Genomic DNA, 57,671 nt, shown 5'->3' on the forward strand with positions numbered 1-57,671 from the left:
TCGTTCCCGAATGACGCGGTCTCCGAGGTGAACCGGTCACCCGTGAGCTGCATTCCGTCACCCGAGTCACCCGCGAACCGGATAATCACCCGGTCGAGCCGGCGAACCTCCTTCGCACCGGCTCCCTCACCGATGGCTGGCTTGCGCTGTCCACCGACGAGAGTCTCCTCGGTGCCGTCGGCCTCATCGGCATGCTCGGCTGGGCTACTGACATGGCTGCTCACTGAACTGGACCTCCCTTGAGGCGGCTGCTCGGGTCGACCGTCCCACTGGTCGTCCCAGGGGCCACCCTACGTGGGTAAGGGTGCCCTTCCCTGGACCGCTCATATCGTGGACGTCCCTTTGAGACACTTTGTTGCCCCTATTTGTCACAATTTATCCACCCCCGTGGACTTTCTGGTACGAGGCTCCCCGCTCATTCTTTGGGTCTAGGACCATCGGTCGGATCAGTAATGATCAGAGTTGGTCAATTACGAGTTGAGGTAGGTCAACACGGCAAGCACTCGCCGGTGGTCCCCGTCGCTGGGTGAGAGGCCCAGCTTGAGGAAGATGTTGCTCACATGCTTCTCGACGGCACCGTCGCTCACAACGAGCTGCCGGGCGATCGCCGAGTTGGTCCGCCCCTCGGCCATCAGACCGAGGACCTCCCCCTCGCGGGGGGTGAGTCTGGCCAGAACGTCCTGCTTGCGGCTGCGGCCCAGCAACTGGGCGACCACCTCGGGGTCCAGCGCCGTACCGCCCCGGGCGACCCGTACGACGGCGTCCACGAACTCCCGCACATCCGCCACCCGGTCCTTCAGGAGGTAGCCGACGCCCCGGCTGCTGCCCGCCAGCAGCTCCGTGGCGTACTGCTCCTCCACGTACTGCGACAGCACCAGCACCCCGATGCGGGGGTGGTCCTTGCGCAGCCGCACCGCAGCCCGTACACCCTCGTCCGTGTGGGTCGGAGGCATCCGTACATCGGCCACCACCACATCGGGCAGCGCGTCCTGAGCCGCCAGCTCGGCGATTGTCTTGATCAGCGCTTCTCCGTCGCCGACGCCGGCCACCACATCGTGCCCGCGGTCGGTGAGCAACCGGGTCAGGCCCTCTCGAAGCAGCACTGAATCCTCGGCGATGACCACCCGCACTCGGTCCTCCACTGACTGACGCCCCCCTGTAGATCCCATTCCCGCCTGTACACACCAGCATCCCAGTATCGGGACCGGAGTGCGGAAGCGCGGGAGGCGACAGCGCCGGGAGCGAGGTGTTGTGGGGCTCGCACGGGTCGGCCCGTGGCCGGGTCGGCCGATCGCTCGGCCGACCCGGCCACGGGCCGCGCGGGCCGCGGGCCCGGGTCAGCCGCGCCAGGGCAGCTCCGCCGTGACCGTGGTCGGGCCGCCCGCCGGCGAGTCGACGGCGAGGATTCCGTCGACGGCGCCCAGCCGCTCCGCCAGCCCCGCCAGACCGCTGCCCGCGGTGAGGTCGGCGCCGCCCTGGCCGTCATCGGTGACCTGGACCATCAGCCGCCCGTCGGAGTGCCAGACGTCCACCGAGGCCCGGCGGGCCCGCGCGTGCTTGCTGATGTTCTGGAGCAGCTCGGAGACGGTGAAGTACGCGATGCCCTCGATGGCCGGGGCCGGGCGGTCCGTGAGATCCACCTCGACGGTCACCGGAACCGTGCAACGGGACGCCACCGCCGAGAGGGCGGCGCTCAGCCCCCGGTCGGTGAGGATGGCCGGGTGGATGCCCCGGGCGAGGTCCCGCAGCTCACGGAGGGCGAGTTTGACCTCGCCGTGGGCCTCGTCGACCATCGTGGCCGCCGCCTCCGGGTCCTCCAGGAGCTTCTCCTTCGCGAGCCCGAGATCCATGGCGAGGGCGACGAGCCGGGCCTGGGCGCCGTCGTGGAGGTCGCGCTCGATGCGGCGGAGGTCGGCGGCGGCGGTGTCGACCACCACGCCCCGGTCCGACTCCAGCTCCACCACGCGGTTCGCGAGCCGGGAGGGGCCGAGGAGCCCGCTGATCATCAGCCGGTCGACATGGGCGGAGCCCCGGATCAGCCCGGCGGCGACCAGCACGGTCCCGAGGCCCAGTACCGAGGTGCCGGCGATCTCGAAGGGCGTGTCCAGGAAGAACGCGTTGCCCTTGCCGTCACCGAAGAGCTGGATGCCCGGCTGGTCGGTGTAGGCGGGCAGGGTCCACTGCCAGAGGGGGTACGCCAGCAGTGTCCAGCCCACGGCCCAGGTGGTGACGGTCATCACGAACGCGACCACGGCCCAGGGGAGGTGCAGCAGCGCGTAGAGCAGATGACGCCAGGACGTACCGCTCTTGAGGACCGCGCCGACCCATGGCATCAGCCCGCCCGCCCGGGGGGAGACCGGCTCGGGGCTGTCCACGTCGAGCCGCAGCAGCACGCGCGCCCGGCTCCGCTCCAGGGCCCCGAAGCCCCGGCAGGTCGCGAGACCGGCGGCCAGTACCGGAATGCCCAGGAAGGTGACGAGCAGCCCCGCGCTCAGCGCGACGGTGACCATCGCGAAAGTGAAGAGGATCACACTGATCGGCAGGCTCAGCACCAGATAGCCGAACTCCCGCCAGGTGCGTGCCTCGAACGGCGCTCGCAGAACGGGAGGGATCAGGCGGACGCGGTCATCGTTCCGGTCCTGCCGCGCCGGGTGGTGATCCGTGGCCATCGGGGTCGTCCGTTCTGCGAGGCGGGCTGTCATGACACCCAGAGTGCGCCGCCGGCGGGGGGCGGCACCATGCGGCCGGTTCCCGTCTCGGGGCGGGGGTTTTCCCCACCATGGAGGGCGTCCGGCGCTGTCCCGGCCGCCCCTGGGCTCCCGTCAGCGGGGCCGGCGCGGGGTCGGTCCCGTCGCGGGGGCCTGTCGCGGGGGCCCGTCGCGGAGTCCCGTCGCGGGGTCTCGTCGCGGGGTCTCGTCGTGGGGTCCGAGCGCTCAGCCCGGGTTCGGCGCGGGGCCCCTGCTCGGAGTCCCGGCTCGCGGCTCAGCCCAGGGTTCGGCGCGCGGTCCCGGCTCGGGGCTCGCCCGGGGCGCGCTCGCGCCAGGGCACCTCCACCGTCACCCTGGTGCCCCCGCCCGCCGGGGAGTCCAGGACGAACAGCCCGTCCACCGCCCCCAGCCGCTCCGCGAGCCCGGACATCCCGGTGCCCGCGTCCAGCCGTGCCCCGCCCACCCCGTTGTCACCGACCTGGATCAGCAGCCGGTCCGCGGTGCGCCACACCTCCACCGACGCGCTCGTGGCCCGCGCGTGCTTGCTGATGTTCTGGAGCAGCTCGGAGACGGTGAAGTACGCGATGCCCTCGATGGCCGGGGCCGGCCGTTCCGTGAGCTCCACGGTGACCTTCACCGGGGCCGTGCAGCGCGCCCCGATGGAGGAGAGGGCGGCGCTCAGCCCCCGGTCGGTGAGGATGGCCGGGTGGATGCCCCGGGCGAGGTCCCGCAGCTCCTGAAGGGCGAGTTTGACCTCGCCGTGGGCCTCGTCGACCATCAGGGCCGCCGCCTCCGGGTCCTCCAGGAGCTTCTCCTTCGCCAGACCCAGCCCCATGGCCAGGGCGACCAGCCGGGCCTGGGCGCCGTCGTGGAGATCGCGCTCGATGCGGCGGAGATCGGCGGCGGCGGTGTCGACCACCACACCCCGGTCCGACTCCAGCTCGGCGACGCGCCGCTCCAGCTCGTCCGACGGCGAGAGCAGCCCGCGCACCATCGCCCGGTCGGCGTTGGCCAGGGCGCGCGCGATGAAGGGGAGCACCGGCCAGAGCACGAAGAAGCCCACCGCCACCGTGGCGAAGGTCAGCACCCCCCAGGGCAGCCGGATGAAGCAGTAGAGCAGCGACCGCCAGCCCACCGGGTCCTTCAGCCCCTGCCACAGCGGGGCGAGCATCCCGGACCGCTGCCTCCGCGCGCTCCGGAGCGGGCTCGGCTCATCGATCCGTACGCCCAGCAGCGCGCGGGCGCGGGCCCGTTCCGACCGGCCGAGCAGCCGCGCGCCGGCCAGCCCGGCCACGAGCAGCGGCAGTCCGATCACCGTCACCGACAGCCCCGCCCCGAGGGCGATTGTGAACGCCGCGTAAATAAAACCGATCAACGCGGCGGGCAGATTGGCCAGGAGGTGGGCGACCTCCTTCCAGGTGGGCCCGGACAGGGCGAAGCCGACGGGCGGCGGCCGGTCGCCGCCGGACGCTCCGGGCGCGGGGGTGTCGGAGACGGTCTTGGTCACGGTCATGGATGCCAGCCTGCACGGCCGTGACGCCCCGAGCCATGGGGTACCTCGGCGGGTGGAAGTGGGGATATCCCCACCCTATGCGTGACGCGACTGCTTACCGCCGCTTTAGCAGGGCCTAGACTCCCGTGGGTACAGAACACAGATCACCGGGCAGATCGCCGACCGCGTCCGCAGGATCGCGGCTCGCGGTAGGGCTTGATCTGCGAAATCGAGGTCAGGGAGCGAGGGGCGGACGTGCCGGAACCGACCGTGGCCGTGCTCGCGGCGGACGACTACTACGCCAGTTACTCCGTCGTCGGGCTGCTGGCGCTGATCGGCGTCCTGTTCGTGGCGGTGGCTTTCGGGGCGGGGCGGCTGCTGCGGCCCGTGGTCCCCACGCCGGAGAAACTGCTCACCTACGAGTGCGGAGTGGACCCGGTCGGCGAGGGCTGGGCGCACACCCAGGTCCGCTACTACGTCTATGCGTTTCTGTATGTGATCTTCGCGGTCGACTCGATCTTCCTCTTCCCGTGGGCCACGGTCTTCGCCGCGCCCGGATACGGCGGGACGACCCTGGTGGAGATGTTCATCTTCCTCGGCTTCCTGGCCGTGGGACTGCTCTACGCATGGAAGAAGGGCGTCCTCACATGGACGTGACCCCGACCCCGCCCCAGGGCCCCGCCGCCCCCGCTCCGGTGCTGCTGCCCGAGCCCAAGGTGGGCATCCTCTCCCGGCTGGCCCCCGAACCGATGAAGGTGGTCCTCAACTGGGGGCGCCGCTACAGCCTGTGGGTCTTCAACTTCGGGCTCGCCTGCTGCGCCATCGAGTTCATCGCCGCCTCCATGGCCCGCCACGACTTCATCCGGCTCGGTGTCATCCCCTTCGCGCCGGGCCCGCGCCAGGCCGACCTGATGATCGTCTCGGGCACGGTGACGGACAAGATGGCACCGGCGGTGAAACGTCTCTACGAGCAGATGCCGGAGCCGAAGTACGTCATCTCCTTCGGCGCCTGCTCCAACTGCGGCGGCCCCTACTGGGACTCCTACTCCGTCACCAAGGGCGTCGACCAGATCATCCCCGTCGACGTCTACGTACCCGGCTGCCCGCCGCGCCCCGAGGCACTCCTCCAGGGAATCCTGAAGCTCCAGGAGAAGATCGCCCGCGAGTCGCTCGGTGAGCGGTACGGGGCGGGCCGCGCGTCGGTGTCCGAGCTGCGCAGCGGCCTGGTGGCCGCACCCGAGCCCACGGCTCCCGGGGGCGAGAAGTGAGCGCGTACGACCGTCTTCCCGACACAGTCACCGAGATCTTCGGCCCGGACACGACCGCCGAACTGGCCTACGACCTCCTCACGGTCGATGTGCCGGCCGACCGGTGGATCTCCGCGCTGGAGACCGCGCGCGACGAGCTGGCCTGCACCTACTTCGACTGGCTGAGCGCGGTCGACGAACCCGGCACCGGCTTCCGGGTCTGCGCCCATGTCGCCTCCCTGGGGGGCGGCCGGGTCCGCCGGCTGCTGCTGCGCACGACCGTGCCGCACGAGGCTCCCGTACTCCCCACGGCCGTGGGGGTCTACGCGGGCGCGGGCTGGCACGAGCGGGAGACGCACGAGATGTTCGGCGTCGGCTTCACCGGCCATCCGCACCTGGTGCCGCTGCTGCTCCCGGAGAACTTCGAGGGGCACCCGCTGCGCAAGGACTTCGTCCTCGCGGCGCGGGTGGCGAAGGCGTGGCCCGGCGCGAAGGAGCCGGGTGAGTCCGAGCACGGCGGGCCCAAGCGGCGCCAGATGCTCCCGCCCGGCGTCCCCGACCCCAACGAGTGGGGCCCGCTCAAGGGCCAGCTCCCTCCGGCCCCGGCCCGTCCGGCCCGCACCCCGCGAGCGGCGGGAGCGGCAGCCGGCGAGCGCCCGGCCCGCCGCGCCCGCACGGCCTCCGACGGCTCGGCCTCCCAGCCGGCCACCCCGGGAGCGGCGGGAGCGGCCAGCCCGGAGCGCCCGCCGCGCCGCGCCCGCACGGCGTCGGAGGGCCCCGCGAGCCGCCCCCCGGCCCCGACCCCGGACGCCCCCTGGCACCACCCCCACCCGACCACCCCCGCTCCGGACGAGAAGAGCACCACCACCCCGCCCGGCCCGGCCTCTGCCCCGGGCAAGGCCGTCCCCACCTCCCCGCCCTCCACCCCGGACAGGGAGAGCAGCACCACTCCAGCCCGTCCGGCGATGGAGGACACCCCTGCGCCCTCGGCGCCCGAGCCGGACCGGGCCCCCGAAAGCCCGTCCCGCCCGGCGCCCGAGCCGGACCGGGCCCCCGAAAGCCCGTCCCGCCCGGCGCCCGAGCCGGACCAGGCCCCCGAAAACTCAGCCCGTCCGGCGATTGAGGACGGCCCCGAGCCCCCGGCACCCGAGCCGGACCGGAAGCCCGAGCCCCCCACCGCCAACCCCCACCCCACCCCCTCCCCGGGAGGCGACCCCGCGTGAACGACGCTCTCGACGTCGCCCTCCGGCTCCTCATCGTCTTCGCGGTCTTCCTCGTCCTCCCCCTCGTCGTCGGGCAGGCCGAGCACAAGATCATGGCCCATATGCAGGGCCGCCTCGGCCCCATGTACGCGGGTGGTTTCCACGGCTGGGCCCAGCTGGTCGCCGACGGTGTGAAGTTCGCGCAGAAGGAGGACGTGGTCCCGGCCAACGCCGACCGCCGCATCTTCCAGCTCGCCCCCGCCGTCGCCCTCCTCCCCTATCTCCTGGTGCTCCTCGCCATCCCGATCGGCCCGACCGAGGGCGCGGTCGGCCAGGTCATCGACGCGGGCATCTTCTTCGTCCTCGCCGTCATGGGCGTCGGTGTGCTCGGTTCGCTCATGGCGGGCTGGGCGTCCGCGAACAAGTTCTCCCTCCTCGGCGGCCTGCGGACCGCCGCCCAGCTGCTGGCGTACGAGCTGCCGATGCTGCTGGCCGCCGCCTCCGTCGCCATGGCGGCGGGCACGGTCTCCCTCCCCGGCATCCTGAACGCCTGGGAGTGGTGGTGGCTGCCCTGGCAGATCGTGGGCGCCCTCGTCTTCTTCGTCGCGGGCCTCGCCGAACTCCAGCGCCCTCCCTTCGACATGCCGGTCGCCGACTCCGAGATCATCTTCGGCGCCTACACCGAGTACACCGGTCTGCGGTTCGCCCTCTTCCTGCTCGCCGAGTACGCGGGCATCGTGATCATCTGCGGCCTGACCACCGTCCTCTTCCTGGGCGGCTGGCACGGCCCGATGGGCGCCGACGGCCTCGGCTGGGTCTGGACCCTCCTGAAGACGGCCGTGCTCGCCTTCATCGTCATCTGGCTGCGGGTGAGCTATCCGCGCATGCGTGAGGACCAGTTGCAGAAGCTCGCCTGGACCACCCTCGTCCCCCTCGCTCTCGCCCAGATCGCCCTCACCGGCGTCGTGAAGGTGGTGATCTAGAAACCATGCCTCCCATCCCCGGCTCCGGCCTCGCCAAGGGCCTGGCCGTCACCCTCCGCACGATGACGAAGAAGACCGTCACCGCGCAGTACCCGGACGTCCAGCCGGAGCTGCCGCCCCGTACGCGTGGTGTGATCGGACTGTTCGAGGAGAACTGCACGGTCTGCATGCTCTGTGCCCGTGAGTGCCCCGACTGGTGCATCTACATCGACTCCCACAAGGAGACGGTCCCGGCGGTGACTCCCGGGGGCCGCGAGCGCAGCCGCAATGTCCTCGACCGGTTCGCCATCGACTTCTCGCTCTGCATGTACTGCGGTATCTGCATCGAGGTCTGTCCTTTCGACGCGCTGTTCTGGTCCCCGGAGTTCGAGTACGCCGAGACCGACATCCGCGAACTCACCCATGAGCGGGACAAGCTCCGCGAGTGGATGTGGACGGTGCCCGCACCGCCCGCACTCGACCCGGGTGCCGAGGAGCCGAAGGAGATCGCGGCGGCCCGCAAGACCGCCGAGAAGCTCGCCGCCGCCCAGGCACCCCCGGCCGAGGAGCCCGCCGCCCAGGCGCCCCCGGCCGAGGAGCCCGCCGCCCAGGCGCCTCCCGCCCAGGAGCCCGGCTCGGGCCCGGCCACCCCGCCCCCCGGTACCGGAGGCACCGCATGATCCTCGCTGCCGGGACTCCGGGCTTCCTCTCGCCGACCGGTGTCGAGATCGCCTTCCTCCTCGTCGGCATCGCCACCCTCGGCGCCGCCGTCATGACCGTCACCACCAAGCAACTGGTGCACGCCGCCCTCTGGCTGGTGGTGGCGCTCGGCGGCCTCGCCGTCGAGTACCTGCTGCTCACGGCGGAGTTCATCGCCTGGGTGCAGGTCCTGATCTATCTCGGTTCCGTGGTCGTCCTCCTGCTCTTCGGGCTGATGCTCACCAAGGCGCCCATAGGCCGCTCCCCGGACGCCGACTCCGGCAACCGCTGGGTCGCCCTCGCCGTGGCGGGCTCGGCCGCCGCCGCCCTGGTCTGGGTGGTGGTGGACGCCTTCCGCACCACCTGGATCGATCTCGACGGGCCGGTCCAGGGCTCCACCGAGGTCACCGGCTCCATCCTCTTCCGGCACTGGGTGCTGCCCTTCGAGGCCCTCTCCGTGCTGCTGCTCGCCGCCCTCGTCGGCGCCATCGTGCTCTCCCGCAAGCACGCCGAAACCGCCAAGGGCTCCGAGACGGACCCCGAGGGGAAGAGCTGATGCACCTCGCCTATCCCGCCGTCCTCAGCGTCCTTCTCTTCTGTACGGGCGTCTACGGCGTCCTCGCCCGGCGCAACGCGATCCTGGTCCTGATGTCCGTCGAGCTGATGCTCAACGCCGTCAACCTCAACCTCGTCGCCTTCGACGTCTGGCTGCGCGACGCCCTCCACTCCGGTCAGGCGCTCACCCTCTTCACCATCGCCATCGCCGCCGCGGAGATCGGCATCGGTCTGTCGATCGTCCTGATGGTCTACCGCAACCGCGGCAGCTCGGACGTCGACCGGCTCCGCGACACCGCCGAGGGCCCCGACGACAGCTCCGACGACCCTGACGGGACCGCTCCGGCGCAGCGGACGCAGAAGGCAGAGGCCACCGCGTGACCACCACCACCCTCGCCGTCCTCGTCCCCCTCCTTCCGTTCCTGGGCGCGGCGGCCGGACTCCTCCTCGGCCGGAAGGCCCCCGGGTTCGTCCGGCCCCTGGCGATCCTCCCGGTCCTCGCCTCCGCGGTCCTCGCGGTCGTCGTCGCCGTCCGCCAGGGCGGCGGAGCGGCCATCGACGCGGCCACCCGGCTCACCCCGACGGGCTCGGTCCCCATCGACCTCGCCCTGCGCCTCGACGGCTTCGCCGTCCTCGTCGCCGTCCTCGTCGGGGTCGTCGCCACCTGTGTGCAGATCTACTCCACGGCCTATCTGCGCGACGACCCCCGCTACCCCTCCTACGCCGCCCTGGTCTCCCTCTTCACCGCCGCGATGCTGCTCGTCGTCTACTCCGGCGATCTGATGGTGCTCCTGGTCGGCTGGGAGATCATGGGCATCTGCTCGTACTTCCTCGTCGGCCACTACTGGGAGACGCCCGAGGCGCGCGCCGCCTCCCTGAAGGCGTTCCTGGTCACCAAGCTCGGCGATGTCCCCTTCCTGATCGGTCTCTTCGCACTCGCCACCGACGCCGGGACGTTCCGGATCACCGGAATCCTCGACGCGGTGGAGACGGGCGGGATCGACCACCCCACCCTGGTGGCGCTGCTCCTGCTGGCGGGCGTGGCGGGCAAGTCGGCGCAGTTCCCGCTGCACACCTGGCTGCCCGACGCGATGGCGGGCCCCACCCCGGTCTCCGCCCTGATCCACGCCGCGACCATGGTCGCGGCCGGCATCTACTTCGTGGCCCGGCTCCTCCCCGTCTTCGCCGCCTCCGCCGCGGCGCTGACCGTCCTCGCCGTGATGGCCGCGATCACCATGGTCGGCTCGGGGATCGCCGCCCTCGCCCAGGACGACATCAAGCGCGTCCTCGCCTACTCGACCATCGGCCAGCTCGGCTACATGGCCGCCGCCCTCGCCGTCGCGGACCGCGGTGCCGCCGTCTTCCACCTCCTGTCCCACGGCGCCTTCAAGGCGCTGCTCTTCCTCGCCGCCGGTGTGGTCATCCACGCCGCCGGCACCAACTCCCTCGCCGCCATGTCCCGCATGACCGGCCTGGCCCAGCGCATCCCCGACGCGTACTGGACGATGACCATCGCCCTGCTCGCGCTCGCCGCCATTCCCCCCTTCGCCGGCTTCTTCTCCAAGGAAGCCGTGCTGGTCGCCGCCGAGCACACCGCGCTCGGCGACCTCGGCCCCGCCCCCGCCGCCGCCGGCTGGACCGTGCTGACCGCCGGCCTGCTGGCCGCGCTGCTCACCGCCGCCTACGCGGCCCGGCTGTGGCTGCTCGCCTTCCGCGGCCGGGGTGAGGAAGCCCCCGACCACGGGCGCGAGCCGCGCGCCATGACCTCCGTGCTGTGGCTGCTCGCCGTGCCCTCCCTCGGTTTCGGCGCCACCTTCGGCTATGTCGAGGGCTGGTTCGACGGCAACCGCCTCGCTCCCACGGTCGTCACCGCGGTCCTCGGCACCGGCGCGGCCCTGATCGGCGCCCTCGTCACCTACGGCGCCTGGCGGACCCTGCGCCACCGCGACGGCACCCTCCCGGACCGGATTCCCGAGGGCGCCGTCGTCGCCCACCCGGACGCCGGCCCCGCCGCCGTCGAGGCCGAAGCGGTCACCACCCACACCGCCGCCTACGGCAGCATCACCACCGCCCCCGACCCCGCCGACCCCGGACGCCTGCTCCTGGGCCCGCTGCACCGCCACGCCGCGTCCGGTTTCCACCTCGACGCCGTCTACCACCAGCTCTTCGTCCGCCCCGTCCTGGCCGCCGCCGAACTGGTCCGCTTCCTCGACCGCGAGGTCGTCGACACCTATGTGCGCGGCGCGGGCACCGGCGGCAACTGGCTCGGCATCCTCGTCCGGCGCGCCCAGACGGGCAATGTGCAGACCTATCTCAGCGCGCTGCTCGCGGGCACCGTCGTCCTGGCGGTCGCCGCCGTCGTCCTGTCCAACGCCAACGCGGGATCGTGAACCGTGATCGATATCAGCGAGTCCGTGATGCAGTTCCTTCTCGCGTTCATCGTCGCCGGGCCGCTCCTGGGGGCCGTGGCCGCCCTGCTGCCCGCCCCGCCCGGACTGCGGGGCAGCAGCCCTGAGCAGGCGGTTCTGCGCCATGGCGTGACCATCACCGGCGCCGTCCTGGCCGCGGCGATCGTGCTGCTGATCGGCTTCGACCACGACAACCCGTCGAGGATGCAGGCCACGACGGACATCAGCTGGATTCCGGCACTCGATGTGCGCATCCACCTCGGTGTCGACGGCATTTCCCTCCCCCTTCTGGTCCTGACCGCGCTGCTGACCTTCCTCTGCGCGCTCTACAGCTACTTCAAGCTGCCCGCGGGCCCCTCCCCGAAGGCCTTCGTCGCCCTGCTGCTGGTGCTGGAGTCGGGGACGCTCGCGACCTTCGCCGTCCTCGACCTGCTGCTCTTCTTCCTGGCGTTCGAGATGGTGCTCATCCCGATGTACTTCCTCATCGCGCGCTGGGGCGGCGCGGCCCGCGCGCCCGCAGCCTGGAAGTTCATCCTCTACACCCTGCTCGGCTCGGTCGTCATGCTCCTGGGCCTGCTGCTGATCGGGCTTCAGTCAGGCACATTCGACATGGTGGCACTCGCCACTGACAACGGCCGCGGGCTGACCGCGTCCACGCAGGTCATCGCCGTTCTGGCGATCGGGATCGGCCTCGCGGTGAAGACCCCGATGTGGCCGCTGCACAGCTGGCTCCCGGATGCCCACACCGCCGCGCCGACCGTCGGCTCCGTCCTGCTGGCCGGTGTGCTGCTCAAGATGGGCACCTACGGCTTCGTCCGGATCGTCCTGCCCATCGCGCCCGACGGCATGCGGACCTTCGCCCCCTATCTCGCCGCCTTCGCCGTCGTCGGCATCATCTACGGCTCCCTCGCCTGCCTCGCCCTCGCCAGGCAGGGCGCGGGCGGCGACCTCAAGCGTCTGATCGCGTACTCCTCCGTCGGCCACATGGGCTTCGTGCTCCTCGGCATCGCCACCATGACGCCCACCGGCGTGAACGGCGCGCTCTTCGCCAACATCGCCCACGGCCTCATCACCGGCCTGCTGTTCTTCCTGGTCGGAGCCCTCAAGGACCGCTACGGCACCGCCGATCTCGACACCCTCGCGGGAGCCACCGGCGCCGCCCTCTACGGCCGCGCGCCCCGGCTCGGCGGGCTGCTCGCCTTCGCCGCCGTCGCCTCGCTCGGACTGCCGGGCCTCGCCGGGTTCTGGGGCGAGATGCTCGCGCTGTTCGGCGCCTTCGACCCGGCGCCCGGCCTCAGCCGCCCCGCCTTCCTCACCTTCATGGTGATCGGCGGCTTCGGCACCCTGCTCACCGCCGCGTACCTCCTGATCGTGGTCCGCCGCGTCTGCATGGGCGCGGCACGGACCAGGGAGCAGGAGGAGAAGCCGGTCGCCGACGTCCAGACGTACGAGATCGCCGCCTGGTCGCCGCTCGTCGCCCTCACCGTCCTCGCCGGACTGTGGCCCGCGGTCCTCCTCGGCCTCACCGACCCGGCCGTGCAGAAGCTGCTCGCAGGAGGCAAGTCGTGATCACGACCATCGACGGCGCCATCGCGGGCGCCGCACCCGGTTCCGCCGACACCGCCGGCCTCGGCAGCGCGTCGGGCGTCACCAGCCTGGTCCAGTCCGTCGACTGGCTCACGATCGCGCCGCCCGTCATCACCGCCGCGGTCGCCCTGCTCTGCCTGGTCGCCGACCTGTTCGTACCGGAGCGGCACAAGCGCCTCCTCGGCCTCGGCGCGGTCGCCGGACTGACCGCCGCGATCCTCAGCCTGGTACCGCTGCGCGGCGGCGAGCGCGAGACGTTCTGTCTCACCACCGACACCGCCACCTGCAGCTACACCGCCGACCACTTCACGCTGGCCATCCAGCTCCTGGTGCTCGGCGGCGCCCTGCTCACCGCGCTGCTCTCGCTGCACCACAGCCGCGACGAGCTGCCGCTGGGCGAGTACTGGTTCCTGCTGCTCTCCTCCGCCGCCGGTGCCGCCCTGCTGCCCGCCGCGCGGGACCTCGCCACCCTGGTCGTCGCCCTCGAAGTCGCCTCCCTGCCCGCCTTCGCGCTGGTCGGCATGCGGCGCGGCGACCGGCTCTCCAGCGAGTCGGCGCTCAAGTTCTTCCTCTCCTCGGTCACCGCGACCGCCGTGACGCTGCTCGGCGTCAGCTTCGTGTACGCCACCACGGGCACCCTCCACCTCACCCGGATCGCCGCCGAGCTGGGCGATGTCCCCGGACAGCTGGACACCCTCGCCAAGACGGGCGTGGCGCTGACCCTCATCGGCTTCGCCTTCAAGACGGCGGCCGTCCCCTTCCACTTCTGGGTCCCCGAGACCTATGTGGGCGCCCCGCTGCCCATCGCGGCCTTCCTCTCCGTGGTCGGCAAGGCCGTCGGCTTCTCCGGGCTGATCCTGGTCACCGTCATCGCCTTCCCCCGCTACGCCGATGTGTGGGGTCCCGCCCTCGCCGTGCTGGCCGCCGTGACCATGACAGCGGGCAATGTGGCGGCCCTGCGCCAGTCCGCCACCCGCGACTGGAGCGCCGTACGCCTCCTCGCCTGGTCGTCCGTGGCGCAGGCCGGCTACATCCTGGTGCCGATCGCCGCCGCCGCGTACTCCAGCGACGACCAGATCGGCGCGACCGTCTCCTACGCCCTGATGTACGCCGTGGTGAACCTCGGCGCCTTCGCGGTGGTCGCCCTCGTGGCCCGTACGAAGCCGCTGAACCGGATCGCCGACTACCGCGGCCTCTACGCCACCCGCCCGCTCGCCGCCCTCACCCTCGGTTTCTTCCTGCTCTGCCTGGCCGGGCTGCCGCCGGGCATCATCGGCCTCTTCGCCAAGGTGATCGTCTTCTCCTCGGCCGTCGACGCGGGCCTGGGCTGGCTGGCGGTGGTCATGGCCGTCAACGTGGTGATCGCGCTGTACTACTACCTGAAGTGGACGGCCGTCCTCTTCCGCGCCCCCGCCGAGGCCCCCGCCGCCGAGGCCGCGGGAACGGACCCGGCGGTCACCGGCCGCCCGCACCGGGCGCCCACCGCCGTCACCGTGGCCATCGCCCTGACCGCCGTCGCCGGAGTCGTCCTCTCCGGCTATCCGCAGCTGATCCTCCGCTTCGCGGCGACCAGCCTTTTCTGACCCTTCACCCGAACGGACCGGCCCCGGTCACGGAGCACAAGGGAACTGGCGTCCTTCGCCTGGCGTTGACCAGTACAGAAGGGTCCACTGGAGAGTGGAGATCCACGCAAAAGGGTTCCCCTGCCGCACCACCTGGAGGGCGTACCGTGCACCGCCGGCACAACGGGCTGAAGACCGCCGTACTCCTCGGCGGACTGTCCGCTCTCATCCTCGTCATCGGCAGTTTCTTCGGCCGTACGGGGCTCCTCGTCGCGCTCGTCATCGCGCTCGGCACCAACGCCTACGCGTACTGGAACAGCGACAAGCTGGCGCTGCGGGCCATGCGCGCCCGCCCGGTGAGCGAGTTCGAGGCCCCCGAGCTGTACCGCATCGTCCGCGAGCTCTCCACCTCGGTCCGCCAGCCCATGCCCCGGCTGTACATCTCACCGACCCAGGCCCCCAATGCCTTCGCCACCGGCCGCAACCCGCGCAACGCCGCGGTCTGCTGCACCGAGGGCATCCTCCGGCTGCTCGACGAGCGCGAGCTGCGCGGCGTCCTCGGCCATGAGCTGAGCCATGTGTACAACCGGGACATCCTGATCTCCTCGGTCGCCGGCGCGCTCGCCTCCGTGGTGATGTTCCTGGTGAATTTCGCCTGGCTGATCCCCATCGGCCGCTCCGACGACGACGGCCCCGGCTTCGCCGGCATGATCCTCATCCTGATCCTCGGCCCGGTGGCCGCCTCCATCATCCAGCTCGCCGTCAGCCGCTCCAGGGAGTACGAGGCGGACGCATCGGGCGCCCAGCTCACCGGTGACCCGCTCGCCCTCGCGAGCGCCCTGCGCAAGCTCGAAGCCGGTACGAGACAGCTGCCGCTGCCCGCCGAGCCCCGGCTGGAGACGGCGAGCCACATGATGATCGTCAACCCCTTCCGACCGGGCAAGGCCCTCTCGAAGATGTTCTCCACCCACCCGCCCATGGCCGAACGCATCGCTCGACTCGAACAGATGGCAGGTCCTCGCCCATGAAGACGATCCTGAATGTCATATGGCTGGTTCTGTGCGGTTTCTGGATGTTCCTGGGCTACATGCTCGCGGGCGTGCTGCTCTGCGTCACGATCATCGGGATTCCGTTCGGCCTGGCCGCCTTCCGCATCGGCGTCTACGCCCTCTGGCCCTTCGGCTACACCGTGGTCGACCGCCGGGACGCGGGCGCGCCCTCGTGCGTCGGCAATGTGCTCTGGCTGGTGCTCGCCGGCTGGTGGCTCGCGCTCGGGCACATCGTCACCGGTGTCGTCCTCTGTCTGACGATCATCGGTATCCCCCTGGGCGTGGCGAACTTCAAGCTCATCCCGGTCTCCCTGCTGCCCCTGGGCAAGGAGATCGTCCCCTCGGACCAGCCGTTCGCCACCCGCTGACCCCACCCCCTGACACCGGCCGCCGCCCCTGACCCGGCCGCTCCCGGGCCGGCTGTCAGTGGCGTCGGTCACCCTGGAGACATGTCCCCGCTCCGACGGGACATACGTCAGTCAGAGACATCGCGGAGGCAGCCGCGCGGGTCGGCGGCCCGCTCCGTGCAGGCCCTTCCGCAACCACGGCGGTGACATCCGGCGTCCTCGGTACCGCAGGGGTACAACACCGTCAGAAAGGCAGGTTCAGGGCGTGAGCATCATCAGCTGGATCATCCTCGGTCTGCTCGCCGGGGCCATCGCCAAGCTTCTGCTCCCGGGCCGGGACCCGGGCGGACTGATCGTCACCACCCTCATAGGCGTCGTCGGCGCCTCCCTGGGCGGCTGGATCTCGGCACGCTTCTTCGACCGGCCCTTCACCAAGGAGTTCTACGACGGGACCACCTGGGCCGCCGCGATCGGCGGATCACTGGTGCTGCTGATCGGCTTCCGGCTGCTCTTCGGGCACTCCCGCTCCCGCTGAGCCCCGGCGGCCCGCACCCCCGGGGCGACACGCGACCGCCCCGGCCGCACCCCCGTCCCCCGCGGGCCGGTCCTCCGCCCCTCCGTTCCAGCCCGTCAGCCGGTCAGTCCGGTCTCCCTCAGGGTGATGTTCAACCGCCCTCCACGCATCCCCGTCTCCGGACCCGCCGTCCCGGGAAACACCTTCGGCACCCCGTGGTACGCGAGGCGCGCGGGGCCGCCGAAGACGAAGAGATCGCCCGACACCAGCCTCACATCGGTGTAGGGGCGCCCCCGGGTGCGGGTGTTGCCGAGCCGGAAGAGACAGCTGTCGCCGATGCTCAGCGACACCACCGGGGCACTGGACCGCTCCTCCTTGTCCTGGTGCATCCCCATCCTCGCCGCACCGTCATAGAAATTGATCAGCGCGGTGTCGGGGGTGTACGAGCGGGCCGCCGGACCCGTGCCTCCGGCCTCCCCGCTCTCCCCGTACGCCGCCACCAGCGCCGCCCGGCCCAGTTCCGTCAGCCATCCCGGGAAATCGGCGACCCGGGCCCCGTTCACATCGTCGGCCGTCCGGCTGTAGCGGTACGGCTGCCAGTGCCAGCCCAGACACACCGTCCGCACCGACATGACGCCACCGTTCGGCAGCGCCGTGTGCCGCAGCGGCACCGGCCCCCGCGCCCAGGCGCGGCAGGCCGTCACCAGTTCCCGCTGCCGCTCGGCCGTCAGCCACCCCGGCACACGCACCGCCCCGGGGGCGATCTCGACCGGCCTGGCCGGCCCGGCGTCCGGGACGAACACCTCGGGGAAGAGCGCCTCCGGACCCCCCGGCGCGCCGGCCCCGGAGCGGGGCGCTCCGCCGCCCGTCACCCCGCCGTCCAGCCCTCGAGTCCCAGGAGGTGCTCCTTGCGCTCCAGCCCGGCCGCGTAGCCGCGCAGCGCGCCGTCCGAACCGATCACCCGGTGGCACGGCCGCACCACCAGCAGCGGATTCCGCCCGATCGCGGTCCCCACCGCGCGTACCCCCACCCGGGAGGTGCCCACCCGCTGGGCGATCTCCGCGTAGGTGGCCGTCGACCCGTAGGGGATCTCCTCCAGCGCCCGCCAGACCCCGCGCTGGAACTCCGTGCCGCTCTCCGCGAACTCGATATCGAACCGGGTCAGCCCGCCCGCGAAGTACGACTCCAGCTGTGCGGCGATCTCCGCGAAGGCGGCCGGGTCCCGCCGCCACTCCTCCCGGACGGTGGCGGCGCCCTTCTGGCCGGGCAGCGAGAGCGAGACGAGCGCGGTGCCGCCCGGTGCGGTCGGGGACGCCTCGCCGACCAGCAGCATCTCGCCCAGCGGGCTGTCCACGGTCGTGCGGACCGTGGTGCGGACCGGCGCGTGGACCGGCGTACGGGCCGTCGCCGTACCGGTCGTCGTCGTGGGGACCGTGGTGGTGGCCATGGCTCGTTCCTCTCCTCGTGCCGTCCTGCCTCTCGCCCACCAGTCTGCGACGTGCCGGCGGCGGAAGCTGGCGGGAATCGGACATCGCGCAGCCGCAGCCGCAGCCCCGGCCCACGGCACCGCACGCGGACGCCCGGGGGCGGGGCGCGGAAACCTCCCCGCACCCCGCCCCCGGGCGTCCGTCCCCGCGAGCCGCACCGGCGGGCAGCCGTCCCACGGCACCCGCCCGGCCCCGCGGGGGTCAGCGGTAGTTCACGTACTGCAGCGCGAAGTCGAAGTCCTGGGACTTCAGCAGCGCCTGCACGGCCTGGAGGTCGTCACGGCTCTTGGAGCTGACCCTCAGCTCCTCGCCCTGCACCTGCGCCTTGACGCCCTTCGGGCCCTCATCGCGAATGATCTTCGCCACCTTCTTCGCGTTCTCCTGGGAGATTCCCTCCACGATCGAGGCGAAGATCTTGTACTCCTTGCCGGAGAGCTGCGGCTCCCCGGCGTCCAGCGCCTTCAGTGAGATCCCGCGCTTGATCAGCTTGGACTGGAAGACGTCGAGGATCGCGTTGACGCGCTCCTCCGAGTTCGCCTGCAGCAGGATCTTCTCGCCGGACCAGGCGATCGAAGCCCCGACGTTCTTGAAGTCGTAGCGCTGGGAGATCTCCTTCGCGGCCTGGTTGAGCGCGTTGTCGACCTCCTGCCGCTCGACCTTCGAGACGATGTCGAAACTGGAGTCGGCCATGTCCTGTGGCTCCTTGTATCGGGGTGCGTGGAGGGCGGCCGGAGTCCCCGAACCGCTCGGCCAAGCCTAGCCACCCCGCAAGGCCCCGGCCGCTGATCAATCCGGTGGCGGAGCACCCCTGGGCATCGGGTATCGTTTACGTCGTTGCCAAGGAGCACCGCCACAGAGCGGCCCCCTCCGAGGCGGCAACATCCCATGGCGGTGTGCCCGAGTGGCCAATGGGAGCGGACTGTAAATCCGTCGGCTTAGCCTACCCAGGTTCGAATCCTGGCGCCGCCACGCGATAGAGATGGCCCCTGATCAGCGGAGACGCCGATCAGGGGTCATTTTCGTGGATCGTGTGGATCGCGCGGCCCGTGGATGCGCTCCGAACGGTCAGCCGGTCAGCCGGTCAGTCGGCCAGCCGGAAGGTCAGCTCGATCTCCCATTTGGCCGGATCGGGCTCCACCCGCGGATCGGTCAGATACGACTCAAGGCGGCACCCCCACCGCTCCACCCCGTCCACCTCGGTCATGTCCCACTCCAGCCCCCGGCGGGCGGCCCAGGACCGCAGCGCGGTGGCCACACCGAAGAGCTGGTCCGGATGGCCGGTGAAGCCGACCGTGGCATAGCGCCCGGCCGGCAGGGCGCCGACCCGGATGTCCCCCTCGGGCTCGGGCATGGAGGTGACCGGGATACCCGCCTCCACCTCCGACTCGCCCGCCATGTCGATGGTGTTGAAGCGGAAGAAGGGCGCGCCGGCGAAGGCGACACCGTGCGCCGTCAGCCAGCCGATCAGCTCGCCGAGGCGGTCGGCGATCACTCCGAAGGCATCCATGCGGACCGAGCCGCGGATGAAGGCGTACACCTGCTCCCCGCGCTCCACGATCACGGGCTGGACATCAGGTGTGTCAGGCGTGTCAGACATGTCATCGCTCATACCAGAGAAGACCCGGCGGCCGGTGCCGACTCATCGGCCACCCGGAGACGATCACTCCACGGCGCCGTTCATCTGCGCCGGATGCGCCCATGCGCCCCATGTGCTCCCCGCGCCGGATGCGCTGGGTGTGTCGGATGAGGCAGGTGTGCTGGTTGCGCCCGATGAGACCGATACCCGTGCCTTCGCCGGGCTCCCGGGCTGTGCCCGTGCCTCCGCCGAGCCCCCGGGCTCTGCCCGTGCCTCCCTCCCCCCGGCCGGGTCCTCCGCCGGCAGGCGACAGCCCGGCGCACGCCCCCCGGGAGGGAAGGCCCGGGTGCGGGCCCTCATCCGAGGGCCCGCACCCTTCGAGGCGTCCGGCCACCGGCCGCCCAGGGCCGGTCAGCCAGGGCCACCGAGGCCGCCGGGGCTTCCGAGCCGCCGAAGCCCCGCCGCCTCAGCGGCGACCCGTCAGGAAATCACCTTGATCGCCTGCCAGCCGCCCGTACCGACCACGGTCGGCGTCCCGGCGACCACGACCGGCGCCCCCGCCGGGTCGACGGTCTTGCGGCTGGGGATGAACTCCAGGCCCGCCGTGGCGTTCGCCGTGGTGGTCCACAGGTCGGAGACACCGTCCCCGTTGGAATCGCCGCTCGCCGTGACCAGCGGCCGGGCGGCCGGGGTCCAGCCGGTGGCGTACGCGGCGCGGTTGGCGGAGTTGCCGATGGACGAGGGGTCGGTGCCGCCGTCCGGGGTACCGTCGCCGTCCGCGTCGCCCATGCTCTTGCCCCGGTAGAGCCAGACCGCCCCATTGGTGGTGTCGCGGGCGATCAGATCGGTGAAGGTGTCGCCGTTGACATCACCGGGAGAGGCGAGGGTCATCTTGCCCCACCCGTAGTCGCCGATCGGGTAGCCCGCCCGGATTCTGCCGCCCGGAGCCCCGGGCAGGAACCAGAGCTGGTCGCCGATGACACCCACGAAGTCGGGGTGGTGCCCCTCGCCGTCCGGGGTGAGGTCCCCGACCGAGACGATCTGCTTGAGCGCCTTGACGTCGATGGACGGAAGACCCGTCTCCTCGTCCCCGAAGACATAGAACTCCTGGCGGGTGTCGTCGGTGAACGCGCCCTGGCCGTCGTTCGGGTAGTACCAGAGCCTGCCGTCCTTCGTCCGGGCGACGAGGTCCTCGTAGAAGTCCTCGGTCAGATCGCCCCGGTGGGTCAGCAGCGCGTCCCCCCAGGCCGTGGTCTCGGACAGGACGACCGAGGTGGCGACGGAGCCGTTGCCGGTGCCGCCGTACAGCCGGAGGTTGTTGTAGCCGTCGACCGCGAACATGTCGGGCAGACCGTCACCGTTGACATCACCCGGCTTGTCCACCACACCGGGGCTCTTCACCGTGAACTTGTACGGGTAGCGGGGGCCGGCGTTCCCGGCCGCGTCGAAGGCCTGCACATAGAGGGTGTGCGGGCCGGGGGTCAGCGGGGTCACCGTCGCCTTCGCCGGACCGCCCTTGACGGCGGGCTTGGCGGAGACGTTCGGCGGGGTGCGGTCCAGAGCCCACTTGTACTCGACGATGTCCGAGGTGCCGGGCGTGTTGAACACGAACTCGCCCGGGGTGCGGGGCAGCGCGCCCTCAGGGCTGTCCCCGGTGAGCTGCTCCGGGTAGACGGCGCCGGTGGAGACGACCGTGGGCATCACCGACGGAGCCGTCGGGTCGAACCCGAAGCGGCAGCCGGACGAGCCCTGGCTCGGCGTCCAGTCGGAGGCGAACGCCGGATCGGCCACGTCCTCGGTCTGCGCCTTCCAGGAGAACTGACCGCCGCTCGCGCCCTTGTGGTCGTCCAGCAGCTTCTTGGGCACGGTCACCCGGACCGGTACGCCCTTCGGGTCCTTCGCCGAGACGGTCGCCTTGACCCTCCTCTCGAAGAGGAGACCGGGCGCGACATCGCGCTTGCCCGTCGCCCAGAGATGGAACTCGACGTTGACATCACCGCCGTCGGGGTCCCAGACCTGCGAGACAAGAGTCACATCGGTGTTGCCGACGGTGACGTAGGAAGCGCCGTTGCCGCACTCGGTGCCGACCTTGGTGCTGGGGACGGTGTCCATCGCCCAGGGGGCCTTCGGCGGGCGGTTGAACTCGACGATCAGCTTGGCGTCCGGCTTGAACTTCTTCCAGCTGTACTCGTCCTTGCCGTCCTCGGCGCTCTGCGGCGCGCGCAGACCGAAGGTGAGGTTGGGGTAGTTGTTGGCGGCGGCCTTCTGGGCCGCGTGGTTGGCCTTCAGGTCGATGGCCTTGTCGGGGCAGCCGAAGGTCTCGTTGCCATGGGCGTAGTTGCGGACGTCCTGCCGGGTGTCCCAGGCGGGCTGCTTGCTCCAGGTGGTGGCGGAGCTGATGCCTCCGGTGAGCCAGAGCTCGACCGGCTTGGCGGTGCAGGACCAGGAGTGGGTCTGGGTGATCTGGAACTGCGCGTCGACCACCTTCACACCGGCGAGGAACGCGGAGTCGACCCGGAAGAACGACCGGGCGGTCCCTCCCGAGCTGCTCTCGTAGCCGACGCGGGCCTCGCTGGTGGTGCCGCCGCCCCAGCCCGTCCCGTTCCAGTAGCTGCTGGTCGGATGGGGCTTGTACGCGATGGTCCAGGCCTGGCGGGCGCCGGTGACCCGGGGGTCGATGTAGACCGGGTACGTCGTCTTCGGCGAGTCGAGGAGCGCCTGGTCGGGGGTCAGGATCAGCTTACTCTGCGTGACCTGAACGCCGACCTCGGCGCTGTTGGTCCCGGGGTTCAGATCCGACGGGGGCGCGGCTTTCGCGGTCGTCGGCCTGGCGACGGGGGCCTTGCGGCCCTGGGCGCCGGGCGGGGTGGTCCCGGACGCCGTGTCGGTGCCGGACGAGTCCCACATCCGGGCGGTCGAGGTCGAGAAAACCGACTGTCCGGCGGGGTTGAGGGCGCTGATGGCACCGCTCTCGGGGTCCTTCCTCAGCGTCAGCCCCTCGGCCTTCAGACCGAAGTCGATGGCGGCCAGTTCGGGGTTGTCGGCCGCCTGCGCCGACTTGACGATCAGGGCCTGGCTGAAGCCGTTGACGCTCGCCGCCACGGCGAGGTCGACATCCGGCAGGACGTTACGGTACGTAGCGGTCGAGCCGTCGAGGACCGGCGCGGGCAGCGGCGTGGGCCAGCTCAGCGACAGGGTGCGGCCCTGGTCGGCGAGGACCACCAGCGGGGCGTCACCACCGGCCGAGAAGGTGACCTTGCCGAGGGCGGCCCGGGGCGCGACGCGCCCCGCGACCGGGGCGAGCGTGGTGTCCACGGGGGTCCAGGAGCCCTCGCGCTTCACCCGGACCGGGGAGGTGTGCTGGGTCTGGCGGAGGTTTCCGTTGGGCAGTGCGTGGGTCTCGCTGATCTCGGTCCGCGCCGAGAGGACCTCGACCGGTTCGCCGGTCCGCCGGGCCTTCTCCAGCGCATGCTCCTCCGAGCCCGCCGGCGCACCGGAGGCACTGGTTCCGGAGGGCTTCCCCTCCGTGGCGGCGGAGGTCGTCGTCCCGAGGGGAGTGAGCCCCAGAGCGCCTCCGACCAGCACTGCGGCCAGGGCGCCTCGTGCGGTGCGGCCCGCTCCCCGTCTCTTCGTGGGTATGTCTGGCATGGACCAAATCCCCTTGATCTCTTCACTTCAAGAGCAACTTTCGGCGGAAGAGTACACGGCGCTCGGATGGGAAATTTCGCCGCTTTAGGGGGAGTAGGTGGGATTTCTTGCGGTCCAACCCTGGTTGCTGGACGGGTTGTTGGCGTCCTAGGTTCCCTCCGGTCATGTGTTTATCCAGCTCAGGATGGGAAGGAAGCGTGCGAGAACAACTACTGCGCCAGTTGCGCTATCTGGGGCACTGGCATAGATCCGTGTCATTTGTCGTCTTCATGGCGCTTATGATCAACTTCGTCCCGGACGACCCGGCCGCCGCGGCGGGAACCGGCCCCGACCTGGACGAAATCAAGCAGGAACGATCCGTCTCCGGACGGGACTTCGACCGGAAGCGGCCGGGGGTCAAGAACGAGGCGGAGAGGGACTGGCGCCCGTCCGCCGGCGCGATTCCCGCCGGCGAGTACGTGGTTCCGGTGGCCGACACCCGGGGCCGGGTCCCCGGCAAGGCCGGTCGGTCGGGACTCAACCCCGGTGATCACGGGGTGATTTCCGGCCGAGAGGAAAATCCTTTCTCCGGTGTTCCGGTCCGACTGCGGAAGCCCGGGTCCACCGCCCGCGCGCTGAGCGGAAAGGCCCTGGCGGAGCCGGGCGCCACCGCCCGAGTGCAGGTGAAGGACGCGAAGACGGCCCGTGCGGCGGGCGTTGAGGGCGTACTGTTCACCGCTGCCCCCGCGGCGTCCAGTACCTCTGACGCTGCGTCAGGCACTGTCGAGATCGAACTGGACTACGCGTCCATCAAGGACAGGTTCGGCGGCGACTGGGGCTCCCGGCTCCGTCTGGTCGAGCTGCCGGCCTGTGCGCTGACCACCCCGCGGAAGTCGGAGTGCCGCACCCCGACCGAGCTGAAGGGCGCCAACGACCCCGAGGGCCGGACGGTCAGCGCCACCGTGGACCTGGGAACCGCGAAGAAGGGCCGTGGTCCGGCCGCCGCGCCGCGGGTGCTGGCGGCGACGGCGTCGGCCTCCGGCCCCGGCGGAAACCACGGGGCGACCTCGCTGTCGCAGTCCGGTTCCTGGATGGCCGGCAGCTCGTCCGGCGGCTTCTCCTGGACGTATCCGATCGAGGCGCAGGAGGTTCCGGGCGGTCCGCAGCCCGAGATCGCGCTGTCGTACTCCTCGCAGGCCGTCGACGGGCGCACCGCGTCCACCAACGGCCAGTCGTCGTGGATCGCCGAGGGCTGGGACTACGAGCCCGGCTTCATCGAGCGCCGCTTCCGCTCCTGTGATGACGACAAGGGCGAGGAGGACGGCAGGAAGCCCAACAACAAGGGCGACAGCGGCGACCTCTGCTACGGCTCCGACCATGTGGTGATGTCGCTCGGCGGCAACAGCACCGAGCTGGTCAAGGGCGCGGGTGACACCTGGCGTCCGGCGGACGACGACGGTACGCGCGTGGAGCGCCGCACCGGCGCGAAGGGCGCCGACAACGGCGCGCACGACCGCGAGTTCTGGGTCGTCACGGGCACCGACGGTGTGCAGTACCACTTCGGGATGAACAAGCTCCCGGGCGCGCCCGCCGACAAGCGGACCAACTCGGTCCAGACCGTCCCGGTCGTCGGCAACCACCCCGATGAGCCGTGTCACGCGACGCTGTTCACGGACTCGGAGTGCACCCAGGCGTACCGCTGGAACCTGGACTATGTCGTCGACCCGCTGGGCGACGCCATGACCCTGTGGTGGAACAAGGACACGAACCACTACGGCCTGAACATGAAGGCCGACCAGCAGGTCGCGTACGACCGCGCCGCCCATCTGGCCCGGATCGACTACGGCCAGCGCTCGGACGCCCTGTTCACCGGGCTGCCGGCGGGCCGGGTGAACTTCACCGTCGCGGAGCGCTGTGTTCCGAGCACGGGCTTCGACTGCGCGGTCGCCAAGCGCACGAAGGAGAACGCCAAGCACTGGCCGGACACCCCGCTGGACCAGGAGTGCCTGGCGGGGGCGAAGTGCACGGACAAGTTCTCGCCGACGTTCTGGTCCACCAAGCGCCTGGTGAAGATCGGCACGCAGGTGCTGGCCGGGTCGGCGCTGAAGAACGTCGACTCGTGGACGCTGGAGAGCTCCTTCCCGGCGACCGGTGACGGCACGTCCCCGGCGCTGTGGCTGGACTCCATCACGCGGACGGGTCATGGCGCCGGCGGTACGGCGTCGATGCCGAAGGTCACCTTCGCCGGTGTGCAGCTCGACAACCGGGTCGACGGCGTCGAGGGTCTGCCGCCGTTCTCCCGCTACCGGATCAACGCGATCGACACGGAGACCGGCGGCCGGATCGGGGTGACGTACTCGCCGCGCGAGTGCTCGGCCCTGGCGCCGAGGAAGATGCCCGCTTCGCCCGAGTCGAACACGATGCGCTGCTTCCCGCAGTACTGGATGCCCAAGGGCGCCCTGAAGATGCAGGAGGACTGGTTCCACAAGTACCTCGTCACCGAGGTCAAGGAGATGGACCTGGTCTCCGACAGTCCGACGAAGGTCACGGGCTATGAGTTCCTCGGCTCCCCGGCGTGGGCGTTCGACGACTCGGAGTTCGCGGAGAAGAAGTACCGCACCTGGTCGCAGTACCGGGGCTACGAGCGGGTCCGCACCCGCCTCGGTTCCGGCACCGATGTCAAGCAGCTGACCGAGCACCGCTACTTCCGCGGCATGCACGGCGACAAGCTGCCCACCGGCACCCGCACCTCGGTCATCGAGGACTCCCGCGGCGGAACCTTCCAGGACCTCGGCCACTACCAGGGGCAGCTCCGGGAGCAGATCACCTACGAGTCGGACGGCGGGGCGGTCGACTCGTCGACCCTGACCACGCCGTGGTCGGTGAAGACCGCGACCCGCGTCCGCCCCGGCACCACGCCGCTGGAGGCGTGGATGACCCGTCCGGAGACGGTGTCGACGCGCGAGCGGGTCAAGGGCGATCTCTGGCGCACTTCGACGGAGACGACGAAGTACGACACGTACGGTCTGCCGACCGAGGTGGACGAGACCACCGCCGGCGGCAAGCGGATGTGCTCGACCACCGAGTACGCCCGCAACACCACGGCCCATCTGCTCGAATCGGAGTCGAGGGAGGTCACCAGGCTCGGTGCCTGTGGCACCACCGGCGGCAAGGTCGTCGAGGACACCCGCACCTACTTCGACAACCTCGCTCTCGGCGCCGCGCCGACGAAGGGGCTGCCGACGAAGGTGGAGGAGCTGAACGCCGCCGGCGACGGCTACCTCACCATCGACCGCACCGAGTACGACATCCACGGCCGTGAGACGATCACCTGGGACGCCGAGAACAAGCGGACCAAGGTCGACTACTTCCCGGCCACGGTCGCCCGTCCCACCAAGCAGATCTCCACGGACCCGCTGGAGCACACGGAGACCACCGAGTTCGACGACGCCCGCGGTATGCCGCTGGCGGAGATCGACGCCAACAACAAGCGCGCCACGATGGAGTACGACCCGCTGGGCCGGCTCCTGAAGGTGTGGGAGATCGACCGCGACCCGGCGACGCAGACGCCGAACGCGACGTACGACTACACCATCCGCCGTGACAACGAGACGATCGTCACCACGCGCACGCTGAAGGACAACGGCGAGTACGCCGTCTCGTACGAGATCCTCGACGGCCTGCTGCGCGAGCGGCAGACCCAGGACGAGGCCATCGGCGCGGGCCGGATCGTCAACGACACCTTCTACGACACCGCCGGACGGGCGTGGAAGACCAACGACGGCTACTACAACGATCTGGAGCCCAAGGCCGAGCTGCTCCAGGTCGGCGACAACGAGGTGCCGTCGCAGACCCGGATCACCTTCGACGGGATGGGCCAGCCCGTCGCCGACGTCACCTACCACCGGGGTGTGGAGAAGCTCCGGACGACCACGGAACGGGACGGCGACGTCTCCACCACCATCCCGCCCAAGGGCGACACGGTCACGGCCTCGTACGAGAACGCCGAGGGGCAGCTGGAGAAGCTCCGCGAGTACACCAACGAGGCCCGCACCCAGTGGCGGGACACCCTCTACGAGTACGACGACCTGGAGAACCTGGTCAAGGTCTCCGCTCCCGGCGGTGCGGTGACCACCTTCGAGTACGACGGCCGGGGCCGCCAGACGGCCACCGTCGACCCCGACGGCGGCAGGACCACCTACACGTACGACGACACCGACAACGTCGCGACGTCCACCGACTCGCGTGGCAACACGCTGGTCACGACCTATGACGCCGGCGGTCGTCCGACCTCCCTCCGCGAGGGTGGCGAGACCGGCCCGAAGCGCATCGAGTGGACGTACGACACGCTGGGCAAGGGCCTTCCCACGGCGTCGATCCGCTACCACGAGGGCCGTAAGTACCGCGACGAGGTGACGGCCTACGACAACGCCTACCGGGTGAAGTCGACCCAGACCGTCATCCCGGCGGAGGAGAAGGGCCTCAGCGGCACCTACAAGTACCAGTTCTCCTACACTCCCACCGGCAAGACGGCCTGGATGCAGGTTCCCGGCCTCGGCGGGCTGACCACCGAGCAGATCGTCTTCCGCTACAACTCCGACGATCTGCCGATCTCCATCAGCGGCACGTCGACCTATCTCAACAACGTCAGCTACTCGGCGTTCGGCGAGATCCTGCGCACCGAGGCGGGGCCCGCGACGAAGCGGGTGTACGGCACCTACCTCTACGACGAGTTCACCCGTCGGATGACGCAGTCCACGTACGACCGTTCACTGGCCCCGGGCCGGATCAGCGACACCCGCTACACCTATGACGAAGCGGGCAATGTCACCAAGATCTCGGACACCTCCGGCGGCGCGGTGGCGGGTGGCGGTCAGACGGACACCCAGTGCTTCGTGCACAACAAGCTGCGTCAGATGACGTCGGCCTGGACGGCGGCGAAGGACGACTGTTCGGCGGCTCCCTCCAAGGACACCGTCGGCGGTCCGGACGCCTACTGGCAGAGCTACGAGTTCGATCAGGCGGGCAACCGCACCAAGCTGACCGAGCACGACATCACGGGCGACACCACGCAGAACGTCACCCGCGACTACACCTACGGCAAGCCGGGCGTGGGCGGGCCCAACGCCCTCGCCACGATCAAGTCGATCGGTCCCGGGGGTGAGCGGCTCAACGAGTTCACCTACGACAAGGCGGGCAACACGAAGACCCGTCAGCACAACGGCACCACCCAGACGCTCGACTGGGACATGGAGGGCCAGCTCCGCTCGGTCTCCGAGCCCGTCGAGGGAGGCGGCACCAAGACCACGTCCTACCTCACCGACGCCTCCGGTGACCGGCTGATCCGCACCGCTCCCGACGGCAGCAGGACGCTGTACCTGGGGGAGGCGGAACTGACGGTGGGCCCGGACTTCGCGGTCCGGAAGGCGGAGCGCTTCTACGGCCAGCCCGACGGTTCGACCACGGTACGGTCCACGGGCGGCGGCCGTCAGCTTCTGCTGGCGGACCACCACGGAACGTCCAACACGGTGGTCGACATGGTCGCCGCGGACATGGGTGTCACCCGGCGCAAGTCGATGCCGTTCGGTGAGGAGCGCGGCGCCGCGCCGTCCACCTGGCCGGGGGCACGCGGCTTCGTCGGAGGAACAGTCGACAAGGACACCGGTCTGACCAGGCTCGGGGTCCGGGACTACGACCCGGCGACCGGAAGGTTCATCTCCGTCGACCCGGTGGTCGACTTCGAACAGCCGGCCACGATGAACCCGTACGCCTACAGCAACAACGCTCCGGCGACGTTCTCCGACCCGTCCGGGCTCTTCTTCCCGGTGCTGATCGGGTTCGCGGCCCGGATGGCGATCCAGGCGGCGATCCGCGCGGCGGCCCGCCGCGCGGCGCAGATCGCGGCCCGCAAGGCCGCCCAGGCGGCTGCCCGCCGGGCTGCGGCGCTCGCCCGCAAGCGCGCCATCGAGGCGGCGAAGCGTGCGGCGGCCAAGGCCAAGCGCGAGGCCGCGAAGAAGGCGGCGGCGGCCAAGCGGGCCGCAGCCAAGCGGGCCGCCCAGCGCGCGGCGGCCAAGAGGGCGGCCGCGAAGAGGGCGGCGGCTCAGGCACGCGCCAAGGCGCAGCGCGCGGCGGCGAGAAAGGCGGCGGCCAAGCGCGCGGCGGCCCGGAAGGCAGCGGCGCGGGCGAAGCCCAAGCCGAAGCCCCGTGCTCAGCCCAAGCCCAGGCCGAAGCCGTCCCAGGTCAAGAGGCCCGCGGCCAAGCGGGTGATCAAGGAAGCGAGGAGCGAGGCTCAGAGCACAGCCCGAGAGGAGGCGACGAACGCCGCCTGCGAGAGCAACAGCTTCGTCCCCGGCACGCTGGTGGTGATGGCGGACGGGTCGAAGAAGCCGATCGACAAGGTCAGGATCGGCGACAAGGTCATGGCGACCGATCCGGTGACCGGCGAGACCAGGGCCAGGACGGTCTCCGCCACGATCACCGGCGGCGGCTACAAGGAACTCGTCAGGATCACCGTCCGCGACGGGGACCGGGGCCCGGCCACCACGGCTCTGGCGGTCTCGGACCGCGGCGACGGGAAGGGCTCGGGCCCGGCCGCCGCCGCACCGTCGGGCGAGTACGACGGCTCCGGCTCGCCGGGCTCGGTGACGGCCACCGAAGGACACCCCTTCTGGATCGAGGCGCTCGGCAAGTGGGTCAAGGCCGGGGAGCTGCAACCGGGGCAGATGCTCAGAAGCAGCGCCGGCACATGGGTCCAGATCGAGGCCGTGGAATCCTGGACCGCGCAGCAGCGGGTCCACAACCTCACGGTCGACGACATCCACACGTACTACGTGGAGACGGGTTCCGCCGCTGTTCTCGCCCACAACTGCACCCTGAATCTCGGGTCGGGCGACAACCCCATGCCGGGGGCTGTCAATGTGGACATGGAGAACAGGCCCGGCGTCGATGTCCGGGCGGACGCGAGTGCGCTTCCCTTCCGTGACGGGACGTTCAGCACGGTGCACGCCATCAACCCGTTCGGCTTCCAGCCGGTTTCCGCGGAGACCGCCCGTGTCATGCAGCGCGGCGGGATTCTGATGGTGACCGGAGCGAAGTCCAACAAGTGGCGGAAACTCCGTACCGATCTGATAGCCGAAGCCGGATTCGAGCTGGTGTCCGTCGGCGACTTGGCTCCGGAGCACGACTTCGGGAAGATGAAGCGAGCGGACGGCGAACCAATTCCTGATGGCGCGGTATTCGAAACCAGGGTGTATCGAAGGAGGTGATCGCATGGACATCGGGAAACTCATGGAGTTCCTCGCGGACCACAGGGCACCCAACCTGCCGCCCGGGTACCTCTCCGAGCAGCTCCTGTCGATGTCCTGGATCATCACGCCCGAGGACAGCGGAATGATCTTCACAGTCGGAAGGAAATGGTTGGAATCCGGCGATGAGTTCCGCGTGGCCGTCGCACTCGGCCTGAAGGAAGCCTTCCTGGCGGAATCCTGGGACGAGCATGTCGAACTCGCGGATTCGGTGAGGAGCAGGCTTCCGTCGCTCGCCCCCGAGGTCGACCACTGGCTCCGGTATTACAGCCGGTCGTTCGACACCCCCGAGGCGAGAGCCATCAGGGACGAGAAGAAGGAGTAGCACACGGTGTTTCGGCCCCGGGGTGGCGGAGTGGCGGTTCGGAACCGTCACTTCCGCCCCGGGGCGGAAACCGCCGGCGGCCGGGTCCACCACACCGCGGTGGGCCCGCGCCGGTCCTTCCGCCGCGATTCCGCGCCCGGACCGGCGTCGCCCGGGAGCCCACCGGGAATTCTCCCTCCGGCGGGCTCCCGAAGTCTGTCGGGGACCGCGCGGTGGACCTGGTGGCCCGCCGTCCGCGATGGGCGACAATCGAATGCCCGGACCCCTGACGGAAGGCGGGAGCCCACCATGTTCGGCGGTCTCAACGAAATCTTCGCCCCCAGTCGCCGCCACACCGAGGAGGAGCGGCAGCGCCTGGAGATCACCCTCGACGAGGCCGGCGACGCCGACCCCGGGCGGGGGCCGATAGACCTCTCCGGCGGGGTCGTCGTCATACGGATGCCCGGCGCGCGGGCCGAGCCGGCGGAGCCCGGGGCGGACGGGCCCGGGGCCGACGAGAGCGTCGCGCCCGGCAGGGGCCCGGGGCCGGGGAACTGACCCGACCCCCCGGGGCTCAGTTCCCCGCCACGTCCCGCACCGCCACCAGCACCGGCACCGACCCCGAGATCAGCTCCAGCGTCAGCCCCGCCGTCGCCGGGGTCTCCAGGAGTTCGGCCAGGACCGCCGCCACGTCGTCGCGCGGGACCGGGCCCCGGCCCGTGGACGCCTTCAGCTCGACGAGTCCGTTGCCGGCGTCGTTGGTCAGGATGCCGGGGCGCAGGATCGTCCAGTCCAGGCCCGGGCGGGAGCGCACATCGTCGTCCGCGGCCCCCTTGGCGCGCTGATACGCGTCGAAGACCTCATCGCCCTCGCGCCCGGCGTCCGCGCCCATCGAGGAGACGACGAGATACCGCCGCACCCCCGCCCGCTCCGCCGCGTCCGCGAAGAGCACCGCGGCGCCCCGGTCCACCGTGTCCTTGCGCTCGGGGCCGCTCCCCGGTCCCGCGCCCGCCGCGAAGACCGCGGCGTCGGCGCCCCGCAGGGCCTCGGCGACCTCGTCCACGGAGGCCGACTCCAGGTCCAGGACCACCGCTTCGGCGCCCACCTCCCCCAGATCGGCACTCTGCTCCGGGTCGCGGATGATCCCCGCCACCTCGTGCCCGCCCGCCGAGAGCAGCCGCTCCAGGCGGAGGGCGATCTGACCGTGTCCTCCAGCGATGACAATGCGCATGCCCCCGACCGTACGTCCTCGCGCGGGCCGACGCCCGGCAGCGGCCGGACACGCCCTCAGGAACGCCCCTGGCGGGGCAGTTCGAGCGCCACCGCCACCGCCGAGTCGCAGTACTCCCGCACCGCGCTGGTGCGCGCCACCACCCGCCCCCGGTGGATCACGATCCTGCTGTACGCCAGGGACAGCACGGCCGGGAGCCGGTCCCCCCGCACCGCCAGCAGCTCGGCCGGGAAGCCGGCCTCCACCCGCACCTCCGGCAGCCCCATCGCCGCGCGCGCCGCCGCCGCGACGGTGTCGTACGCCTCCACGGCGCGCAGCCCGCTCCGGGAGGCCAGCAGATAGGCCGACTCCAGGGGGTCGCCCCGCCCCACCGGGTTCGACACATCCCGCAGCGCGCCGCCGCCCGCCGTGACGCGCACCCCGGCGGCCCGCAGCAGCCGGACGGGCGCGCAGCCCCGGTGCTCCACCGCCCCGCAGCCGCCCTGCGGCAGACAGACCACCGTCACCCCGGCCGCCGCCAGCTGGTCCGCGACCCGCGCGGCCCGCTCGTGGGGCAGCCGGGCGAGCCCGGCGCACGGCCCGATCGCCACCCCGGGCCGCAGCCCGCCCGTCATCGCCGCGAGCCGGGCCAGCCGCGCCGGGTCGTCACCGTGCGTGTGCAGATCGACGGGGCAGCCGTGCTCCGCCGCCACCTCCAGCACCGTCTGGACGTACCCGGTCGGATCGGGGTCGGAGTCGGGGCAGCCGCCCACCACCGAGGCCCCCATCTTCACCGCGTCCCGCAGCATCGCGAGGCCGTCGGCCCCGGCCACCCCGGTCAGCAGCCGGGGCACCGCGACCGCCGTCAGCTCGGTGAGCCCGCGCAGCGAGCGCCGGGCCCGGAGCACCGCCTCCAGCGGTCCGAGGCCCTGGACATCCCCGATCCGCACGTGGGAGCGGAGCGCGGTCGCCCCGTGCCCGAGCTGGAGCAGGGCCGCCTCGGTGGCCCGCCGCTGGACGTCCCGGCCGTCGTACGAGACGGGGCCGGGGCCGTCCGCGGTGAGGGCCGTGTCGCCGTGGCCGTGGGGCTCGGCGGGCGCGGGCAGCAGCAGATAGCCGCTCAGGTCCACCCGGGCGGTGTGGGCGGGGAGACTGCCGGCCGTTCCGACCGCCTCGATGCGCCCGCCGCCGAGCCGTACGTCGACGGTGCGGCCGTCCGTCAGCCGGGCGCCGCTCAGCAGCAGCGCGGTGGTGTCGGCGGTCGCGCCGTCGGGGGGCCGCGGCTGGCTGTCGGGCATCGCGCTCCTGGCGGGGGAGGTCGGCTCGGGCCGCGTACCGGACGGGGGAAGGGTCACGCAGCGTGAGTCGAGCCTAGGGGCGCCGCGCTCCCTCTTCGAGGAAGAGCGAAATAGTCGTACCGGTGGGGTTGCCCGGTCCTCCGCACGGCCGCGCGGGCCGGGCGGCGGGCGGCGCCGGAGGGGCGCGAGGGGCCGCCGGGGAGCTTCGGCGGAGGCCGGCCGGGAGGGAGGGTGCGATGCCGGACAGGGGGCCACGAAACGGATTTGGGCGAACGGCGACCGACCGTGTAATGTCTTCATCGCTCGCCCCAATAGCTCAGTCGGTAGAGCGTCTCCATGGTAAGGAGAAGGTCTACGGTTCGATTCCGTATTGGGGCTCTGATGTCGGTGATCCTCGCCTCCGGGCGAGGAGATCCGGTATCGCAGCGGTGTAGCTCAGTCGGTAGAGCAAGCGGCTCATAATCGCTGTGTCACCGGTTCAAGTCCGGTCACCGCTACACATAGTAGCCGATTGCGGGGTCGGTCCTCGGATCGGCTACTCTTGTTGCGTTTGCGTCAATCCGTCCATCCGTCCGTCCAAGGAGCACTCACGTGGCTGCCACCGACGTCCGCCCGAAGATCACGCTGGCCTGCGTGGAGTGCAAGGAGCGGAACTACATCACCAAGAAGAACCGGCGTAACAACCCGGACCGTCTTGAGATGAAGAAGCACTGCCCGCGCTGCAACTCTCACACGGCGCACCGCGAAACGCGCTGATCAGGCTCGCATGCGAGGCCGTCCCCGTCAGGGGGCGGCCTCGTGTCGTTTGTCCCCGCTCTCAGGGCGGCAGGCCCATCTGTCAGGAGGAGAAGCCAGGCCATGGCACTCGATCAGTCCTTCGTGGGGCGGACCTATCCGCCCACCCCGCCCTATGAGGTCGGCCGGGAGAAGATCCGTGAGTTCGCCGAGGCGGTGGGGGACGCCAACCCCGCGTACACCGACCCCGACGCCGCGAAAGCGCTCGGTCACCCCGAGGTGATCGCCCCGCCGACGTTCGCCTTCGCGATCACCTACCGCGCCGCGGCGCGGGTCGTCCAGGACCCGCAGCTGGGTCTGGACTACAGCCGGGTGGTGCACGGCGATCAGAAGTTCGCCTACAGCCGGCCGGTGCGGGCCGGTGACCGGCTGAGTGTCGTCTCCGTCATCGAGAGCATCAAGTCCCTGGCGGGCAATGATGTCGTGACCGTCCGCGGCGAGGTGCACGACGAGACCGGCGGGCATGTGGTGACCGCGTGGACCAAGCTGGTGGCGCGGGCCGCCGAGGGGGCGTGATGACGGCGAGGATTCTGTACGGGGACGTGACGGTCGGCACCGAGCTGCCGGCGCGGAGCTTCCCGGTGACCCGGGACACGCTGGTGCGGTACGCCGGTGCCTCGGGCGACTTCAACCCGATCCACTGGAACGAGAAGTTCGCGGTCGAGGTCGGGCTCCCCGATGTGATCGCGCACGGCATGCTCACCATGGCCGAGGCGATCCGGGTGGTGACGGACTGGGTCGGCGACCCGGGCGCGGTCGTCGAGTACGGGGTGCGTTTCACCCGCCCGGTCGTGGTGCCGAACGATGGTGAGGGGGCGGTGGTCGAGGTGAGCGGGAAGGTGGCGGAGTTGCTGGGGGACGGGTGTGTGCGGGTGGATCTGACCGCTGCCTGCGGTGGGGTGAAGGTGCTCGGCATGTCCCGTGCCGTGGTCCGCCTGGCCTGACCCCGAGCCCCCTCCCGTGGGGACGCGCCCCTCGTGCCCCGCCGGCGTTGGAGCCCCACCACCCCGGCTTCTCCGACGGTTGAGCCGCGCCCGCTCAGCCCCTCCGGCGGTTGAGCCGCGCCACCCCAGCCCCGCCGGCCGTTGAGCCGCGCCACCTCGGCCCCTCCGGCGCCGAGCCGCGCCACCTCGGTCCTCCGGCGGCTGAGCCGCACACCTCAGCCCCTCCGGCGTTTGAGGAGCGGGGGTTCGGGGGCTGGCCCCCGACGGTGGCCCGCAGCGTGACGGGTCCTGTGGTGCGGGGTCCGTCCTCAATCGCCGGACGGGCTGGGTTTGTGCGGGGTCCTGTGGTGCGGGGTCCGTCCTCAATCGCCGGACGGGCTGGGTTTGTGCGGGGTCCTGTGGCACAGGGTCCGTCCTCAAGCGCCGGACGGGCTGGGTTTGTGCGGGTTGCCTCAGGGCCCCGGGCCCGCCGGGTGTCGTGGCCATGGGGCGCGGGCGCACCATGCGGGGCCCGGCCGGGGCGCGGGCGCACCGTGCGGGGCCCGGCGTGCGGGGATCGTAGGCTTGGGGGGTGCAGGAAAATCACGACGCGCCCCTCGCCCCCCTGACCACCTTCCGCCTCGGCGGCCCCGCCCCCCGCCTCCTCACCGCCACCACGGACGACGAGATCATCACCGCCGTCCGCGACGCCGACACCACCGGCACCCCCCTCCTCATCATCGGCGGCGGCAGCAACCTCGTCATCGGCGACAAGGGCTTCGACGGAACCGCCCTGCGCATCGCCACCCGGGGCTTCAGCCTCGACGGCACCCGGCTGGAGCTGGCCGCGGGCGAGGTCTGGAGCGACGCCGTCGCGCGGACCGTCGACGCCGGGCTCGCCGGGGTCGAGTGCCTCGCCGGCATCCCCGGCTCCGCCGGCGCGACCCCCATCCAGAACGTCGGGGCGTACGGCCAGGAGGTCTCCACCACCATCACCGAGGTGGTCGCCTACGACCGCCGCACCGGCGGGACCGTCACCCTCACCAATGAGGAGTGCGCCTTCTCCTACCGCCACAGCCGCTTCAAGCAGCACCCCGACCGCTATGTGGTGCTGCGCGTCCGCTTCGGTCTCGACGACGCCGCCGGGCTCTCCGCCCCGGTGAAGTACGCGGAGACCGCGCGGCTCCTCGGCGTCGAGCCCGGCGACCGGGCGGAGCTGTCCGCCGTGCGCCGGGCCGTCCTCGAACTCCGCGCGGGCAAGGGCATGGTCCTGGACCCCGACGACCACGACACCTGGTCGGCCGGCTCCTTCTTCACCAACCCGATCCTGGACGCGGAGCAGTACGCCGCCTTCCTCGACCGCGTCCGCACCCGCCTCGGCAGCGCCGTCACCCCGCCCGCCTACCCGGCCGGCGACGGCCGCACCAAGACCTCGGCGGCGTGGCTGATCGACCGGGCGGGCTTCACCAAGGGGTACGGCGGCGGCCCGGCCCGTATCTCCACCAAGCACACCCTCGCGCTCACCAACCGGGGCGAGGCCACCACCGAGGACCTCCTCGCCCTCGCCCGCGAGGTCGTGGCCGGAGTGCGGGACGCCTTCGGGGTCACCCTGGTCAACGAACCGGTCACCGTCGGCGTCAGCCTCTGACCGTCCGCACCCCTCGCGCGCCTCGCACCCTCAGTACGCCACTCCCACGCCCTGCCGCACCGACGCGGCGTCGCCCACCAGCGCGAGCATGGCGTGGGCCACATCGGCCCGTGCGATGGTGCGGGCGCTGCGTGGGTTCCCGCCGGTCTCCATCCGGTAGACCCCGGTCAGCGGCCCGTCCAGCAGCCGGGGCGGGCGCACCGACGTCCAGTCCGCCGATGAGCGCTCCAGCTCCGCCTCCATGGTCCGCAGGTCCGCGTAGATCCTGCGGTAGACGGCGCCCACCAGGACACCGATGGCGCGGTCGGCCAGCGGCTCGTCCGCCGGGGCGCGGCCGAGCGGCGCGGCGGAGACCACCAGGAGCCGGCGGGTGCCCTCCGCCTCCATGGCGCTCAGCACCGACCGGGTGAGCCGGGTGGTGATCCCGGCTTCCGCGTCCGCGGCCCTGCGCGCCCCGAGCCCGGAGAGCACCGCGTCCCGCCCGGCGACCGCCTCCCGCAGCGCCGCCCCGCTCCGGGACGGATCGGCCCGGGCCACGACGAGCCTCCCCGCGCCCGGCCCCGAGGCGGCCGGCACTCTGAGGCGCGCCGCGTCCCGCACCACCGCCGTCACCTCGTGCCCCGCCGCCAGGGCCTGCCGGACGATCTCCCCGCCGACCCCTCCGGTCGCACCGAACACCGTGATCCTCATCGGTCACACACCTCCCATGGGTGAGTAAGTATTCACTCACCTCTAGAGTGGGTATCCGGCCGCCCACCCGTCAAGGCCGATCGAGACCCGGCCCGGAGGAACCATGCAGAAGCCCACCCGCGCCCGTCTCCTCGACGCGGCCCACGAGCTGATGCTCAGCCTCGGCCTCGCCCGCACCACGACCAAGGAGATCGCCCGGGCGGCCGGCTGCTCGGAGGCGGCGCTCTACAAGAGCTTCGCGAGCAAGGAGGAGCTGTTCATCGCCGTCCTGGACGAACGGCTGCCGAAGCTCGGCCCGCTGCTGAGCGATCTCGCCGCCGGCGGCGGCCGGGGCGGCCTGGAGGGGAACCTCACCGAGGTCGTCCGGCAGGCCGCCCGGTTCTACGCCCAGACCTTCCCGATCCTCGCCTCGCTCTACGCCGACCCCCGGCTCAAGGAGCGCCACGAAGCCGCCCTGCGCGGCCTCGGCACCGGCCCGCACCGGCCCATCCAGGGCCTGGACGCCTATCTCCGCGCCGAACAGCGCGCGGGCCGGGTCGCCGAGGGCGCGGACACCTACGCGGCGGCCTCACTGCTCCTGGGCGCCTGCACCCACCGGGCCTTCGCCTACGACAGCGCGGAGGGCGGCGTGCCCGCGCCGCCGCTGGACGCCTTCGCCACCGGACTCGTCCGCACCGTGCTCAGCGGGATCACCCCCCGCTAGGTCGTCTCTCCCGGATCGGGCCGGGCTCGCGAGCCCTGGCGGAAACTCCCTAGCCGGCCAGCCAGTCGTCGATCCCGGCCAGCAGCTTCCCCCGGACGTCCTCCGGCGCGGCCGACCCCCGCACCGACTGCCGGGCCAGCTCGGCCAGCTCCGTGTCGGTGAAGCCGTGGTGCCGCCGCGCGAACTCGTACTGCGCGGCCAGCCGCGACCCGAAGAGCAGCGGGTCGTCCGCGCCCAGCGCCATCGGCACCCCGGCCTCGTACAGCGTCCGCAGGGGCACGTCCCCGGGCTTCTCGTACACCCCGAGCGCCACATTCGACGCGGGGCACACCTCGCAGGTCACCTGCCGCTCGGCGAGCTTCCGCAGCAGCCGGGGGTCCTCGGCGGCCCGCACGCCGTGACCGATCCGGGAGGCGCGGAGATCGTCCAGACAGTCCCGTACGGACGAGGGGCCGGACAGCTCGCCGCCGTGCGGGGCCGCGAGCAGACCGCCGTCCCGCGCGATGGCGAAGGCGCGGTCGAAGTCCCGCGCCATGCCCCGGCGCTCGTCGTTGGAGAGCCCGAAGCCGACGATGCCGCGGTCCGCGTACCGCACGGCGAGCCGGGCCAGGGTCCGGGCGTCCAGCGGGTGCTTCATCCGGTTCGCCGCGACCAGCACCCGCATCCCGAGCCCGGTCTCCCGCGAGGCGCTGTCCACCGCGTCCAGGATGACCTCCAGCGCGGGGATCAGTCCGCCGAGCATCGGGGCGTACGAGGTGGGGTCGACCTGGATCTCCAGCCAGCCGGAGCCGTCCCGGATGTCCTCCTCGGCGGCCTCCCGGACCAGCCGGCGGATGTCGTCGGGGGTGCGCAGACAGGACCGCGCGATGTCGTACAGCCGCTGGAAGCGGAACCAGCCCCGCTCGTCGGTGGCGCGGAGCTTCGGCGGCTCACCGCCCGCGAGGGCGCCGGTGAGGGCGTCGGGGAGGTGGACGCCGTACTTGTCGGCCAGTTCCAGCAGGGTCGAGGGGCGCATCGAGCCGGTGAAGTGCAGATGCAGATGGGCCTTCGGCAGCCGGCTGACGTTTCGTACGTGCTCCATCCCAGGATCTTGCCGTATGCCCCCGCCGGGAGGTAAGCCGGTTCCCCGATCGGGTTCTTGCCCGAACACAGAAGCGGCGAGCGGCCCCGGACGGTCCGGGGCCGCTCGCCGTCTCCGCGGGAGCCGTCAGTCGGTCGCCTCAGTCGGTCGCCTCGGCCAGCAGCTTCTGGACGCGGGCCACACCCTCCGCCAGGTCCTCGTCGCCCAGCGCGTACGACAGCCGCAGATAGCCCGGCGTGCCGAACGCCTCACCCGGCACCACCGCGACCTCCACCTCGTCGAGGATCAGCGCGGCCAGCTCCACGGAGGTCGCCGGGCGCCTGCCCCGGATCTCCTTGCCCAGGAGCGCCTTCACGGACGGGTACACATAGAACGCGCCCTCCGGCTCCGGGCAGACCACGCCGTCGATCTCGCCGAGCATCCGCACGATCGTCTTCCGGCGGCGGTCGAACGCCTCGCGCATCGCGGCCACCGCCTCCAGGTCCCCGGAGACCGCGGCCAGCGCCGCCGCCTGGGCGACGTTCGACACATTGGAGGTGGCGTGGGACTGGAGGTTGGTGGCCGCCTTCACCACGTCCTTCGGGCCGACGATCCACCCGACCCGCCAGCCGGTCATCGCATAGGTCTTCGCCACGCCGTTGACCACGATGCACTTCTCGCGCAGCTCGGGCACGACCGAGGGGAGCGAGGTGAAGACGGCGTCCCCGTAGACCAGGTGCTCGTAGATCTCGTCGGTGAGCACCCACAGGCCGTGCTCCACGGCCCAGCGGCCGATCGCCTCGGTGTCCTCGCGGCTGTAGACCGCGCCGGTCGGGTTGGAGGGGGAGACGAAGAGCACCACCTTCGTGCGCTCGGTGCGCGCGGCCTCCAGCTGCTCGACCGAGACCCGGTAGCCGGTGGTCTCGTCGGCGGTCACCTCGACCGGGACACCGCCCGCGAGCCGGATCGACTCGGGGTAGGTGGTCCAGTAGGGGGCGGGGACGATGACCTCGTCACCCGGGTCCAGGATCGCCGCGAACGCCTCGTAGATCGCCTGCTTTCCGCCATTGGTGACCAGGATCTGCGCGGGGTCGACCGCGTAGCCGGAGTCCCGCAGGGTCTTCTCGGCGATGGCCTTCTTCAGCTCGGGCAGGCCGCCGGCCGGGGTGTAGCGGTGGTACTTCGGGTTGCGGCAGGCCTCGACCGCGGCGTCGACGATGTAGTCCGGCGTCGGGAAGTCGGGCTCACCCGCGCCGAAGCCGATCACCGGGCGCCCGGCGGCCTTGAGGGCCTTGGCCTTGGCGTCGACGGCGAGGGTCGCGGACTCGGAGATCGCGCCGATGCGGGCGGAGACCCGGCGCTCGGTGGGAGGGGTTGCAGCGCTCATACGGTCCATCGTCCCAGACGCCCCGGCCGTGCGGCACAGGTGTTTCGACCCCCGGACACAGGGCCGGACGGGTGGCGGTCCGCCGCGCCGCCGTCCCGTCCCGCGGGGCTCCCTCCGAGGTCCGGGCGGGGCCCCGGCCGAGGCCCGGGCGGTGGCGGACAAGACCCGCTCGGGAGCTGTCTGTTCGACGCCGGGCCTGCGAGCACGTACACTCACCTGTCGTTGGCCCACAGCGACCACATCTCCGGATGGGGTAGGTTGGGGAAGCCACAAAGGGTCGTAGCTCAATTGGTAGAGCACTGGTCTCCAAAACCAGCGGTTGGGGGTTCAAGTCCCTCCGGCCCTGCTACACACACCTTCGCCAGGCGTGTGCGCATGTACGTACATTCAATGAACCGCCGTGCGGCTCCACCGGGCGCGGCACGGCCACGACCCGGAATCAGGTGAAAGAACGTGACGGACGCCGTGGGCTCCATCGACACGCCTGATGCCGAGGACGAGGCGCCCCAGAAGTCTCGCAGGGGCGGCAAGCGCGGGAAGAAGGGCCCCTTCGGGCGTCTCGCGCTCTTCTACCGGCAGATTGTCGCCGAGCTGCGCAAGGTCGTCTGGCCCACGCGCAACCAGCTGACGACTTACACCACCGTGGTGATTGTTTTCGTCGTCATCATGATCGGTCTGGTGACCGTGATGGACTATGGATTCCAGGAAGCCGTCAAGTACGTCTTTGGCTGATCCCGCGAGGGGTGCCGGCCGGGGACGTATCGGCATGGCGGCAGCCTTTCGCATGTTCCACCCATCTGTATCCAGAAAGAAGCAGCCACCGTGTCTGACCCGAACCTGAACGAGGCCGTTGAGCCCGGCGACGAGAACTTCGAGTCCGCCGAGTCCGCCGAGGACGAGCTCGACATCGTTGAGGCGGCCGACGAAGACCAGGCGGAAGCTGCTGACGCCGAGGCCGGGGCGCCGGCCGAGGAATCCGCTCTGCACATCGACGACGACACCGAGGCCCTGATCGAGGTCGACACCGAGGGTGTCGCCGAGGTCGTCGGCGAGGTCTCCGACGAGGACGCTGAGTCCGTCGAGGCCGGCGAGTCCGACGAGGACGATGCCGAGTCCGGCGAGGACGAGGCGGAAGAAGCCGGGGAAGCCGAAGAGGCCGAGGCCCCGGTCGACCCGATCGCCGCGCTCCGCGACGAGCTGCGCCTGCTGCCCGGCGAGTGGTACGTGATCCACACCTACGCCGGGTACGAGAAGCGCGTGAAGGCCAACCTGGAGCAGCGCGCCGTCTCGCTGAACGTCGAGGAGTTCATCTACCAGGCCGAAGTGCCCGAGGAAGAGATCGTTCAGATCAAGAACGGCGAGCGCAAGAACGTCCGCCAGAACAAGCTTCCCGGCTACGTCCTGGTCCGTATGGACCTCACCAACGAGTCCTGGGGCGTCGTCCGCAACACGCCCGGCGTCACCGGCTTCGTGGGCAACGCCTACGACCCGTACCCGCTGACCCTGGACGAGATCGTCAAGATGCTCGCCCCGGAGGCAGAGGAGAAGGCCGCCCGCGAGGCCGCCGAGGCCAAGGGCGAGCCGGCTCCGGCCCGCAAGGTCGAGGTCCAGGTGCTGGACTTCGAGGTCGGCGACTCGGTCACCGTCACGGACGGCCCCTTCGCCACCCTCCAGGCCACCATCAACGAGATCAACGCGGACTCGAAGAAGGTCAAGGGCCTGGTCGAGATCTTCGGCCGGGAGACCCCGGTCGAGCTGAGCTTCGACCAGATCCAGAAGAACTAGTCCGGGCGGCCCTCCGGGGCCCGCCGGGACCGACTCTCCGACCAGGTCAGAACCGCCCTCGTGGCTGTTCTGACCTGTCGGTTTTTAACCGGACAGCTATACCCGTTATCGTTGTACGGTATGCCTCCATCCGGATGATCGGGTGGAGCGCTCTGAACTCTCACTAGGACCCGGAGAGAGCAATGCCTCCCAAGAAGAAGAAGGTCACGGGGCTTATCAAGCTCCAGATCCAGGCCGGCGCGGCCAACCCGGCTCCGCCGGTCGGCCCCGCGCTGGGTCAGCACGGCGTCAACATCATGGAGTTCTGCAAGGCCTACAACGCCGCGACCGAGTCGCAGCGTGGCATGGTCGTGCCGGTGGAGATCACGGTCTACGAGGACCGCTCCTTCACCTTCATCACCAAGACTCCGCCGGCCGCCAAGCTGATCCTCAAGGCCGCGGGTGTGGACAAGGGCTCCGGCGAGCCGCACAAGACGAAGGTCGCCAAGCTCACCCGCGACCAGGTCCGCGACATCGCCACCACCAAGATGCCCGACCTGAACGCCAACGACCTGGACGCCGCCGAGAAGATCATCGCCGGCACCGCCCGCTCCATGGGCATCACGGTCGAGGGCTGACAGTCCCCGTCTGACCTCTGTGGCAGGACCACGCGCTGGTCCGCACCACAACTCCACACCTGAACCACGCAGGAGAAGAAGTGAAGCGCAGCAAGAATCTCCGCGCTGCGGACGCCAAGATCGACCGGGAGCGCAACTACGCCCCGCTCGAGGCCGTCCGTCTCGCCAAGGACACCGCGTCCACCAAGTTCGACGGCACCGTCGAGGTCGCCTTCCGCCTGGGTGTAGACCCGCGCAAGGCCGACCAGATGGTCCGTGGCACCGTGAACCTTCCGCACGGCACCGGTAAGACCGCCCGGGTCCTGGTCTTCGCGACCGGTGACCGTGCCGAGGCCGCGCGTGCCGCGGGCGCCGACATCGTCGGCTCCGACGAGCTGATCGACGAGGTGTCGAAGGGCCGTCTGGACTTCGACGCCGTCGTCGCCACCCCGGACCTCATGGGCAAGGTCGGCCGCCTGGGCCGCGTGCTCGGTCCGCGTGGTCTGATGCCGAACCCGAAGACCGGCACCGTCACCCCCGATGTCACCAAGGCTGTGACCGACATCAAGGGCGGCAAGATCGAGTTCCGCGTCGACAAGCACTCGAACCTGCACTTCATCATCGGCAAGGTCTCCTTCGACGAGACGAAGCTGGTCGAGAACTACGCCGCGGCGCTGGAGGAGATCCTCCGTCTGAAGCCGTCCGCCGCCAAGGGCCGCTACATCAAGAAGGCGACCCTGACCACGACGGTGGGCCCCGGCATCCCCCTGGACGCCAACCGCACCCGCAACCTCCTCGTCGAGGAGGACCCGGCCTCCGTCTGATCCTGACGGCGGCCGCGGGCCTTCCCGCGCACTGAGCGCGGGAGCGCAGCAGCTCAGAGGACGGCCCCCACACCTGATCACCAGGTGCGGGGGCCGTTTTCCGTTGTCCCGCTGTCCTCGGTGTGGGTTAGGTTTCAACCAATTCACGGAATGCACCAAGGGGTGGGGAATGAGCAGTACCGCGTGGAAGCGCGCCGGTGTCTCGATGACGGCGGTGGCCGTGGCCGTGGCGATGGCGGGCTGTGGGGGACAGGCCACGACCGAGCGCACGGTGACGCAGGTTCTGACGGCGGCGCACAAGAAGACCAAGGAAGCGAAGACGGCCAGGATCGACTACCGGATCAAGATGTCCGGCCTCGGCGCCGAGGGCGACGGCACCATGAGGATGACCGGCACCATGGGCTGGAATCCCATGGTGATGGACGTGGCGATGGACGGGACCGGGGCCTTCATGGGCGAGGACCCGGGCAGCGGCTCCGGCGAGATGCGGATGAAGTGGGTCGACGAGGTCGTCTACACCAAGCTCGACGCCGAGACCGCCAAGGAGATGGGCAACGGCAAGAGCTGGATGAAGATGGATCTCGGCAAGGCCGCCGAGATGGCCGCCGCGTCGGGGAAGGAGTCGTCCCGGCGTGAGCTGACCGGCGGCATGGAGACGATGGACCAGGACCCGGCCCAGCAGCTGGCGCTCCTGCTCGACTCGCCGAATGTGAAGCGGGTCGGCGAGGAGAAGATCGACGGCGAGAAGGCCCAGCACTACCGGGGCACCCTGACCATCGACGAGATGATGAAGTCCAACAAGTCGCTCAAGGTGCTCACCGAGGCCGAGCGCAAGAAGCTGGTCGCGAACATGAAGAGCGTCGGCATCAAGGGCTACGACACCGACATCTGGGTGAACGAGGACGACTACCCGGTGAAGATGGATGTCGCCATGAAGATGGACAAGGGCCGGATGGAGATGTCCGGCACCTTCACCGACTACGGCGTCAAGGCCGATGTGAAGGCACCGCCGGCCGGCGACACCTTCGACATGATGAAGATGCTCTCCGACCTCGGCAAGGCCGCCGCGAAGGACCGGGCGCAGGCCGACAAGGACCTCGCTCAGGCGGACAAGGACCTCGCGCAGGCCGAGAAGGACCTCAAGGAGACCGAGCGGCTCCTCAAGGAGCTGGGGACCCAGGGCTGACGCCCGCGGCCGTCACGGCGGGCCCGGACCGGGCCCGCCGCTGAGCCGGGGCGCCGGGGCGCTGCCGTCCCGTCCGTACGGATTTGCCTCACCGCGCCCCGCTCGCGTAGTCTTCCCCGGAAGCCAAAGACCGCTGGTCGTTGCCGTGTGCTCGTCAGAGAGCGCGGCAACCGAAGGATTCGCTTAGCTGCGGACGACCTGCGCAGGTGTCAGTGGAAAGCTCCCGGACTCGTTCCGGTCGAGCTACGCCCCGTGCGCCTGCGCCGGGGCGTTTTGTTTTGCACAGTCCTCCTTCGGGTCCGCGCGGTCATCATCACCCGGAAGGAGGCCGACGCTCATGGCAAGGCCCGACAAGGCTGCCGCGGTAGCCGAGCTGACGGACCAGTTCCGCAGCTCGAACGCCGCCGTGCTGACCGAGTACCGGGGTCTCACCGTGGCTCAGCTCAAGGAGCTGCGCCGTTCCCTCGGTGAGAACGCCCAGTACGCCGTGGTGAAGAACACGCTGACCAAGATTGCGGCCAACGAGGCCGGGATCGACTCGCTCGACGACCTGTTCAACGGTCCGACGGCGGTTGCCTTCGTCACCGGTGACCCGGTGGAGTCGGCGAAGGGTCTCCGTGACTTCGCCAAGGACAACCCCAACCTGATCATCAAGGGCGGTGTCCTTGATGGCAAGGCGATGTCCGCCGATGAGATCAAGAAGCTCGCGGACCTCGAGTCCCGCGAGGTTCTGCTCGCCAAGCTGGCGGGCGCCATGAAGGGCAAGCAGTCCCAGACTGCCGCGCTCTTCCAGGCGCTTCCCTCGAAGTTCGTCCGCACCGCGGAGGCGCTTCGTGCCAAGCAGGCCGAGCAGGGCGGTGCCGAGTAATTCGGCTCGCGCATTGATCAGTGCCGTCTCGTGGCGCTGATCGCAGCGGGCCGTACGCCCGCCGTCACATACACCCGGCACACGCCGATTTAGTGGAAGGATCGCCCATCATGGCGAAGCTCACCCAGGACGACCTGCTCGCCCAGTTCGAGGAGATGACCCTCCTCGAGCTCGCCGGCTTCGTGAAGGCGTTCGAGGAGAAGTTCGACGTCACCGCTGCCGCCCCGGTCGCCGTTGCCGCCGCCGGTGGCGCTGCCGCCGCCGCCGAGGCCGTCGAGGAGCAGGACGAGTTCGACGTCATCCTCACCGCCGCCGGTGACAAGAAGATCCAGGTCATCAAGGTCGTGCGCGAGCTGACCTCCCTGGGTCTCAAGGAGGCCAAGGACCTCGTGGACGGCGCCCCGAAGCCCGTCCTCGAGAAGGTCGCCAAGGACGCCGCCGAGAAGGCCGCCGAGTCCCTCAAGGGCGCCGGCGCCTCCGTCGAGGTCAAGTGACCTCCTGAGTCACCTGTGACTCTCCGGGCCCCGCAGAGGGCTCGCTGAGGGCCCGCGGTACGGCTGAGAGACGCCACCGCGGGTCCCGGTGAAGCGGCTCAGGGCCCCGTGAAAGGCGATCACCCATCCGGGTGGTCGCCTTTTCGCGTTGAGCGAGGGCTGCGTTGCGCTTCCCCGGGCGGGGAGTATGGTGATCATCGCCGTGCCCACCAGGCCCAGGTCAGAGCCCGGTCAGTGACGATCCCGGCGGCCGGTCCGGGATGGGGGGCCTTGACGAACCGCACGCAGCGCGCAATTCTCAGGACGCGTCGTCACAACGATCCGTATCCGAGGCATGGATCGGCGGCCGAACGGGCAGTATCGAGGTGCGCCACACGGCGCGGGGCAAGCGCGGAGTTGAGAACAACGAGGGTCATCAGAACCCGCACTGGACATCAGTGTGCCGAGTGGCTACACTGACCCTTTGCGCTGCCTGTTAGCTGCCCCCTGCCCGTCACCAGGGGCATCCCCTCGCATCAGCACAGTGGATTGAATCATCCCTGACCTGGGACTTCTCTCTCTGTGCCTGGCTTGGGACCGGTACGCGCGTAGTGAGTCCGAGCCCTCGGAAGGACCCCCTCTTGGCCGCCTCGCGCAACGCCTCGACCGCGAATACGAACAACGGCGCCAGCACTGCCCCGCTGCGCATCTCCTTTGCAAAGATCAAGGAGCCTCTTGAGGTTCCGAACCTCCTCGCGCTCCAGACCGAGAGCTTCGACTGGCTGCTCGGCAATGCCGCGTGGAAGGCTCGGGTCGAGGCGGCTCTGGAGAGTGGACAGGACGTCCCCACGAAGTCCGGTCTGGAGGAGATCTTCGAGGAGATCTCCCCGATCGAGGACTTCAGCGGGTCGATGTCCCTGACCTTCCGGGACCACCGCTTCGAGCCTCCCAAGAACTCGATCGACGAGTGCAAGGAGCGCGACTTCACCTTCGCCGCGCCCCTCTTCGTCACGGCCGAGTTCACCAACAACGAGACCGGCGAGATCAAGTCGCAGACGGTCTTCATGGGCGACTTCCCGCTCATGACCAACAAGGGCACCTTCGTCATCAACGGCACCGAGCGTGTCGTGGTGTCCCAGCTGGTCCGTTCGCCGGGTGTCTACTTCGACTCCTCCATCGACAAGACGTCCGACAAGGACATCTACACCGCCAAGATCATCCCGTCCCGGGGTGCCTGGCTGGAGATGGAGATCGACAAGCGCGACATGGTCGGTGTCCGCATCGACCGCAAGCGCAAGCAGTCCGTCACCGTGCTGCTCAAGGCCCTCGGCTGGACGACCGAGCAGATCCTTGAGGAGTTCGGCGAGTACGAGTCGATGCGCGCCACCCTGGAGAAGGACCACACCCAGGGCCAGGACGACGCGCTGCTCGACATCTACCGCAAGCTCCGCCCGGGCGAGCCGCCCACCCGCGAGGCCGCTCAGACGCTGCTCGAGAACCTCTACTTCAACCCGAAGCGCTACGACCTCGCCAAGGTCGGCCGCTACAAGGTGAACAAGAAGCTCGGCGCCGACGAGCCGCTGGACGCCGGGGTGCTCACCACCGACGACGTCATCGCCACGATCAAGTACCTGGTCAAGCTGCACGCCGGCGAGACCGAGACGGTCGGCGAGTCCGGCACGCAGATCGTCGTCGAGACCGACGACATCGACCACTTCGGCAACCGCCGTCTGCGCAATGTCGGCGAGCTGATCCAGAACCAGGTCCGTACGGGTCTCGCCCGTATGGAGCGGGTCGTGCGCGAGCGCATGACCACTCAGGACGTCGAGGCGATCACGCCGCAGACCCTGATCAACATCCGGCCGGTCGTCGCCTCCATCAAGGAGTTCTTCGGCACCAGCCAGCTGTCGCAGTTCATGGACCAGAACAACCCGCTCTCGGGTCTCACCCACAAGCGCCGTCTGTCGGCGCTCGGCCCGGGTGGTCTCTCGCGTGAGCGGGCCGGCTTCGAGGTCCGAGACGTGCACCCCTCGCACTACGGCCGCATGTGTCCGATCGAGACCCCCGAAGGCCCGAACATCGGTCTGATCGGCTCGCTCGCCTCCTACGGCCGGGTCAACGCGTTCGGCTTCGTCGAGACCCCGTACCGCAAGGTCACCGACGGCCAGGTCACCGACGAGGTCGACTACCTGACCGCCGACGAGGAGGACCGCTTCGTCATCGCCCAGGCGAACGCGATCGTCTCCGACGAGATGCGCTTCACCGAGCCGCGCGTCCTGGTCCGCCGCCGCGGCGGCGAGGTCGACTACGTGCCGCCGGCCGAGGTCGACTACATGGATGTCTCGCCGCGCCAGATGGTGTCGGTCGCGACCGCCATGATCCCCTTCCTGGAGCACGACGACGCCAACCGTGCCCTCATGGGCGCGAACATGATGCGTCAGGCCGTTCCGCTGATCACGGCCGAGGCGCCGCTGGTCGGCACCGGCATGGAGTACCGCTGCGCGGTCGACGCCGGCGACGTCATCAAGGCGGAGAAGGACGGTGTGGTCCAGGAGGTCTCCGCGGACTACATCACCGTCGCCAACGACGACGGCACCTACACCACCTACCGGGTGGCCAAGTTCTCCCGCTCCAACCAGGGAACCTCGGTCAACCAGAAGGTCATCGTCTCCGAGGGCGACCGGGTCGTCGAGTCCCAGGTCCTCGCCGACGGCCCCGCCACCGAGCAGGGCGAGATGGCGCTCGGCAAGAACCTGCTCGTGGCGTTCATGCCGTGGGAGGGTCACAACTACGAGGACGCGATCATCCTGTCGCAGCGCCTCGTGCAGGACGACGTCCTCTCCTCGATCCACATCGAGGAGCACGAGGTCGACGCCCGTGACACCAAGCTCGGCCCCGAGGAGATCACCCGGGACATCCCGAACGTCTCCGAGGAGGTCCTCGCCGACCTCGACGAGCGCGGCATCATCCGTATCGGTGCCGAGGTCGTCGCCGGGGACATCCTGGTCGGCAAGGTCACGCCCAAGGGCGAGACCGAGCTGACCCCGGAGGAGCGCCTGCTCCGCGCGATCTTCGGTGAGAAGGCCCGTGAGGTCCGCGACACCTCGCTGAAGGTCCCGCACGGCGAGATCGGCAAGGTCATCGGCGTCCGCGTCTTCGACCGCGAGGAGGGCGACGAGCTGCCCCCGGGCGTGAACCAGCTGGTCCGCGTCTATGTCGCCCAGAAGCGCAAGATCACCGATGGTGACAAGCTCGCCGGCCGTCACGGCAACAAGGGCGTCATCTCCAAGATCCTGCCGATCGAGGACATGCCGTTCCTGGAGGACGGCACCCCGGTCGACATCATCCTCAACCCGCTGGGTGTCCCGTCCCGGATGAACCCGGGACAGGTCCTCGAAATCCACCTCGGCTGGCTCGCCAGCCAGGGCTGGAAGGTCGAGGGCAACGAGGAGTGGATGGAGCGGCTGAAGGCGATCGGCGCCGACGATGTCGCCGCCGGCACCAATGTCGCGACGCCGGTCTTCGACGGCGCCCGCGAGGACGAGATCTCCGGTCTCTTCGAGTCCACGATCCCCAACCGCGACGGTGACCGCATGGTCCTCCCGTCCGGCAAGGCACGGATGTTCGACGGCCGCTCCGGCGAGCCGTTCCCGGACCCGATCTCCATCGGGTACATGTACATCCTCAAGCTCCACCACCTGGTCGACGACAAGCTCCACGCGCGTTCGACCGGACCGTACTCGATGATCACCCAGCAGCCGCTGGGTGGTAAGGCCCAGTTCGGTGGCCAGCGATTCGGTGAGATGGAGGTGTGGGCGCTGGAGGCATATGGCGCCGCGTACGCCCTCCAGGAGCTGCTGACCATCAAGTCCGACGACGTCACCGGCCGCGTGAAGGTCTACGAGGCCATCGTCAAGGGCGAGAACATCCCCGAGCCCGGCATCCCCGAGTCCTTCAAGGTGCTCATCAAGGAGATGCAGTCCCTGTGCCTCAACGTGGAGGTGCTGTCCTCGGACGGCATGTCCATCGAGATGCGCGACACCGACGAGGACGTCTTCCGCGCTGCGGAAGAGCTCGGCATCGACCTGTCCCGGCGCGAGCCGAGCAGCGTCGAAGAGGTCTGACGGGTCCGGCCGGGATCACCTCCAGGTGATCCCGGCCGCTGCCCCGGACCCCGTACAGACCACCTTGAGACACAACCCTGAGAGGGATTGACGCATAGTGCTCGACGTCAACTTCTTCGACGAGCTTCGGATCGGCCTGGCCACCGCTGACGACATTCGCCAGTGGTCCCACGGCGAGGTCAAGAAGCCCGAGACGATCAACTACCGCACGCTCAAGCCCGAGAAGGACGGACTCTTCTGCGAGAAGATCTTCGGCCCCACCCGGGACTGGGAGTGCTACTGCGGCAAGTACAAGCGTGTCCGCTTCAAGGGCATCATCTGCGAGCGCTGTGGCGTCGAGGTCACCCGCGCCAAGGTGCGCCGTGAGCGGATGGGCCACATTGAGCTGGCCGCCCCCGTCACCCACATCTGGTACTTCAAGGGCGTGCCGTCGCGCCTCGGCTACCTGCTGGACCTCGCGCCGAAGGACCTTGAGAAGGTCATCTACTTCGCCGCGTACATGATCACGTTCGTCGACGAGGAGCGCCGCACCCGCGACCTGCCCTCGCTGGAGGCGCATGTCTCCGTCGAGCGCCAGCAGGTCGAGAACCGCCGCGACGCCGACCTCGAGGCCCGCGCCAAGAAGCTCGAGACCGACCTGGCCGAGCTGGAGGCCGAGGGCGCCAAGGCCGATGTGCGCCGCAAGGTGCGCGAGGGCGCCGAGCGCGAGATGAAGCAGCTCCGCGACCGCGCCCAGCGCGAGATCGACCGCCTCGACGAGGTGTGGAACCGCTTCAAGAACCTCAAGGTCCAGGACCTGGAGGGCGACGAGCTGCTCTACCGCGAGCTGCGCGACCGCTTCGGCACCTACTTCGACGGTTCGATGGGCGCCGCCGCGCTCCAGAAGCGCCTGGAGTCCTTCGACCTCGACGAGGAGGCCGAGCGCCTCCGCGAGATCATCCGTACCGGCAAGGGCCAGAAGAAGACCCGTGCGCTCAAGCGCCTCAAGGTCGTCTCCGCGTTCCTCCAGACCAGCAACAGCCCCAAGGGCATGGTGCTGGACTGCGTGCCGGTCATCCCGCCGGACCTCCGTCCGATGGTGCAGCTCGACGGTGGCCGCTTCGCGACCTCCGACCTGAACGACCTGTACCGCCGGGTGATCAACCGGAACAACCGGCTGAAGCGTCTGCTCGACCTCGGTGCCCCCGAGATCATCGTGAACAACGAGAAGCGGATGCTCCAGGAGGCCGTCGACGCGCTGTTCGACAACGGCCGCCGCGGCCGCCCGGTCACGGGCCCCGGCAACCGTCCCCTGAAGTCCCTGAGCGACATGCTCAAGGGCAAGCAGGGCCGGTTCCGTCAGAACCTCCTCGGCAAGCGAGTCGACTACTCGGCCCGTTCCGTCATCGTCGTCGGCCCGCAGCTGAAGCTGCACCAGTGCGGTCTGCCCAAGGCCATGGCGCTGGAGCTCTTCAAGCCGTTCGTGATGAAGCGCCTGGTCGACCTGAACCACGCGCAGAACATCAAGAGCGCCAAGCGGATGGTCGAGCGCGGCCGCACGGTCGTCTACGACGTCCTCGAAGAGGTCATCGCCGAGCACCCGGTTCTGCTGAACCGTGCGCCCACCCTGCACCGCCTGGGCATCCAGGCCTTCGAGCCGCAGCTCGTCGAGGGCAAGGCCATCCAGATCCACCCGCTCGTCTGCACCGCGTTCAACGCGGACTTCGACGGTGACCAGATGGCCGTCCACCTGCCGCTCTCCGCGGAGGCGCAGGCCGAGGCCCGCATCCTGATGCTGTCCTCGAACAACATCCTGAAGCCGGCCGACGGCCGTCCCGTCACCATGCCGACCCAGGACATGGTGCTGGGCCTCTTCTTCCTCACCACGGACGAGGAGGAGCGCGAGGTCAAGGGCGAGGGCCGGTCCTTCGGCTCCACCGCCGAGGCCATCATGGCCTTCGACGCCCGCGAGCTGTCGCTCCAGGCGAAGGTCGACATCCGCTTCCCGGTGGGCACCATCCCGCCGCGCGGCTGGACCCCGCCGGTCCGCGAAGAGGGCGAGCCCGAGTGGCAGCAGGGGGACAGCTTCCGCCTGCGCACCACCCTGGGCCGCGCGCTCTTCAACGAGCTGCTGCCCGAGGACTACCCCTTCGTCGACTACTCGGTCGGCAAGAAGCAGCTCTCGGAGATCGTCAACGACCTCGCCGAGCGCTACCCCAAGGTCATCGTGGCGGCGACGCTCGACAACCTGAAGGCCTCGGGCTTCTACTGGGCCACCCGCTCCGGCGTCACCGTCGCCATCTCGGACGTGGTCGTCCCGGAGGCGAAGAAGGCGATCGTCGCGCAGTACGAGGCGGCGGACGAGAAGATCCAGAAGCAGTACGAGCGCGGCCTGATCACCAAGCAGGAGCGCACGAACGAGCTCATCGAGACGTGGACCCGCGCGACCAACGAGGTCGCCGAGGCGATGAACGCGAACTTCCCGAAGACCAACCCCATCTTCATGATGGTGGACTCGGGTGCTCGTGGAAACATGATGCAGATGCGTCAGATCGCCGGTATGCGTGGTCTGGTGTCCAACGCCAAGAACGAGACGATCCCCCGTCCCATCAAGGCGTCCTTCCGTGAGGGCCTGTCCGTGCTGGAGTACTTCATCTCCACGCACGGTGCCCGAAAGGGTCTGGCGGACACCGCCCTGCGCACCGCCGACTCGGGTTACCTGACCCGTCGTCTGGTGGATGTCTCGCAGGACGTCATCATCCGCGAGGAGGACTGCGGCACCGACCGCGGCCTCAAGCTGCGGATCGCCGAGAAGAGCGCCGAGGGCGTTCTGCGCAAGACGGACGACGTCGAGACCTCCGTGTACGCACGGATGCTCGCCGAGGACGTCGTGGTCGACGGCAAGGTCATCGCGCCGGCCAATGTCGACCTCGGTGATGTGCTCATCGACGCGCTCGTCGCGGCCGGTGTCGAGGAGGTCAAGACCCGCTCGGTCCTGACCTGTGAGTCCGCGGTCGGCACCTGTGCCTACTGCTACGGCCGCTCGCTGGCCACCGGCAAGCTCGTCGACATCGGTGAGGCGGTCGGCATCATCGCCGCCCAGTCCATCGGTGAGCCCGGCACCCAGCTGACGATGCGTACCTTCCACACCGGTGGTGTGGCCGGTGACGACATCACCCAGGGTCTGCCGCGTGTCGTCGAGCTGTTCGAGGCCCGTACGCCCAAGGGTGTCGCCCCGATCTCGGAGGCGGCCGGCCGCGTCCGGATCGAGGAGACCGAGAAGACCAAGAAGATCGTCGTCACCCCCGACGACGGCAGCGACGAGACCGCTTACCCGATCTCGAAGCGCGCCAAGGTCATGGTCCACGAGGGCGACCACGTGCAGGTGGGCCAGAAGCTCACCTACGGTGCGACCAACCCGCACGACGTGCTGCGCATCCTCGGCCAGCGGGCCGTCCAGGTCCACCTGGTCGGCGAGGTCCAGCGGGTCTACAACTCGCAGGGTGTGTCGATCCACGACAAGCACATCGAGATCATCATCCGGCAGATGCTGCGCCGGGTGACGATCATCGAGTCCGGTGACGCGGAGCTGCTGCCGGGCGAGCTGGTGGAGCGCTCGAAGTTCGAGACCGAGAACCGTCGTGTGGTCACCGAGGGCGGACACCCCGCCTCCGGCCGTCCGCAGCTGATGGGTATCACCAAGGCCTCGCTCGCCACCGAGTCGTGGCTGTCGGCGGCGTCCTTCCAGGAGACGACCAGGGTTCTGACCGACGCGGCGATCAACGCCAAGTCGGACTCCCTGATCGGCCTCAAGGAGAACGTCATCATCGGTAAGCTCATCCCGGCCGGTACGGGTCTGTCCCGCTACCGCAACATCCGGGTGGAGCCCACCGAGGAGGCCAAGGCCGCGATGTACTCGGCCGTCGGCTACGACGACATCGACTACTCGCCGTTCGGCACCGGCTCCGGCCAGGCCGTCCCGCTGGAGGACTACGACTACGGTCCGTACAACCAGTAAGCGGTAGCGACAACAGCGAAAGGGCGGTCACCCCGTATCGGGGTGACCGCCCTTTCGGCGTATCGGACAGAGGCCGGGGGAGTCAGCGCCCGGCCAGCTCCCAGACGGCGAGCATCAGCCCGACACTGGCGGTGAGCGCGGCGATACTGGCCAGCGGCCAGCGGGCGCGCTCCAGCGCGTCGATGCGGGACTCCATGTCCGCGAGGTGTTTGTCGGTCTGGTCGCTCCGCTGCACCAGCAGCGCGAGCGAGCCGTCGACCCGGGCGAACCCGGCCTCCAGCGTGCCGTGCAGCCGTTCCAGCTCCACGGCGACGGTGACGGTGACGGGGGCGCTCTTCGGCTCAGACTCGGCCATCGGCGGCTCCTGTGGACGGTTCGCCGCGGAGCCAGGACGGCAGCAGCCGCTGTACGGAGTCCAGGGCCATCACCCTGGTCACCGCGGCGGCCACGGCCAGGGCTCCGGCCACCCAGGGCAGGGCGGCCGGCAGCCCGGAGGCGTCCACGATCGCGGGGAGCGCGACGGCGATGCCGATGGCGCTCTGGAGGACGGTGCGCGCCGTGCGCTTGGCGGCTTCGGACACTTCTCCGGTCTCCTCTGGTCGGCGGGGGTTGGTGGGTTGCGGTGGCGTCAGTGCTCCCGGGTGCTCCCGGGTGCTCCCGGCGCCTCCCGGCGGTCCCTCAGCGCTTCCCGGTGTACGGGACCCTCAGGGCGGTCCAGGAGGCGTGGCCCGGCAGCCCGTCCGCGTCGGCGCCCCGGAAGCCCAGCTTCCGCTGCCACTTCGCGTAGGAGCGCCGGTCGGCCTCGCTCCAGCGCGGGCCGGGGCCCGAGGTGTAGGCGGAGCACCCCTCGGCGACCAGCCGCCGCCCCATCGCGGTGATCACGGGGGAGCTGGTCCGGGCGGTGAAGAAGCCCGCCCCGGGGAAGGGCTGGAGACGAGGCTTCCCCGGTTTCCCCGGCTCCGGTTTCCCCGGCTCCGGGTTCTCCTGCGCGGGAGGTCTCTCCTGCGCGGGGGGCTTCTCCTGCGCCGGCGGCCCGCCGAGCCGCCCGGCTATCCGCCGGCGCAGCTCCGGCATGGTGAATCCGCGCGGGTCGACCTTCCGGTCGGACCACTCCCGGTGCCCGATGACGCTCCTGGCGCCCCAGCCGTGGGCCCGGCAGAGCGCGGCCGACGCCCGCTCGGCGGCGTCGAGCTGGGCGGCGGGCCAGGGGTCGGCGCCGTCGCCCAGGTTGACGCACTCGAAGCCGTAGAAGCGGGCGTTGCCGTCGACGGCTCCCGCGCTGCCCTGGTGTTCCGCCGGGGCGGGCGGCCGGTCGCCGTACTCCTCGGCGATCACCGCCGCGAGGACGGCGGGGTCGCCCCCGCCGGCGTGGTTGGCGCGCCCGGCGCCGACGAGATGGACGGTGCCGTCCTTGGCGATCACCCCGTGGCAGAGCGGCCCGGGCAGCGCGGCGTACCCGTCGTAGCAGAGCCGTACGGAGGAGTCGGTGCCCCGGGTGACGGTGTGGTGGATCATCACCCCGTTCACGGGACCCCAGGCGCCGGCGTGGTTGCGGTGGTGGGTGCGCCAGCCGCCGTGCTCGACGACGGTCACACCCTCGGCCCGGAGCGCGGCGAGCAGCCGGGCGGGGGTGAGGGGGGTGGCCATGGAGGTCGTCCTTCCGTCAGACGGGCGGGGGCGGGGCGGCATGGGGCTCGCTGGGCGGCTGGGCCGGGGGTTCGGAAGGCGGGCCCGGAGGGGGGATGTTCGGTTCGGGGGCCGGCGGGAGCAGCAGCTCGCCGCCGGGGGAGACGATCACGTCGTTGGACACGCGGGGGCTCCTTCTCGGGTACGGGAGGTCAGGACTGGCGGCCCTCGGCGTGGATCACGCCCACGGCGCCTCCACCGGTCCCGGCCACCACCCGGCCCTCGACATAGAGGTTGCTCCAGGTGTAGGAGGCCTGGCCGTGCGGGGCGGAGACCTCCTGGGCGAATCCGGCGGGCACCGTGGTCCCCGTCGCCGCGACACTGTCGCCGATCTCCACGGCCGTGCCGTCCGCGGTGAGGTAGCGGACCCTGGCCTCGACCGTGGTGCCGGCGTCGGCCTGGACCCACACGCCGACCGCGATCCTCGGCTGCTGGAGGTACATGCCCCCCTGGAGCACCCGGGTCCAGGTGGTGGAGGTGATCCTGATCGGGGACGGGTAGAGGGGGATGGGGATGTAGGGGCGGGCGAGGCCGCCCGACCGGGTGTCGTCGGCGAGGACGACCTTGTTGAAGCGGTCCCAGATGTTCACGGCCTGGGTGGGCTTCCCCGAGACGGTCAGGGCGAGCGACCCGTCCGCGCGGAGGACGCGTACGCCCTGTTCCCGGGGGTTCTCCCCGACGGCCCCGATGGCGCCGATGTGCAGCAGGACACCCTTGTCGGGCTTGGTCACCAGCAGACTGCCGCCGCCGCTGATGGTGACGTCCCCGTTGGTGATCTCGTTGAGCGCGGGGCGGGCGGCGACGGCGGTGGAGAGCCGCTGCACCTTGCGCTGGAGCTCCCGGATCAGATCGATGAGGTCCTCGGGCAGAGCGGTCATCAGCCGGCCTCCAGAAACAGTTCGGCGGTCTCCGGGCGTCCGCGCTGGGGCGGGGCGACCTTGATCCCGATGATCCGGAAGCGGGCGTCGAGCCCGTCCGGGTGCCATTCGTCGGTGATCCGCAGCCGCACGGTGCGGCCCAGGAGCATCGGGGGCACCAGGTCGCGGTCGTCGAGCCGGACGGTCACCTCGGGGATGACCACGGCCCCCCTGGCCTCGGCGAGCTGCGCCGCGGCCAGGGAGTCCAGCGCCTTCACGGAGGTGACGGACGAGTGGTCCGAGGAGAGGTCCACGCGCGGGTACCCGTTGTCGATCAGGTCCTGGGCGACATGCTCCCGGGACAGCGCGGGCCGGCTCTCCTGGCTCTGGTCGCTGTTGGCGGCGGCGCCCCGGGTCCGGGCGGTGCTGCCGCCCCGGGTCGCGTCCCGGGGGAAGGAGTAGCGCAGCACCGCCCCCGGCCGGTCCAGCACGAGATCGGTGGAGCCGGTGCGCAGCTTGGGGTGGCCGAGCCGCAGCAGCTTCACCCGGTCGCCGGTGACCGGGTCGCGGTGGACGGAGATGTGGTGCTCGAAGCCGTTCTCCGCCTCGGCGAGCTGCTTGACCGCCTCGTCCAGCGGGGTCTCGTCGCCGTCCCGCCATGTCATGTCGCGCGGCACACCGGACAGTTCGGTGCCGAAGCTGACACCGATGCTCCCGCCCTGGCGGGACTGGATGTGCTGCCAGAGCCTCCGGGCGATCTCCAGCTGGTCCTGCTGGAGATAGGCGAGATCGGCCCGGATACGGCGCCGGGCGGCGTAGGAGTCGAAGGTCGCGGCCTGGACGGCGAGCGAGAGCCCGCCTTTCTCGTCGGCGCTGAGGGTGGTGGTCCACACGATGCCGCCCCACCACAGATCGCCGTCGCGCTCCAGAT

At 70.5% G+C, this 57,671-nt stretch carries 49 protein-coding genes, 4 tRNA genes and 1 pseudogene (1 of these 54 running past the window's edge); 34 read left to right on the forward strand and 20 right to left on the reverse strand.

The genetic code is table 11. The features are described 5' to 3' along the window. The 4 genes and pseudogenes from ABT122_RS21860 to ABT122_RS21875 all read right to left on the reverse strand — a co-directional run. Positions 1-224 (reverse strand): annotated as a pseudogene (locus ABT122_RS21860) (2-oxoacid:acceptor oxidoreductase subunit alpha); the annotation flags it as partial. A gap of 246 nt (positions 225-470) precedes the next feature. Beyond that, complete coding sequence (locus ABT122_RS21865; protein WP_351554678.1) at positions 471-1,169, reverse strand: response regulator; 699 nt, start codon at positions 1,167-1,169, stop codon at positions 471-473. A 168-nt stretch (positions 1,170-1,337) separates the two neighbouring features. Further along, complete coding sequence (locus ABT122_RS21870) at positions 1,338-2,669, reverse strand: sensor histidine kinase (RefSeq protein WP_351554681.1); 1,332 nt, start codon at positions 2,667-2,669, stop codon at positions 1,338-1,340. Positions 2,670-2,982: 313 nt separating this feature from the next. After that, positions 2,983-4,221: a sensor histidine kinase gene (locus ABT122_RS21875; protein WP_351554684.1), complete on the reverse strand. Its 1,239-nt coding sequence runs from the start codon at positions 4,219-4,221 to the stop codon at positions 2,983-2,985. 234 nt (positions 4,222-4,455) lie between these two features. Between ABT122_RS21875 and ABT122_RS21880 the strand changes: the two genes are divergently transcribed. From ABT122_RS21880 to ABT122_RS21940, 13 genes are all read left to right on the forward strand, one after another. Next, entirely contained in the window at positions 4,456-4,857 is a 402-nt protein-coding gene (locus ABT122_RS21880; protein ID WP_351554687.1) for an NADH-quinone oxidoreductase subunit A, read from the forward strand. Beyond that, positions 4,848-5,468, forward strand: a complete 621-nt coding sequence (locus ABT122_RS21885; protein ID WP_351554690.1) for an NADH-quinone oxidoreductase subunit B — start codon at positions 4,848-4,850, stop codon at positions 5,466-5,468. Before ABT122_RS21880 ends, ABT122_RS21885 begins: the two co-directional genes overlap by 10 nt. Next, positions 5,465-6,670, forward strand: coding sequence for an NADH-quinone oxidoreductase subunit C (locus ABT122_RS21890; protein WP_351554693.1), 1,206 nt, complete (start codon positions 5,465-5,467; stop codon positions 6,668-6,670). Before ABT122_RS21885 ends, ABT122_RS21890 begins: the two co-directional genes overlap by 4 nt. Continuing rightward, positions 6,667-7,632, forward strand: coding sequence for a complex I subunit 1/NuoH family protein (locus tag ABT122_RS21895; RefSeq protein WP_351554696.1), 966 nt, complete (start codon positions 6,667-6,669; stop codon positions 7,630-7,632). Before ABT122_RS21890 ends, ABT122_RS21895 begins: the two co-directional genes overlap by 4 nt. A 5-nt stretch (positions 7,633-7,637) precedes the next feature. Beyond that, the gene (locus ABT122_RS21900; RefSeq protein WP_351554699.1) at positions 7,638-8,291 is read left to right on the forward strand and encodes a NuoI/complex I 23 kDa subunit family protein; all 654 of its coding nucleotides are present in this window, start codon (positions 7,638-7,640) and stop codon (positions 8,289-8,291) included. Beyond that, positions 8,288-8,866 (forward strand): NADH-quinone oxidoreductase subunit J family protein, encoded by a 579-nt coding sequence (locus ABT122_RS21905; protein ID WP_351554702.1) that lies wholly within the window; start codon positions 8,288-8,290, stop codon positions 8,864-8,866. The genes ABT122_RS21900 and ABT122_RS21905 overlap by 4 nt, the downstream gene beginning before the upstream one ends. Beyond that, the gene (gene nuoK, locus ABT122_RS21910) at positions 8,866-9,246 is read left to right on the forward strand and encodes an NADH-quinone oxidoreductase subunit NuoK (protein WP_351554706.1); all 381 of its coding nucleotides are present in this window, start codon (positions 8,866-8,868) and stop codon (positions 9,244-9,246) included. Before ABT122_RS21905 ends, nuoK begins: the two co-directional genes overlap by 1 nt. After that, positions 9,243-11,255, forward strand: a complete 2,013-nt coding sequence (locus ABT122_RS21915; RefSeq protein ID WP_351554709.1) for an NADH-quinone oxidoreductase subunit 5 family protein — start codon at positions 9,243-9,245, stop codon at positions 11,253-11,255. The genes nuoK and ABT122_RS21915 overlap by 4 nt, the downstream gene beginning before the upstream one ends. A 3-nt stretch (positions 11,256-11,258) precedes the next feature. After that, complete coding sequence (locus ABT122_RS21920) at positions 11,259-12,842, forward strand: complex I subunit 4 family protein (RefSeq protein WP_351554712.1); 1,584 nt, start codon at positions 11,259-11,261, stop codon at positions 12,840-12,842. Between the two features lie 86 nt (positions 12,843-12,928). Then, on the forward strand, positions 12,929-14,443 hold the full coding sequence (locus ABT122_RS21925) for an NADH-quinone oxidoreductase subunit N (RefSeq protein WP_351554825.1): 1,515 nt from the start codon (positions 12,929-12,931) through the stop codon (positions 14,441-14,443). 146 nt (positions 14,444-14,589) lie between these two features. Continuing rightward, the gene (gene htpX / locus ABT122_RS21930) at positions 14,590-15,450 is read left to right on the forward strand and encodes a zinc metalloprotease HtpX (protein ID WP_351554715.1); all 861 of its coding nucleotides are present in this window, start codon (positions 14,590-14,592) and stop codon (positions 15,448-15,450) included. Beyond that, positions 15,447-15,839, forward strand: coding sequence for a YccF domain-containing protein (locus ABT122_RS21935; protein ID WP_351554718.1), 393 nt, complete (start codon positions 15,447-15,449; stop codon positions 15,837-15,839). The genes htpX and ABT122_RS21935 overlap by 4 nt, the downstream gene beginning before the upstream one ends. 244 nt (positions 15,840-16,083) lie before the next feature. After that, positions 16,084-16,353, forward strand: coding sequence for a GlsB/YeaQ/YmgE family stress response membrane protein (locus ABT122_RS21940; protein WP_351554720.1), 270 nt, complete (start codon positions 16,084-16,086; stop codon positions 16,351-16,353). A gap of 95 nt (positions 16,354-16,448) precedes the next feature. Here the strand turns inward: ABT122_RS21940 and ABT122_RS21945 are convergent, their stop codons facing one another. The 3 genes from ABT122_RS21945 to ABT122_RS21955 form a co-directional block, all read right to left on the reverse strand. After that, complete coding sequence (locus ABT122_RS21945; protein ID WP_351554828.1) at positions 16,449-17,135, reverse strand: alpha-ketoglutarate-dependent dioxygenase AlkB family protein; 687 nt, start codon at positions 17,133-17,135, stop codon at positions 16,449-16,451. A gap of 65 nt (positions 17,136-17,200) precedes the next feature. After that, positions 17,201-17,665 (reverse strand): methylated-DNA--[protein]-cysteine S-methyltransferase, encoded by a 465-nt coding sequence (locus ABT122_RS21950; protein ID WP_351554831.1) that lies wholly within the window; start codon positions 17,663-17,665, stop codon positions 17,201-17,203. Between the two features lie 355 nt (positions 17,666-18,020). After that, complete coding sequence (locus ABT122_RS21955; RefSeq protein WP_351554724.1) at positions 18,021-18,509, reverse strand: YajQ family cyclic di-GMP-binding protein; 489 nt, start codon at positions 18,507-18,509, stop codon at positions 18,021-18,023. Between the two features lie 197 nt (positions 18,510-18,706). Between ABT122_RS21955 and ABT122_RS21960 the strand changes: the two genes are divergently transcribed. Next, positions 18,707-18,788, forward strand: a tRNA-Tyr gene (locus ABT122_RS21960). Positions 18,789-18,900: 112 nt separating this feature from the next. On the opposite strand, the gene ABT122_RS21965 is transcribed toward ABT122_RS21960, so the two are convergent. Both ABT122_RS21965 and ABT122_RS21970 read right to left on the reverse strand, forming a co-directional pair. Then, the gene (locus ABT122_RS21965; RefSeq protein WP_351554727.1) at positions 18,901-19,416 is read right to left on the reverse strand and encodes a GyrI-like domain-containing protein; all 516 of its coding nucleotides are present in this window, start codon (positions 19,414-19,416) and stop codon (positions 18,901-18,903) included. Positions 19,417-19,875: 459 nt separating this feature from the next. Continuing rightward, a complete protein-coding gene (locus ABT122_RS21970; protein ID WP_351554730.1) occupies positions 19,876-23,043 on the reverse strand; it encodes an FG-GAP repeat domain-containing protein in 3,168 nt (1,055 codons plus the stop codon). A gap of 197 nt (positions 23,044-23,240) precedes the next feature. Between ABT122_RS21970 and ABT122_RS21975 the strand changes: the two genes are divergently transcribed. The 3 genes from ABT122_RS21975 to ABT122_RS21985 all read left to right on the forward strand — a co-directional run bounded on the left by ABT122_RS21975 (position 23,241) and on the right by ABT122_RS21985 (position 31,188). Next, entirely contained in the window at positions 23,241-30,287 is a 7,047-nt protein-coding gene (locus ABT122_RS21975; RefSeq protein ID WP_351554733.1) for a polymorphic toxin-type HINT domain-containing protein, read from the forward strand. A gap of 4 nt (positions 30,288-30,291) precedes the next feature. After that, complete coding sequence (locus tag ABT122_RS21980; protein WP_351554736.1) at positions 30,292-30,651, forward strand: hypothetical protein; 360 nt, start codon at positions 30,292-30,294, stop codon at positions 30,649-30,651. A gap of 288 nt (positions 30,652-30,939) precedes the next feature. Continuing rightward, a complete protein-coding gene (locus tag ABT122_RS21985; protein WP_351554739.1) occupies positions 30,940-31,188 on the forward strand; it encodes a DUF6191 domain-containing protein in 249 nt (82 codons plus the stop codon). A gap of 16 nt (positions 31,189-31,204) precedes the next feature. Here ABT122_RS21985 and ABT122_RS21990 read toward each other — a convergent pair whose 3' ends face one another. Together ABT122_RS21990 and ABT122_RS21995 are read right to left on the reverse strand one after the other, a co-directional pair. Beyond that, positions 31,205-31,861 (reverse strand): SDR family oxidoreductase, encoded by a 657-nt coding sequence (locus ABT122_RS21990; RefSeq protein ID WP_351554742.1) that lies wholly within the window; start codon positions 31,859-31,861, stop codon positions 31,205-31,207. Positions 31,862-31,917: 56 nt separating this feature from the next. Further along, positions 31,918-33,138: an amidohydrolase family protein gene (locus ABT122_RS21995; protein ID WP_351554745.1), complete on the reverse strand. Its 1,221-nt coding sequence runs from the start codon at positions 33,136-33,138 to the stop codon at positions 31,918-31,920. 305 nt (positions 33,139-33,443) lie between these two features. On the opposite strand from ABT122_RS21995, the gene ABT122_RS22000 reads away from it, so the two are divergent. The 6 genes from ABT122_RS22000 to ABT122_RS22025 all read left to right on the forward strand — a co-directional run bounded on the left by ABT122_RS22000 (position 33,444) and on the right by ABT122_RS22025 (position 36,504). Next, positions 33,444-33,516, forward strand: a tRNA-Thr gene (locus ABT122_RS22000). Positions 33,517-33,562: 46 nt separating this feature from the next. Then, positions 33,563-33,635: transfer RNA gene (locus ABT122_RS22005), tRNA-Met, on the forward strand. Between the two features lie 94 nt (positions 33,636-33,729). Further along, positions 33,730-33,894 carry a 50S ribosomal protein L33 gene (gene rpmG / locus ABT122_RS22010; protein ID WP_003956487.1) on the forward strand — a complete coding sequence of 55 codons (165 nt, stop codon included), beginning with the start codon at positions 33,730-33,732 and terminating at the stop codon, positions 33,892-33,894. A gap of 102 nt (positions 33,895-33,996) precedes the next feature. After that, positions 33,997-34,449, forward strand: coding sequence for an FAS1-like dehydratase domain-containing protein (locus ABT122_RS22015; protein WP_351554748.1), 453 nt, complete (start codon positions 33,997-33,999; stop codon positions 34,447-34,449). Then, positions 34,449-34,877 carry a MaoC family dehydratase gene (locus ABT122_RS22020; protein ID WP_351554751.1) on the forward strand — a complete coding sequence of 143 codons (429 nt, stop codon included), beginning with the start codon at positions 34,449-34,451 and terminating at the stop codon, positions 34,875-34,877. Before ABT122_RS22015 ends, ABT122_RS22020 begins: the two co-directional genes overlap by 1 nt. A gap of 571 nt (positions 34,878-35,448) precedes the next feature. Continuing rightward, complete coding sequence (locus tag ABT122_RS22025) at positions 35,449-36,504, forward strand: UDP-N-acetylmuramate dehydrogenase (protein ID WP_351554753.1); 1,056 nt, start codon at positions 35,449-35,451, stop codon at positions 36,502-36,504. A 30-nt stretch (positions 36,505-36,534) separates the two neighbouring features. Here the strand turns inward: ABT122_RS22025 and ABT122_RS22030 are convergent, their stop codons facing one another. After that, positions 36,535-37,194: an NAD(P)-dependent oxidoreductase gene (locus ABT122_RS22030; protein ID WP_351554756.1), complete on the reverse strand. Its 660-nt coding sequence runs from the start codon at positions 37,192-37,194 to the stop codon at positions 36,535-36,537. A gap of 103 nt (positions 37,195-37,297) precedes the next feature. Between ABT122_RS22030 and ABT122_RS22035 the strand changes: the two genes are divergently transcribed. Next, on the forward strand, positions 37,298-37,897 hold the full coding sequence (locus ABT122_RS22035; protein ID WP_351554759.1) for a TetR/AcrR family transcriptional regulator: 600 nt from the start codon (positions 37,298-37,300) through the stop codon (positions 37,895-37,897). A gap of 49 nt (positions 37,898-37,946) precedes the next feature. Here ABT122_RS22035 and ABT122_RS22040 read toward each other — a convergent pair whose 3' ends face one another. Beyond that, on the reverse strand, positions 37,947-38,978 hold the full coding sequence (locus ABT122_RS22040) for an adenosine deaminase (protein ID WP_351554761.1): 1,032 nt from the start codon (positions 38,976-38,978) through the stop codon (positions 37,947-37,949). A gap of 139 nt (positions 38,979-39,117) precedes the next feature. Further along, positions 39,118-40,344, reverse strand: a complete 1,227-nt coding sequence (locus ABT122_RS22045) for a pyridoxal phosphate-dependent aminotransferase (RefSeq protein ID WP_351554763.1) — start codon at positions 40,342-40,344, stop codon at positions 39,118-39,120. A 273-nt stretch (positions 40,345-40,617) separates the two neighbouring features. On the opposite strand from ABT122_RS22045, the gene ABT122_RS22050 reads away from it, so the two are divergent. The 10 genes from ABT122_RS22050 to ABT122_RS22095 all read left to right on the forward strand — a co-directional run bounded on the left by ABT122_RS22050 (position 40,618) and on the right by ABT122_RS22095 (position 54,197). Beyond that, a tRNA-Trp gene (locus ABT122_RS22050) sits at positions 40,618-40,690 on the forward strand. 107 nt (positions 40,691-40,797) lie between these two features. After that, positions 40,798-41,076 carry a preprotein translocase subunit SecE gene (gene secE, locus ABT122_RS22055; protein WP_190121725.1) on the forward strand — a complete coding sequence of 93 codons (279 nt, stop codon included), beginning with the start codon at positions 40,798-40,800 and terminating at the stop codon, positions 41,074-41,076. A gap of 90 nt (positions 41,077-41,166) precedes the next feature. Further along, on the forward strand, positions 41,167-42,129 hold the full coding sequence (nusG, locus tag ABT122_RS22060) for a transcription termination/antitermination protein NusG (RefSeq protein WP_351554765.1): 963 nt from the start codon (positions 41,167-41,169) through the stop codon (positions 42,127-42,129). Between the two features lie 182 nt (positions 42,130-42,311). After that, positions 42,312-42,746 carry a 50S ribosomal protein L11 gene (rplK, locus tag ABT122_RS22065; RefSeq protein WP_123188882.1) on the forward strand — a complete coding sequence of 145 codons (435 nt, stop codon included), beginning with the start codon at positions 42,312-42,314 and terminating at the stop codon, positions 42,744-42,746. Positions 42,747-42,826: 80 nt separating this feature from the next. Beyond that, entirely contained in the window at positions 42,827-43,549 is a 723-nt protein-coding gene (gene rplA / locus ABT122_RS22070; RefSeq protein ID WP_351554769.1) for a 50S ribosomal protein L1, read from the forward strand. Between the two features lie 169 nt (positions 43,550-43,718). Further along, a complete protein-coding gene (locus ABT122_RS22075) occupies positions 43,719-44,735 on the forward strand; it encodes an SCO4651 family lipoprotein (protein WP_351554772.1) in 1,017 nt (338 codons plus the stop codon). A gap of 337 nt (positions 44,736-45,072) precedes the next feature. Further along, positions 45,073-45,603: a 50S ribosomal protein L10 gene (rplJ, locus tag ABT122_RS22080; protein WP_351554775.1), complete on the forward strand. Its 531-nt coding sequence runs from the start codon at positions 45,073-45,075 to the stop codon at positions 45,601-45,603. Positions 45,604-45,713: 110 nt separating this feature from the next. Next, complete coding sequence (gene rplL / locus ABT122_RS22085; protein ID WP_351554778.1) at positions 45,714-46,097, forward strand: 50S ribosomal protein L7/L12; 384 nt, start codon at positions 45,714-45,716, stop codon at positions 46,095-46,097. A gap of 620 nt (positions 46,098-46,717) precedes the next feature. Beyond that, positions 46,718-50,200, forward strand: coding sequence for a DNA-directed RNA polymerase subunit beta (gene rpoB / locus ABT122_RS22090; protein WP_351554781.1), 3,483 nt, complete (start codon positions 46,718-46,720; stop codon positions 50,198-50,200). Positions 50,201-50,297: 97 nt separating this feature from the next. Beyond that, positions 50,298-54,197, forward strand: a complete 3,900-nt coding sequence (locus ABT122_RS22095) for a DNA-directed RNA polymerase subunit beta' (RefSeq protein WP_351554784.1) — start codon at positions 50,298-50,300, stop codon at positions 54,195-54,197. Positions 54,198-54,279: 82 nt separating this feature from the next. Here the strand turns inward: ABT122_RS22095 and ABT122_RS22100 are convergent, their stop codons facing one another. The 6 genes from ABT122_RS22100 to ABT122_RS22125 form a co-directional block, all read right to left on the reverse strand. Beyond that, positions 54,280-54,552: a hypothetical protein gene (locus ABT122_RS22100; protein ID WP_351554787.1), complete on the reverse strand. Its 273-nt coding sequence runs from the start codon at positions 54,550-54,552 to the stop codon at positions 54,280-54,282. Then, complete coding sequence (locus ABT122_RS22105) at positions 54,539-54,778, reverse strand: hypothetical protein (RefSeq protein ID WP_351554790.1); 240 nt, start codon at positions 54,776-54,778, stop codon at positions 54,539-54,541. The genes ABT122_RS22100 and ABT122_RS22105 overlap by 14 nt, the downstream gene beginning before the upstream one ends. A gap of 97 nt (positions 54,779-54,875) precedes the next feature. Beyond that, a complete protein-coding gene (locus ABT122_RS22110; RefSeq protein WP_351554792.1) occupies positions 54,876-55,844 on the reverse strand; it encodes a peptidoglycan-binding protein in 969 nt (322 codons plus the stop codon). Positions 55,845-55,860: 16 nt separating this feature from the next. Next, positions 55,861-56,007 carry a hypothetical protein gene (locus tag ABT122_RS22115; RefSeq protein WP_351554795.1) on the reverse strand — a complete coding sequence of 49 codons (147 nt, stop codon included), beginning with the start codon at positions 56,005-56,007 and terminating at the stop codon, positions 55,861-55,863. A 28-nt stretch (positions 56,008-56,035) separates the two neighbouring features. Then, positions 56,036-56,761, reverse strand: coding sequence for a hypothetical protein (locus tag ABT122_RS22120; protein ID WP_351554798.1), 726 nt, complete (start codon positions 56,759-56,761; stop codon positions 56,036-56,038). Further along, positions 56,761-57,671, reverse strand: the 3' portion of a protein-coding gene (locus ABT122_RS22125; protein ID WP_351554801.1) for a hypothetical protein. Its footprint extends 196 nt past the window's final position; the window shows 911 of its 1,107 coding nt (coding positions 197-1,107); its start codon lies beyond the right edge, outside the window; the stop codon is at positions 56,761-56,763. Before ABT122_RS22125 ends, ABT122_RS22120 begins: the two co-directional genes overlap by 1 nt.

Origin of the sequence: Streptomyces sp. NPDC001985 (genome assembly GCF_040296845.1) — a bacterium.
Taxonomy (GTDB): domain Bacteria; phylum Actinomycetota; class Actinomycetes; order Streptomycetales; family Streptomycetaceae; genus Streptomyces.

Excerpts from the sequence above, each read along its gene's own strand:
- ABT122_RS21900 (WP_351554699.1), top strand. The coding sequence starts at position 7,638 with ATGCCTCCCATCCCCGGCTCCGGCCTCGCCAAGGGCCTGGCCGTCACC.
- ABT122_RS22075 (WP_351554772.1), top strand. The coding sequence starts at position 43,719 with ATGAGCAGTACCGCGTGGAAGCGCGCCGGTGTCTCGATGACGGCGGTG.
- ABT122_RS22015 (WP_351554748.1), top strand. The coding sequence starts at position 33,997 with ATGGCACTCGATCAGTCCTTCGTGGGGCGGACCTATCCGCCCACCCCG.
- ABT122_RS22030 (WP_351554756.1), bottom strand. The coding sequence starts at position 37,194 with ATGAGGATCACGGTGTTCGGTGCGACCGGAGGGGTCGGCGGGGAGATC.
- ABT122_RS21980 (WP_351554736.1), top strand. The coding sequence starts at position 30,292 with ATGGACATCGGGAAACTCATGGAGTTCCTCGCGGACCACAGGGCACCC.
- rplJ (WP_351554775.1), top strand. The coding sequence starts at position 45,073 with ATGGCAAGGCCCGACAAGGCTGCCGCGGTAGCCGAGCTGACGGACCAG.
- ABT122_RS22035 (WP_351554759.1), top strand. The coding sequence starts at position 37,298 with ATGCAGAAGCCCACCCGCGCCCGTCTCCTCGACGCGGCCCACGAGCTG.
- rplK (WP_123188882.1), top strand. The coding sequence starts at position 42,312 with ATGCCTCCCAAGAAGAAGAAGGTCACGGGGCTTATCAAGCTCCAGATC.
- ABT122_RS22045 (WP_351554763.1), bottom strand. The coding sequence starts at position 40,344 with ATGAGCGCTGCAACCCCTCCCACCGAGCGCCGGGTCTCCGCCCGCATC.
- ABT122_RS22020 (WP_351554751.1), top strand. The coding sequence starts at position 34,449 with ATGACGGCGAGGATTCTGTACGGGGACGTGACGGTCGGCACCGAGCTG.
- ABT122_RS22100 (WP_351554787.1), bottom strand. The coding sequence starts at position 54,552 with ATGGCCGAGTCTGAGCCGAAGAGCGCCCCCGTCACCGTCACCGTCGCC.
- ABT122_RS21990 (WP_351554742.1), bottom strand. The coding sequence starts at position 31,861 with ATGCGCATTGTCATCGCTGGAGGACACGGTCAGATCGCCCTCCGCCTG.
- ABT122_RS21905 (WP_351554702.1), top strand. The coding sequence starts at position 8,288 with ATGATCCTCGCTGCCGGGACTCCGGGCTTCCTCTCGCCGACCGGTGTC.
- ABT122_RS21870 (WP_351554681.1), bottom strand. The coding sequence starts at position 2,669 with ATGGCCACGGATCACCACCCGGCGCGGCAGGACCGGAACGATGACCGC.
- ABT122_RS21865 (WP_351554678.1), bottom strand. The coding sequence starts at position 1,169 with ATGGGATCTACAGGGGGGCGTCAGTCAGTGGAGGACCGAGTGCGGGTG.
- ABT122_RS22110 (WP_351554792.1), bottom strand. The coding sequence starts at position 55,844 with ATGGCCACCCCCCTCACCCCCGCCCGGCTGCTCGCCGCGCTCCGGGCC.
- ABT122_RS21985 (WP_351554739.1), top strand. The coding sequence starts at position 30,940 with ATGTTCGGCGGTCTCAACGAAATCTTCGCCCCCAGTCGCCGCCACACC.
- ABT122_RS21965 (WP_351554727.1), bottom strand. The coding sequence starts at position 19,416 with ATGTCTGACACGCCTGACACACCTGATGTCCAGCCCGTGATCGTGGAG.
- rplL (WP_351554778.1), top strand. The coding sequence starts at position 45,714 with ATGGCGAAGCTCACCCAGGACGACCTGCTCGCCCAGTTCGAGGAGATG.
- ABT122_RS21875 (WP_351554684.1), bottom strand. The coding sequence starts at position 4,221 with ATGACCGTGACCAAGACCGTCTCCGACACCCCCGCGCCCGGAGCGTCC.
- ABT122_RS21955 (WP_351554724.1), bottom strand. The coding sequence starts at position 18,509 with ATGGCCGACTCCAGTTTCGACATCGTCTCGAAGGTCGAGCGGCAGGAG.
- nuoK (WP_351554706.1), top strand. The coding sequence starts at position 8,866 with ATGCACCTCGCCTATCCCGCCGTCCTCAGCGTCCTTCTCTTCTGTACG.
- ABT122_RS21950 (WP_351554831.1), bottom strand. The coding sequence starts at position 17,665 with ATGCTGCTGGTCGGCGAGGCGTCCCCGACCGCACCGGGCGGCACCGCG.
- ABT122_RS22120 (WP_351554798.1), bottom strand. The coding sequence starts at position 56,761 with ATGACCGCTCTGCCCGAGGACCTCATCGATCTGATCCGGGAGCTCCAG.
- ABT122_RS22040 (WP_351554761.1), bottom strand. The coding sequence starts at position 38,978 with ATGGAGCACGTACGAAACGTCAGCCGGCTGCCGAAGGCCCATCTGCAT.
- ABT122_RS21970 (WP_351554730.1), bottom strand. The coding sequence starts at position 23,043 with ATGCCAGACATACCCACGAAGAGACGGGGAGCGGGCCGCACCGCACGA.
- ABT122_RS21885 (WP_351554690.1), top strand. The coding sequence starts at position 4,848 with ATGGACGTGACCCCGACCCCGCCCCAGGGCCCCGCCGCCCCCGCTCCG.
- ABT122_RS21995 (WP_351554745.1), bottom strand. The coding sequence starts at position 33,138 with ATGCCCGACAGCCAGCCGCGGCCCCCCGACGGCGCGACCGCCGACACC.
- ABT122_RS21935 (WP_351554718.1), top strand. The coding sequence starts at position 15,447 with ATGAAGACGATCCTGAATGTCATATGGCTGGTTCTGTGCGGTTTCTGG.